Genomic DNA, 57,416 nt, shown 5'->3' with positions numbered 1-57,416 from the left:
TCATCGCCGGCCAGACCATGCTCTCCAGCGGTTTCGGCGCCTCTGTCGGGCTGGAGGCCGGCTACACGCAGGTCGGTTCCGGCCTGGCTTCGCGGCTGGCGCGGCTGTTCAAGCTACGCCGCAACGATGTCCGCATCCTGGTCGGCTGCGGCGCCGCCGGCGCCATCGCGGCGGCTTTCGATGCGCCGCTGACCGGCGCTTTCTATGGTTTCGAACTGGTCATCGGCATCTATTCGGTCGCCAATGTGGTGCCTGTCATGACGGCGGCGATCTCCGCCTCGCTCACCGCCGAGATGTTCGGCGGCGTGCCGTTCCCGCTGGAGCTTGCGGGCCTGCCGGCACTCACGGCCAGCCAGTACGTGCCCTTCCTGCTGCTTGGGCTTCTTGGCGGGGCCGCCTCGATCGCCATCATGCATCTGGTGACGCTGGTCGAGCGCGCCTTTGCCAAACTGTCGGTCGACGCCTCGCTGCGTCCCGTCATCGGCGGCGTCATCGTCGGCCTGCTTGGGCTGGTCACGCCACAGGTGCTGTCGAGCGGCCACGGCGCGCTGCATCGCGAATTCGCCATGAACTATGGGCTGAGCGTGGTGGCCAGCGTCTTCGTGCTGAAGCTGGCGGCTTCCGCGATCTCGCTGGGTTCGGGGTTTCGCGGCGGACTGTTCTTCGCTTCTCTGTTTCTTGGCGCCCTGCTCGGCAAGGCATTCGCCGATGTGATGGCTTTCATCTCGCCGTCGACCGGCATCGATCCCGCCGTCGCTGCCGTCGTCGGCATGACATCGCTGGCGGTCGGCGTCGTCGGCGGGCCGCTGACGATGACGTTCCTGGCGCTGGAATCGACCCGCGACCTGACGCTAACCGGCGTCGTCCTGGCGGCCTCGATCATGGCGGCGATCCTGGTGCGCGAGACCTTCGGCTACTCCTTCTCGACGTGGCGTTTTCATCTGCGCGGCGAGACGATCCGCAGCGCCCATGACGTCGGCTGGATGCGCAGCCTGACCGTCGGCTCGATGATGCGCAAGGACATCAAGACCATCAATGCCGACACGACGCTTGCGGCCTTCCGCAAGCAGGTGCCGCTGGGTTCGGCCCAGCGCGTCATTGCCGTCGACGCGGGTGACCAGTATGTCGGCGTGCTGATCGTTGCCGAACTGCACAGCGACCTGTCCGACGGCGAGACGGCGGTGCGCGATCTGGCGCAATACAAGGATGCCGTCCTGGTGCCGAGCATGAACGTGCAGTCGGCCGCCGAGACCTTCCAGCGGGCCGGCGCCGAGGAGCTGGCCGTGGTCGAGGATTTCACCGACCACATCGTGCTCGGACTGCTGACCGAGGGCCATCTGATGCGGCGCTATGCCGAGGAGCTGGAAAAAGCGCGCCGGGACTTGTCGGGCGAAGGGTAGGTCGGGCGAAGGTAGGCTGCCGAGCCGGCCTGGCTGAGCTCGTGCAAGGCGAAGCTGCCGTGGCCAAGCTTGTTCTCCACCCTACATCAGCAGACCATGGCCGACCGCGCACCATATCCGCCGCTCAACACGTTAAAGCTGGTTTCGAAGGACATCTGGATCGTGGATGGCCCGGTCATCCGCTTCGGCATGCCTTGGCCGAAAATGCGGTTTCCGACGCGGATGACCGTCATCCGCGTCAACGATGGCGATTTGTTCGTCCATTCACCCACCTTGCTGACAGAGAGCCTCGAGGCCGAGATCGCTGGATTGGGCAAGGTCCGCTACATCATCGGGCCGAACCGGATCCACTATTGGTGGATTCCGATGTGGCGCAGGGCCTTTGCGGATGCGGGCATCTGGCTGGCACCGCGGATTCGCGAGCAGGCGGGCGACAGGATCGATTTCGAGGCGAACGAGCTTGGTGCCGAGAGCGGCTACCCGTGGAACGATGACCTCAAGTCGCTGCCGGTGGAAGGCAGCTTCATGACAGAGATGGTTTTCTTCCATTCCGTCAGCCGAACATTGATCCTGACAGACCTGATCGAGAACTTCGAACCGCGGAAGCTTGGCTGGCCGTGGCGCTGGCTTGCCAGGGCGGCTGGTGTCGTTGATCCGGATGGCAAGACGCCGCGCGATTTGCGATTGACCTTCCCCAGGGGGCAACTCAAGGCGGCAGTCGAAAAGATGATAGAATGGAATCCGGAACGCGTGATCATGGCGCACGGCCGTTGGTACGAACACGATGGCGTCGCCGAACTGAAGCGCGCGTTCCGCTGGCTGGGTCCGCTCTAACGCTTTGTCTGATGCAAGCCCGGACGAAAACGTCTTCGCGCTTTCCTGCACTCCTAATGCTCGATCGGCCCCTTTGCCATGACCAGCGCCGTGCCCGCGGTTGTCGGGCGCTCGATCACGCGGCGCACCCGCGGCGGCTCGTCGCCGCTGTGCAGTGCCCGCAGGCGCTCGCCGACCATGGCGTCGGCTTGGGTGATGCGGCCGTTGTGCCTGACATATTCGAGCCAGGTCGGCGTGTGGTAGTGCTCGATCCAGATCGCCGGATTTTCGAGATCGCGCGCCAGCGTCCAGTTGCGGGCACCGTCGCGGCGGCGGATGCGGCCGCGCTCGGCCATGGTGGCCAGGAACTCCGGCACGTCCTCGTCGCGGATGATGTATTCGATCATGATGGCGATGGGGCCGCTGCGTGGCTTCAGGTCGAGCGCGAGATGCGGCTCCTTGAAGCGGTTGAGCGGATCGAGGTTCAGCACCTGCTGCTGCGGCAGCGGCAGCACGAGGCCGATGGCGCCGCCAGCCAGCATGGCGATGGCCGCCGCGATCAGCGCTGTCCCGGCGCCATGCGCGTCGGCGACGATGCCCCAGATCCAGCTGCCGAGCGCGATGCCGCCGAAGGTCGCGGTCTGATAGACCGACAGCACCCGGCCGACGACCCAGCGCGGCGTCGCCATCTGCACGGTGACGTTGAAATGCGAAAGCGCGATCACCCAGCACGCGCCGCCGACCAGCAGGCCGAGCGATGTCTGCCAGGCGTTGTGGCTGACGGCGGCATTGAAGGCGCAGACGGCGAAGCCGGCGAAGGCCGAGCGCACCATGGTCTCGCTGGACAAAAGCTGGCGCAGCCGCACGCTGATCAGCGCGCCGCCGACCGCGCCGATGCCGAAGGCGCCCAGCATGATGCCATAGGTCAAGGCATCGCCCTTGACGACGTCGCGCGCCACCAGCGGCAGGAGCGCCAGCACCGCGCCGGCGCTGAAGCCGAAGGCGGAGCCCCTGACCAGCACCTTGCCGATGTTGGGCGACATGGCGACATAGCGCAGGCCTGCGCCCATGGCCGCGCCAAGCGATTCGCGCGGCAGCGTCGATGGCTGAACCTGCGGCTTCCAGCGCGCCAGCACGACGATGAGACCGATATAGCTCACCGCGTTGGCCGCGAAGGCGGCCGCCGCCCCGGCTGCGGCGACGATGATGCCGCCGATCGCCGGACCGACGCTGCGGGTCAGGTTGAAGCCCATCGAGTTCAACGCGACGGCGGCCGGCACCTTGTTGCGGGGCACGATGTCGCCGACGGAGGCTTGCCAGGACGGGCTGTTCAGGGCCGTGCCGCTGTCGATCAGGAAGGTGAAGGCAAGCAGCGTCCACGGCGTCATCAAGCCGGAATAGGTGAACAGGGTCAGAAGCACCGAGACGACCAGCATGAAGGTCTGGGCGACCAGCATAACCTTGCGCCGGTCGAAGCTGTCGGCGATGGCGCCGGCGACGAGCGCGAACAGCATGATCGGCAAGGTGGTCGAGGCCTGCACCAGCGCGACCTGATAGGGCGAGGTGGCGATCGTGGTCATCATCCAGGCGGCGCCGACGCCCTGGATGAGGCCGCCGAAATTCGACACGAGGCTGGCCGACCACACGGCGCGGAAGATGCCGTGCCGGAACGGCGCCAGCGCCGAAACGCTCTCGCTCTCCGGCTTTTCGTCAATCATAGGAAAGGCCCTGTCATGGCTTGCCGATCGTTGCGGTGATCCGTTTCCCCGGATGGTTTGCCGAAACTATGGCATCGTGCCGCAAAGAGCGAACGTCCTGAAAAAAAGATCATGGTCCAACAAGAGGATAGAGGAGGACCACGCAGCCGTGCGGCGTTGCTTCGACGCCGCGCCGCGGATGCAGCCCTATGCCGTACACGGTCCGCATCGGCGACAGCAGGCTGCTGCCGGTAAGTCGTCGGGACAGAACGGGCCGGCTCGCCGCAAGCAGCTAGAACCCGTTTTCAATGCGCTCGAAGACGACGTTGGTGAAGGCCGATATCTGGCTGCCGATGAAGGGACCGGTCAGCGCCGCCACGAGCATGATGGCGACGATCTTCGGCACGAAGGTCAAGGTGATCTCCTGGACCTGCGTCAGGGCCTGGATCAAGGCGATGCCGATACCCACCGCCATGGCGACCAGCACCACCGGGGCGGATGCGGTCAGCACCGTCCACACCGCGTACTGGACGATGTCGAGTGCGTCGGCCTCGTTCATGGGATCGGCCCGCCGGAGCCGTCAGCTTGCCGCCTTGACCGAGACGCCGGGGCCGACCGCGATCTCGGTGCCGTTGCCCAGCACGGCGATAAGGCCGCTGCTGGCAAGGCGCACGGACGCGACGGTGCCCGTCGTGTTGCCGTCGGCGGACGTTATCGAGCGCCCGATCAGCGCATCGGCCTGCGACAGCGCCGAGGACTGCATGATCTGGTCCAGCTTGGTATTGGTCTGCACAGACTGCTCGACCTGCGAGAAGGTGGCGAGCTGGGCGACGTACTGTGTCGAATCCATCGGCTTGGTCGGATCCTGGTTCTTCATCTCGGCGATCAGAAGCTTCAGGAAGGACTGGTAGTCGACAGCGGTCTTGGAGGTCTGCTGGCTGGCCTGATTGGTGCCAACCGGTATCGTCGTCGTCATGTCCACGGTCATCAGCGTGCTCCCACAGCCAGCGGACGCGAGGCGCCCGGAACGTCGTCATTGCCGCCCAGCGCGCGGCGTTCGAGCGGATAGAGCGACCGGATCGCCTTTAGCGCCTCGTAGATGTGGTCCTCGCCGACCATGCGGTCGATCTGTTTCAGCGCACTGCCGATCTCGGCGTCCTCGAAACTTGCAAGCAGCAGCGGCAGGGAGCGGCGGAACATTTCGCGCGCCTCGCCGGCGCCGGCCGGATTCATGAGCATCACCTGGAGGATGAAATACAGCTGCTTGAGCGGCGTCGAGGCGTCATCGGCCTGGATCACATGGCTTTCGAGCAGGAACTGCACGTCGTTCATCAGTTCGACGGTGACCTTGCGGTCGACGCGGATGACGGCACCGTTGATGTAGATCTTCTCGTTCGGCTTCAGCGATATCTTCAGCGTGTTGGTCATTGAATGCCGTCGCGGATGATCTGGGATACCTCGATCAGTCCCTCGAAATTCTGGGTGCGGCCCTGGCGGATGTCTTCCGCCTCGCGCAGCAGCCAAAGGCCGATCGAAATCAGGTTGGCGCGCAGTTCCTTGGGAAGCGCGTTGTCGTTGGAGCCGAGATCCTCGACAAAGGCGGTCCAGACGCGGTTGGTGAAATGCAGCGCCTCCACTGCCTCCATCGAAGCGGGGCCAAGGGCGGCGGCCGCCGCCAGCATGTCGATCGAGCGGGTCAACAGCTCCCGTTCACGGTCCTTCGCATCGGCGACAGAGGTGCTCTGGATGTCGGCGTAGGAGAATTGGTACATCGTTGGCTCTACCGTTCCGGTTCAGAGTTGTCAGGTCAGGTAATTCAACAGGCTGAGCTGCTGGAGCCGCGCCGTCAATGCGAAGGAGGTCTCGATGTGCTGCGTCAGGTCGGCGACGCGGGTCGCGGCTTCGGCCGGGTCGACCGCTTCAAGATCGAGAATGTGGCGCTCGAACAGGTCGACCTGCGTCTTCATGCGGTCGACAGCGTCGGACACGCGCTTCTGGACGATGCCGGTTTCGGACTGAACCTGGCCGATGCCGCTCAGCGCTTCGCCGACCAGCGACTGCGAGCGGCCGACGATGGTGTCCTTCGCCGCCTGGCTGATGTTGGTCGACATCAGGCTGGAGACCATGGCCGCCGCCATGGCGAGCTTCTTGATGCCGTCGCTGTTGGCGCTGGTCGAGGTCGCGGTGGTTTCGTTGAGCGCGATGCGGCTGACGATCTGCTGGTCGGTGGCGTTCGACCAGTTGGCCTGCCAGCCCGAACCGAAGAACTGCGGCTCGACGTCGTTGGTGATGAAATCGTCCATCTGGGCCGCGGTGATGTTTGCCGCGGCGGGGTCATCCGGCGTGAAACCGAAATTGGCGACAAAGGAGGCGTCGAAGGCAGCCTTGGCGGGTGATCCGGCCGCTGTGAAATCGTTGATCGGCTTGACGTCGGTGTTGGTGCCGGCAAACAGATACTCGCCGTTGACGCTGGTGTTGAGGATCGAGGCGAGCTGCTGGACGGCCGTCTTGCCGGCCGACTGGGTGAGGTTGGCGGAAGAATCGCCCGACGTTGAGGTGGTCAGGCTCGACAGCAAGGTCTGCGCGACGCTGGAGAGCTGGCCGAGCGAGGTCTGCGTCGAGGAGAGCCGGGCGGCCACCAGGCCGTTGGAATCGATAATGACATTGAGCCGGTCGAGATCGCGCGAGAAGGTGACGGACTGGGCGGTGCGTCCGCCCAGCGCCAGGCCGACATCGGCGACCCTGCCGGTCGAGGACTCCTTCGTGGCTTTGACGAGCTCGGCCTGCATGCGCATCTGCTGATAGCGCATGGCGTTCGAGAGAGCGGCCGAAGAGACTGAGGTCATGGATTATCCCACCGCGCTGAGCAGAGCCGCCAACATGTCGTCGACGGTTTTCATCATTCGGGCCGATGCCTGATAGGTATGTTCGAGATCGAGAAGCAGCGACATTTCCTGGTCGACATTGACGCCGGTGGCGTTGGACAGCGCCTCGGCGCTGCGCGATGCCAAAGCTTGCTTGGCGTCGGCTGCGGTCGACGCCTGCTGGCGCACGCCCTGGAGCCACCCGATCGAATTGGCGGCATAATCGGCAACGCTCGACGTCGCCGAAATCCCGGCGGCGGGGTCGAATGTCATCGGCTGATCGAGCCGGTCGCCATAGGCGACCAGAAGGCTGGAATAGGAGGCGCCGCCGGTGTTGACGACATAGGCCGCGCCGTTGGCGCCGCCGTCGCGCAGCAGTGCCGGATTGCCGCCGACACTTGGATCCATGGCGGCATTGACGCTGATCGTGCCGGCAAGGCCATTGACCAGCGTGCCAGCGGCCGGCACCGCCGGCGCGCCAGACCAGGTGAACAGCCCGGCGGCGTTGGGCATTGACGGCGCGGTCTCGGCGAAGGCCGTGATCAGGCCGCGCGCGGTCTCGTCGAGCTGGCTCTGCATGGTCGAGGCCACGCCATCGCGCAATTGCAGCAAACCGGCAAGCTTGCCGCTGGCGCTGGTGTTGCCGCCGGTTCCCGCCGAGATCGGCACGTTATCGATGTAGAGTGCGTTGCCGACGGTACCGGCGCTGTAGCCGGAGGATGGGGCGAAGCTGACCGTTCGCGGGATGGTTTCGAACAGCGTCGTGCCGTCACCCGTGGTGATGACCATGTCATTGTCGCCGCGCGTGAAGGTCGAGACCGGAACATAGTCCGAGATCTTCTTCAAAAGCGCGTCGCGCTGGTCCAGCGCATCGGACACGTCGGTGCCGGAGCGCGTGCCTGATATGACAGCCTGGTTGGCATCCTGGAACTGGCTGAGCAGCGAGTTAAGATCGTCTACCGCGGTGGCGATCTGGCCGTCGGTCTGGGTGCGAAAGTCCTGAATGGCCCTGGAGCCTTCGTTCAGGGAACGCACGACCTGCTTGGCTGCGTCGATGACGCTGGAGCCGAGATTCTGGTTCGAGGGCGAGGTGGCATAGAGCTGCAGCGCCTGCTGCAAATTGCCGATCGCGGTCGAGGGAGAGGACGCATTGTCAACGCCATTGACCGAAACATCCAGCTGATCCAGGCCGCTATAGAGCGCGTTTTGGCCGCTGTACGCCGACAGGGCGCTGAGATTCTGGCGGAAGAGCAGGTCGTTGGCTACGCGCTGGATATCAACCGAGCGCGCGCCCGGCGCCGTGCTGGTGACGACGGCGATGCGGCGCGTATAGTCCGGATTGGAAGCGTCGGCGACGTTGCGCGAGACAACGCTGGTCTGCCGAGCGGTGTTCATAAGCGCCGATTGGGCGATGCTCAATGCGGTGGAAAGCGACATGCGGGTCTTTCACGGGCGTTGCCCGGTTTTATCTCTTCAGGTTGACAAGGACGTCCATCAGGTCGGAACCGGTCTGGAAGACTTTCGAATTGGCGGTGTAGCTGCGTTGCGCCGCGATCATGTTGGTCAGTTCCTCGGCGATATCGACGTTCGAATTCTCGAGCGCGCCGGAGATGATGGAGCCGAGCTTGCCTTCATTGGCAAAGCCGACGCGGACCGCGCCGGATTCGGTGCCCTGCGAGTACACATTGCCGGGCAGCGCGGTGAGCTGGTCGGGACTCTGCACATCGGCCAGCGGGATCTTGTAGAGCGGCTTGGTGGAGCCGTCCTTGTACTGGGCGTAGATGGTGCCGTCCTTGCTGATCTGCACCTTGTCGATGGTGCTCGGCGCGTTGCCGTTGACCTGAGCGTCCGAAACCGTGAAGCCGGTGCCGAGCTGGGTCAATGCCGACAGATCCAGTGAAAAGGTGCTGCCGTTGGGCACGGTGAGCGAGACGCTGTCGACGGCGCCGGTGAGCTTGCCCGTGGTCGTGTCGAAGGTCAGGTTGGCCGAGCCAAGCGCGCCGCCGGTGTAGGGGAATGACGTTCCGGCGGTCGCCTTCGACTGGTCGAAGACCGACACCTGCCAGGTGCCGGCGCCGGTGTTGGTGAAATAGACGTCGAGCAGCTTCTTGTTGCCGAGATTGTCATAGGCGACCATCGAGGATTTCGAGGTGTACTGCGCGCCTGCGGCGTTGGTGGTGGGCAGGTTGCCGGCCGCGACCGGCGTCGCGCCTGCGGGCAAGTTGCCGCTGTAGAGACCCTCGGTGCTCGGGGTCGCGGTCATTCCCTGGTCGGAGATGACGACCGGGACCAGTCCTTCAAAACCGTTCACCGTCGCCGCCGGCACGCCATTTTCGTAGCTGTAGGCCATCAGCTGGAAGCCGGCCGAGTTGACCAGCCTGCCCTGTCCATCGGGAACGAAGGCACCGGCGCGGGTCAGGAAAGGCGTACCGCTCGGGTCCTGGACGACAAAGAAGCCGTCGCCGCTGACGGCAAGATCGGAGACAGAGGTGGTGTATTGGAGCACGCCGGGATCGCTGACCGCCTGCCGGATCGTGGTGGTGATGCCGCCGGAATTATAGGCGCCGCCCGTCGATGGCATGACCAGTGTTGAGAATTCGGCGGATGACCGCTTGTAGCCGGTGGTATCGGAATTGGCGATGTTGTCGGCTGTCGTCGACAGACGGTTGGCCTGCGCGTTCATGCCGGAAACGCCGGTCCGCATCATCCCGTAGAGGCTCATCGAAATGTCTCCGCAATGTCCATGCCATTGGCAGCGAGGCTACGCGTCCTGTCTTGCGCGAGGCTGGCGCGGCGGTGCATCAGAACACCAGCCGGTAACCGAGGAAGCGCTTGGAATCGATCGGATCGGTGCCCAGCTTCTCGCGCAGCTTCTTGCGCAGCTTGCTGATGTGGCTTTCCACCACGTTCTCCTCGACCTCTTCGTCGAAGATGCCGTAGATGGCGTTGAATACTTGCGTCTTGGTGACGCGGCGGCCGCGATTGCTTGCCAAATATTCGAGAATGCGGCGCTCACGGCGCGGCAAGGGAAGCGGCTGGCCATTGATTTCAGGGTCGCGGCCATCCATGAAGATGCGCATGGCGCCGATCTCGGTAAAGGCGGCATCCTCGTTGGCGCGGCGGCGGATGGCTGTTATGCGGGCCAGGATCTCGCGGATATGGACCGGCTTGCGGATGACGTCATCGACACCGCTCTCGAACAGCCGCAACGTGTTCTCCAGCGAATGCTGCTCGCTGAGAGCAATCACCGGGGCTCCGGTGCGGTCGCGGATCTGGCGCGGAGAGATCGCGCCTTCGCGGCAGTCGCCGATGAGGAAGGCCCGGACCGAGCGCAGATCGGCATCGGCGGCCGAGTTCACCCACTCGCCGAATTCGCCGGAAGCGAAGCCCGCGCAGGCGATGCCCTCGCGGTCAAAAAGTGAATTGTATCCGTCTGTCACGAGCTCTCGCTCGTCAACGATAACGATCATCGGCCCCGCCTCCGAATCAGCTCATCTGCCCCGTGGGGAAAGCCGTATCCGCTGGCAGGAATCCTGAACAACCGTCATTTCTTGTAACTAGTTTCTTGGGAGTCCGGAATCGCATCGGTTGCATTAGCGTGGGGTGAGATATGCTTCGTGCTCCAAGTCCCGGCCAAGTCGAAGCGCAACGCCGAGACTTTGCGACCGATTGCATGAGATGCAACAATACACTCATGGATTGCAGAACGTGCGAGCGTTGCCGGTCCATTTGCCGAAGCCGGTGGCCACCATATTTGATATCACGCGGCAGACATAGACCTTCTGCGCCGGGTCGTTGTCGGGCCCCGCGTGATAGCGGGCGACAGCCATCGACCAGGTCACGTGACGGGCATGAAGGCTGGCCAGGAAACGCGCCGCATAGTCGACATTCTGACGCGGATCTAGCATGTCCTCGACGCTGCGAAAATGCGCGCCGTGGTAGTGGTGATTGATTTGCATGCAGCCGAGATCAATCAGCGTCTTGCCTTCGCGTCGGGCATTGGCGAAGGTGGCAAGAGCTTCGGCGCGGCTTGTCGGGAAGACCGCTTTTCCTTCTATATTCAATGCGTTGGGCTGCAAGCTGCCCTTCTTGCCGGTCTCGGTCAAGCCGACGGCATAGAGGATGCCAGCCGGCACGCCGTAGCGGTCGGCGGCGCGCAGGATCTCCGGTTCGCAAGCATTGGCGGCGGCAGCGGCGGCGCTCGCAAGACTAGATAAAGATATCGCCGCCAGCGCGCTCGCGAGAAGGCGAAGCGGGGCGGCCGTGTGCTTGCGCGTCATCATTGTGTCTTCCGGCGGATTGCTGGCCCGGTTGCTGGCCGCCGGCGCCGCTGTTGCCGCCGCCGGAATTCCCGGGTTGAAAGGACGACTGGTCGCGGCCCGCCGCCGTCTGCAAGGATGCGGTCGCATCAGTGCGGGTCGTTGCGGGGACCGCTACCGAAGGTTGTAGTATCGTGACCTTGTCAACCTCGAAGCCGAGTCCGCGCAGGGACTTGACGATGGCATCGCTATCAGAGGACAGCCGGTGGTAGGCGTCATGTGTTTGAGGCTTTAACTCAATCGAAAGTTGTTCTCCGGAGAGGCGAAGATTGGCGGTGACCATGCCAAGCTCGGCCGGATGAAGTTCGATCTTCAACACATGTGTCGCGGCGGCAACAGGGCCTGTCAGTTGCGCAGTTGCGGAGTGTGTCGAAAGCGTCGTTTTCGGGCCGCCATCGGCTGTTATGGCGCCGATCACGTTGAGGGCGGCCTGGCTCATCGGCGCCTGCGGCGGGGCAGGGAAGCTGCGCTCGGAAACCACGTCGATGCGCCCTGCCGCCGACAGTTGTTTTCCGGGCTCGTGCCGCAACGAGGACTGAACATCGGCCATGGATTTCAGCTGCGGTGCCGCCTGCTTCGGATCCAGGTCCGGCACTTCGGCCGGCGCTGTCTGGGGCAGCGGCCCGGCCGCGATCGCATTGTCGCGTTTTGGCCTGCCGGCGGCGTCGTGGACGGTCTGGCCATCGAGCTTGGTCAGCGACCCATCCACGAGCGATGTCCGCTCGGGCTTCGAGATCGGTTCGAGATCGTCATGCCCGGCGGCGGATTTCGGCCGGTAGGCCTTCGGCAGGAGCTGCCCGTCGAGCGCCGGTTCCTGTCCGGTTTCGCTCGTATCGGCCGGTCTGGCCGATGTCGAGAAATGGCGCAGGTCATGGAACGCGATCAGCAACGGCAGATGGTCCTCGAGCGGCGTCGTACCTGTCTCGGCCGCTGCGCCATCGGCGTCCTTGTCCGGCTCGGCGGTCTTGTCGTCCCTGGCTGTTTTCGCGGCCGGCATTCCGCTGGATGGGATCCTTGCCTTGCCAGCCGGCAGTGGCTCGTCCTTCTGCCCGGCAGGACCGGCGGCAAGCCTGCTCCAGCGCTCATCGCGCGATTCGGCCCCGGCTGCCGGATGCTTGTCCGGGTGGGCCGGGCCGGCCTTGTCGTCCAGCATCTTGCCGAAACCCGTGTCGTCATTCTTTCCGGTCGCCGCCGGCTGTTCCGCCGTCGTGCGCGCGGTGGTGATTCCCGGCAGCGCCGGACCGAGGCTGGGGGTCATTTCGGAGCGGCTCCAAGCATCTGGTCGATCAGGTCGAGCTGTCGACGGGTTTTGACCATCGCGGCATCGGTCGGGTCTGACGTGTCGGTGCTGGCCGCGGCCGCCGGCGCCGATGCCGGCAGGACAGTTGCCGCATCGCCCGGAGCCGGCGGGTTCGGCGCAGCTGCCACTGTGTCGCCGGATGGCGCGACGGCCGGCTGTTCGGAGACAGCACCCTCGACGGGCGGCAATCCGGCGGCGTCGGTGGACTGCGCGGCGGCAGGCTCGGGCTCGTGCGATGGTATGACCTCTGCAGGTGCCGGGCTGGCGGTCGGGAGGGAAGCGGGCGGCGCCACCACTTCGCCGGCGATGGCCTCGGCGGCGTCGAGCAGCGCGCGGTCGCCGTCCGATAACCGGCTGCGGTCGATCTTGCTCAGCTTGGCGCGCACCTCCTCGATGGTACCCGATGTCACGGTGGACAGGCTTGAGTAGAGCAGGGCGCGCGGATCGCCCTGATTGGTGTTGCCGTCGCGGCCTTGCTCGGCCCGCGCCGAGGCGAAGGCGGACAGTTCGTTCAGGCCGTCGATCGCGGCGCGGCGGGCGATGCGCAGATAAATGACCTTCTCGCGCTCGGGATCCATCATTGAGGTGATATCGGCCAATTTGTCCTGGCTGATCGACATGTGCAGCTCAATCACGCCCGAGACGAAGGAGTCGGCGAACTGGCTGGCATAGGGCGAATAGAGATAGCGCTCGACATATTGTGTGGAGGCAAGCGCAAAGCGCGCCGCGTCGCGCTGCGCGACCGCAATGCCGACCGAGCGGCGCAATGCCGCCTCCTCGACCAGTGTCCCGGGGCCGAGCAATTTCGCCTCGTCGAGCAGCACCAGCGCCGCGGCCGGCTGGTCGCTGGCGAGCAGCGAACCCTTGACCAGGGCAAGGAAGGCGCCGAGGTCGCTGGGCTGCGCCATCGGATCGACCGGCTTCAAGGCTTCGATGGCCTCGCCGGGGCGGCCGTTCAGGTAATCGATGACGCCCCTGGCAAGGGCTAGATCCCGCGCATCGGCGGTGGCGCGCGACACGGCCGCCTCGACGGTCACCGGGTTGCCGCCGCTCATGCCGTAGACCAGCAGCGCGCGAAAATTCTTCGGATCCCTGAAATCGTTCTTGTCCGCCTCGCGAAGGCGCGTATCGATCATCTCCAGCAGCTTGGACTGCATCGGCAGCGCGGCGTGGTCGCCGACGGCGATACGGTCTTGAATAAGCTGTAACGAGCGCACCAGCTGATAGGGCTGCAACGAATCCTGGGCGAGGGCGGCCGTAGGCTGGCCGGCCAACAGCAAAAGGCCCATCAAGCGGCTGGTGAAGACCGCCCGCTTCATCCGCCGGTCGCCATCAGTATCTCGATGCGGCGGTTCACCGCCGACAGCGGATCGGCGGGGTCCTTCGGCTGGCGGTCGGCGAAGCCGGCGACTTCGGTAATGCGGCGCTCGTCGACGCCGCCGCGCACCAGCATGTAGTACGCCGAATGCGCGCGCGCGGTCGACAGCCGCCAATTGTCGTAGCCGGCGCTGCGGAACGGCCGCGCGTCGGTGTGGCCGTTGATGCTGATCGTGCCCTTCTGGCTGTTGACGATGCGGCCGATCTTTTCCATCGCGAGCACCAGCTCACGGCGCGGCATCGCGGAGCCGACCTCGAACATGCCGAAGTCAAGCTGGTCGGTGATCGAGATGAGGACGCCCTTGTCGGTGGCTTCGACCGAGACGCCGTCGTGCAACTTGTCGCCAGGTTTGAAAGCCTCGGCCAGCTGCTGCCTGACGGCGGCCGCAGCTTTGAGCGCGGCCGCGCCCGGCTTCTTTTCGCCGGCATCGGGCTTGGCCGCCTCGGCGACGGCGGCAACCTTGGCGTCCGCGAGCCCGGCAGCGCCGGCTTTCGCATCACCCGCCTCGGCGATTGCCGTTGTGGCCTTGCCCTCCTTTGCCAGAGGTTCAAGCGGCGCCGCGATGACCGGCGGCGCAGGCGGCACGGCCTTGACCTTGGCGACCTGCGCCTCGGCGGCCTTCTCGCCGGGCTTCACCGGATCACCTTCGATCCTGGCGCGCTGCGCGCTGGCCTCGGCGCCCGGCGAGGCCACCTGCTGAGACCAGAAATCAGGCTCGAACGGATCGCGATAGGAGGCGCCGCCGGAAGCGCCCGTTGCCGGGCCGGCACTCTGCGCGCCGCCATCGCCCTTCTGGCTGACGTTCTGCATGATGCCGGTGTTGGTGGCGATTTCCGAAAGCACCGCGTAGGGATCGGCGAACAGGTGTTCGTCGGACTGCTCGGACTGCTGCGGCTCCTGCTTTTCCTTTTTCGGATCGGATGAACCCGCGCCGCCGGCTCCATCCTGTCCGGCCTTGGTGGCCGCCTCTTCCGGATTGTCGGCGGTCAGCCCGATGGCGCGCGGACCGTCGCCGAGATCCTCCAGGCCCTTGCGGCTCGAGGTGCGGTCGACCAGCTTGACCGGATTGAAATAGCTGGCGACCGCCGCCTTGGTCTGTTCGTTGGCGGCGTTGATCAGCCACATGACCAGGAAGAAGCACATCATGGCCGTCATGAAGTCGGCGAAGGCGATCTTCCAGACGCCACCGTGATGGCCCTCCTCGTGGTCGTCATGGCCGCGACGCACGATAATGATCTCGTGCCTGGCCTGATCGGCATCGGCGACGCTCATGCCAACACCTGAGAGAGCGTTGCCGACCATTCGGCCATGCGCGTCTCGAACACCGCTTCGTCGATGGAGACCGTGAGATCGAAGCCGGGAGCTTCGAGGAAGTCGAGATTGGCGGCGCGCGCTCCGAGCGACGCCTTCAGCGCTTCGAAAAGGGAAAGCGGGCCGCGAACGACTATGCGCACCGCTTCGCCATCGCCGACCGCTTCGCGGACCGCACCGGCAAGCGCTTCAAGCGAGCGCTTTTGCAGGTCGTCACTGACGATGCCGCCGATGATGCGGGCGACCGTGGCGGCGACGAGGTCCGTCACGCGCGCCTCCATGGCATCAATGCGCAGCGAGACCGCCTCGCCGACATCGCCGCCGAAGCTCTCGAGAAAGGCCTTCGCTTCCTCGGCATTCGCCCGGCGTTCAGCGTCCATCGCTGCTTCGTGGGCAGCCGCAAGCCGCTCGCCAAGCGCTGCCTCCGCCTGGGCGACCGCTTCGGCGATCAGCGTGCCGATATCGGCTTGAGGCACGGCTGCTTCCGGCTCGTGCTCGGCGGCGGCCCTCGGCTGGCTGACACGTTGCGGGCGCGGGCCGAAATCCGGCAGGAGATCGAAAAGGGCTAGGGAAGGCATGGACTACACCGCGACTTCCTGGGCCGCCCATTTGCGCAGGATCTGCGCTGTGCGCTCCTCGTTGAGGTCGACCATGCGGGCAAGCCGCTCCTGCGGCGCGGGCCTGATCTTCTGGCGCAGGTCGTCGAGCGGCGTGGAGCCGGCCCGCACGCCCGGCAAGGCGCCGACGGCCGAGCCGGCTTCGGCGGAAGCCGTGCCCTCTGGCGTCGGCAGCGAGCGCTGGACCTCGTCGAAATTGGGACCGGCTATGGACGGCGTCGCCTTTGCTGTCAGGGCCGCCGCCATCGGGCGCAGGCCGAAGAAGGCCACCAGGAACACCACGACGATGAAGGCGCCGGCATTGATCAGCGTGCCGGCGTGCTGGCCGACGGAATCGAGCATTCCGGCCTGCGGGACCGCCTCGCCGTCGAGCCCGTCGATGAACTCGACCGCCGAGACGTCGATGACATCGCCGCGCTTGTCGTCGAAGCCGGTGGCAGAGGTCACCATCTTCTGGATGTCGGCGACGCGCTTGGCGATCTGTTCGGGCGTGGCGTCCTTGCCCAGGATCGCCTTCAGCCGATCCTGGTTGACGACCACGGCGATAGACATCTTGGTGACGCTGTAGCCGTTGGAGACGGTGGCGATCTTCTTGGAGTTGATCTCGTAGTTGGTGATCTCTTCCCTGCGGTCGTTCTGCGAGGAGGATTGCGGACCCTCGGTGGCGGTCGTCTGCGTCTCGGGCAGGTTCTGCTCGACGCTGGCCGGCGTTGAGGCCTGCTTCTGGTTGTTGTTCTCGTTGGCACGCACCGACTGCACCGAACGCTCGACGCGCGACTCCGGATCGAAGATCGTCTCCTCCGTCTGGCGGGTATCGGTGTTGACGTCGGCCTTGACGCTGGCGCGGAAATTGTCCGGGCCGAGATACGGGGTGAGGGCGCGCCGGATGTTGTCGCCGATCTGCGCCTCGACGGTTTGTTCGACGCCAAGCGTGCGGGCGGCACTTGTGTTGGAGGGATCATCTCCCGCCGCCAGCAGATTGCCGTTGGAATCGAGCACCGTCACCTTGTCGGCCGACAGGCCGGGAACGGCGGCGGCGACGAGATGGCGGATCGACATGGCGCTTTTCTCGGCGTCGATGCCGGCGTAGCGGATGACGACCGACGCGGAGGGCTGCTGCTCGTCGCGGCGGAAATTGGCACGCTCGGACATGACGATATGGACGCGCGCAGCCTTGACGCCCGCGATCGACTGGATGGTGCGCGATATCTCGCCCTCCAGCGCACGCACACGCGTGATCTGCTGCATGAAGGAGGTCAGGCCGAGCGAGCCGACATTGTCGAACAGTTCATAGCCGGCATTGGCGCTGGTCGGCAGGCCCTTTTCGGCCAAGAGCATGCGCGCCTGCGCGGTGGTGCCGGCCGGGACCAGGACCGAGGTCCCGTCGGAGCCGACGTCGAAGCCGATGCCGGCCTCGCCCAGCACGAGGCCGATCTGGTTCACGTCGGCGCGGTCGAGCCCGACATAGAGCGTGTCGTAGGCCGGACGGTTGAGATAGACGGAAGCGACACCGATGACGCTCATCACCAATGCGGCGATGCCCGCCAGCATGGCCAGGCGCTTCACGCCAAACCCGCGGAGATTCGCGATGATGCTCTGGATCTGTTCCGGCACGGTCGACTACTCCCAGCATGACTGTCCGCTGGAACACTAGCCCTCGAAGCTTGTGCGAAAATGAAATCGGGCCGCGCTCGGCGCGCGGCCCGTCAACCTTGAGGTGAAGACGTCGAGTGGGCGGTCAGCTCTTGAACAGCGACAGGATCGACTGCGAGGAACTGTTGGCGATCGACAGCGACTGGATGCCAAGCTGCTGCTGCACCTGGAGCGCCTGAAGGCGGGTCGATTCCTTGTTCATGTCGGCGTCGACGAGCTGGCCGACACCGCGGTCGATGGAGTCCATCAGGCTCTGCGTGAAGGTCTTCTGCAGGTCGATGCTGCTCTTGGCCGAACCGAGGATGGTGGCGGAATCGGTCAGCTGGCTCATGACGTTGTCGATCTTGGTGATCATCTGGGTGATGATGTCGTCGGTCACGCCTGCCGCAGTGATGTCGAGATTGTAGGCGGAAATATTGTCGACCTTGGTAACCGCCCCCGCCGCTGTCTGGCCGGCGGTGTTGGCTGCGATATCCGTTGATCCACCCGCGATCGATGCCGCATAGGCGGTGTCATACAGGGTCTGCGCGGCCGCGGTCGAATAGACCGATGTCTTGCGGTCGAGAATGCCCTGGTTCTTGACCTCGCCGGCAAGACCGGAATCGAAAAGCTTGGTGCTCTCGACATCGATGTCAATCGTCCCGAGCTGGACGGCGCCGGACGAGGTGCGGTTGAACGAGGACACGATCTTGGAGTCGGGCTGGACGCCGTCATTGGCGGCCGACACCTGCTTGGAGATCACCGACAGGAAATTCGAACCGGAGAAGGTGGCGGCGTCGGCAAAGGATTTCATCTGCGCCTGAAGCGCCGTGATTTCGGTCTGCGTCTTTGCCTTGGCGGCATCCGTCTGGCCGACGGTCGAAAGCAGCTTGGTTTTGATCTTGCCGATCGTGTCCAGCACATTGTTCATGCCGGTATAGGCGGTGTCGACCTTCGAGGCGCCGAGGCCGAGCGCATCCTGCACGGTCGAGAGCGCCTGGTTGTCGGAGCGCATGGTGGTGGCGATCGACCAGTAGGCGGCGTTGTCGGAGGCCTCGGAGACGCGATAGCCCGTCGAGACGCGGGCCTGTGTCTGCTCGAGCGACTTGTTGGTGGCGTTGAGGCTTTGAAGTGCAGTCAACGCCGCAGCGTTCGTCATGATGCTCGCCAAGAAACTCGCTCCTTCTCTAAGCCGGCATGCCCACAGGCCTGGTCGGCCTGCCCATCGGCTGCGATCGTGCCGGTCGGGCCGATTCGACAACCTGTCGTAAGCTATTGGTTAACCATAGCTAGCGCGATATGGTTAACGCCCTGTTAAAAGTCAGCTTTCGACAGTTAAGGAACGAGGATTGCGCGGGGCTGGAGCAAACGCAATCGGGCCGCGCTTTTGGCGCGGCCCGATATCTTGGTGCTGTTCGTGGATGGTGAAGGCGATCAGCCGCGGAAGAGCGACAGGATCGACTGCGACGAACCGTTGGCGATCGACAGCGCCTGGATGCCGAGCTGCTGCTGAACCTGCAGGGCCTGGAGGCGGGTCGATTCCTTGTTCATGTCGGCATCGACGAGCTGACCGACGCCGCGGTCGATGGAGTCCATCAGGCTCTGCGTGAACGTCTTCTGCAGGTCGATACTGCTCTTGGCGGCGCCGAGCGTGGTGGCGGCGTTCGTCATGTCCTTGAGCGCGGCGTCGACGACGTTCATCATCCCCGAGATCTGGTCGTCGCTGAAGCCTTTGCCCGTTGCGGAGTCGAAGATCTTCAGGCTGGCGACCGAATAGGTGTCGCCGGCCGCAACGGTAGCACCAGCAGCCGGAGTAGCCGCCGTGGCGGTGACGCTGCCGTCGGTGCCCAGACGCGCGGCGTCGAGGATGCCCTTCGCGGTGCCGGCCGTGGTACCCGCCTCGTACAGCTTGGTGCTTTCCACGTTGACGTCGATCGTCGAGATCGATACCGCGCCGGAAGCGTCACGGTTGAAGGCCGAAACGATCTTGATGTCCGCCACGGACGTGCCCGTGCCGCTGTCCACGGACAGCATGTTGGTGCCGGAGAAGCTGGCGCCGTCGGCATAGGCCTTCAGCTGCTTCTGAAGGGCGGCGATTTCGGTCTGGGTCTTTTCCTTGTCGGCATCCGTCTGGCCGTAAGAGGCGGTCAGCTTGGTCTTGATCTGGTTGATGGTGTCGATCGCGCTGTTCATGCCGGTGTAAGCGGTATCGACCTTCGAGGCGCCGAGGCCGAGCGCGTCCGAAACGGTCGACATCTGCTGGTTGTCGGAACGCATCGTGGTGGCGATCGACCAGTAAGCAGCGTTGTCCGAAGCCTGGGAAACGCGATAGCCCGTCGAAATGCGGGCCTGGGTGGTTTCGAGGTTCTTATTGGTGGCGTTCAAGCTCTGCAACGCGGTCAGCGCCGAGGCATTGGTCATGATACTGGCCATGTCTACTCGTACCTTACTTTTTACAGGTGTTTTTTGACATACCGGATTGGCCGGTATGACGGAGCGGCATCATGCCAATGATCTGTCTGAGACCCGATCACCCGCCATCTGCGGGGAATATGGCGACAAGTCCCTACCAAAGGACTAAACCGGACGGTTAATCGAAAAATATTGTCGAAAAAAACGGGAGGGCGCGGCCGGCGCCCGGCGCGATCAGTTGAAGGAGCGCACCAGGCTGCCGACAAGCAGGTTCCAGCCGTCGATCAGCACGAAGAACAGGATCTTGAACGGCAGCGACACCACCGTCGGCGGCAGCATCATCATGCCCATCGCCATGGTGATGGTGGCGACGATCAGGTCGATGACCAGGAACGGCAGCACGATCAGGAAGCCGATCTCGAAACCGCGCCTGATCTCGGAGATCATGAAGGCGGGCACCAGGATGCGCAGGTCGACGGTTTCCTTCGCAACGGTCTGGCCGCGTTCGCGCGCGAGGTCGGCGAACAGGTCGAAGTCCTTGTCGCGCACATTGTGCAGCATGAAGGTGCGGAAGGGATCGGAAATCTTCTCGAAAGCCTCGGTTTGGCTGATCTGGTTGTCCATCAGCGGCTTGACGCCGGTATTCCAGGCCTGGTCGAAGGTCGGCGCCATGACATAGAAGGTCATGAACAGCGACAGCGAAATGAGGATAAGGTTCGCCGGCGTCGACTGCAGGCCGATGCCGGCGCGCAGGATCGAGAAGGCGATGACGAAACGGGTGAAGCTTGTCACCATGATCAGCAGGCCCGGCGCCACCGAAAGCACGGTGAGCAGGCCGAACATCTGGATGATGTAGCCAACGGTGGTGCCGTCGGCCTTGCCGATGCCGCCGAGGTCCAGTTGCTGGGCCGTCGCGATCGATGTGGCGGCGCCGAGCAGCGCCGCGGCAAGAAGAAATTTCTTCATTCGAGCAGCAACGTCCTGATGAGTACCTGCTTGGCATGCCCCTGGCTGCGGATCGAGGCGCGCTCCTCGATATCGGCCTTCAGGTGCTGATAGCCGCTGGCTCCTTCTATCTGGTGCATCTTCAGGGTGCGCACGAAGGCCAGAAGATCCTGATGGATCTCATCCGACATTGCCGGCGGCTGCGGCGCGTCGTAGACCACCGACACTTCCATCCTGATCCAGGTCTCGGCGGGCGAGGCGATGTTGGTGGTGATCGGCGCCAGCGCGACGAGTGACGGTCCCGTGCCGGGCTCTTGCGCGTCGGCGGGCTTGGGTACCTTGCCCTCGTTTTCCGGCGCGACGGGTACCGATGCCGGTGGCCCCACACCCTTGAGATAGCCGCCGGACAGCCAGCCCATGCCGATGGCGGCAGCCGTCACCAGGAGCAGCATGGCGCCCTGGACGGCAAGGGAAGGACCCTTGCGAGACGGAACCTGTTCGACGCTGGCCACGGTGCTGCGGTCTCCAATGCCCTAGAACGGAAGAACCTGGTCGAGGATCTGCTGGCCGTAGGCCGGCTGCTGGACCTCGCTGACGCGGCCGCGGCCGCCATAGGAGATGCGCGCCTCGGCGATGCGTTCGTAGGAGATGGTGTTCTCCGCGCCGATATCCGACGGGCGCACCATGCCGGCGATGGTGAGCACCCTGAGCTCATAATTGACACGCACTTCCTGCGAGCCCCTGATCATCAAATTGCCATTGGGCAGGACTTCGGTGACGACGGCAGCAACGTTGAGCTCCAGGTTCTCCGAGCGCTTGATCTCGCCGTCCGCATTGGTTTCGGTGCTGGAGCTCAGGCCGGCGTCGCCCTTGCCGCTCGTGCTCTTGTCTTCCCATCCGAGCGTGACGTCGTAACCCAGCTTGCGCGAGGCGGTGCGGCTCCTGTCGTTCTGGTTCTTGAAGTTGGCCTTGTCGTTGAGCTTGATCCTGACGGTGAGAATGTCGCCTTCGCGCAACGCCCTGGGATCGGTGAACAGCCGGCTCTGGCGATCGTCCCACAGCGAGAATTTCTTGACCGGCGCCGCAGGCGGCTCGGGATAGCTGTAGGGCGAAGCTCCTTCATTGCCGATGCCGGAACCGACCGGCGACAGTGAAGGCTCCCTGCCGATCTCCTTGAGATTGGTGCCGCAGCCGGACAAAGCTGCGACCGCGCACAGGATGAGCGTTCTGCGGATCATGACGGATCTACCCTTCGGGCTGCGCTGGCCATGATGCCGGTGAGCGTCGCCGCCGCCTTCTGGTCCATTTCGTTGAGGATGACGCCGGCCTTGCGCGAATCGAGCTTCATCAGGATGGCCGCGGCGAGATCGGCATTGACGATGGCCAGGCGCTCGGCCGCCGCGTCGGGCTTCATGCCGGCATAGATCTTGACGACGCCGTCCTCGGCCCGGGCCAGGAACACCTCGCGCCGCTTCAGCCAGGTCTCGTATTCGGCCCGCTTTTCGTCCAGTGCCTTCATGCGTTGGTCGATGCCGGCCTGGAGCTGTTTCAACTCCTCCGCCTGCAACACGTAGCGGCGGTCGCGGGCGGCGTCGGCTATGTTGGAGCAGAAGCGCTCGATCTCGCTTTGGTCGGGAGCCTTCTCCCGGGCCAACAGCTGCGGCGCGGGTGCGGGCGGCGCCCCCGGCAGGACCTGGCGGACGGCTTCCTCGGCATGCACGCCGCTGGAAAAGGCCGTCAGAGCGCAGGCCGCGAACAGGATCGCGGCGGGGCGGCGTCCTTGATGGAATGAGAGGGAGGAGATCATCGGCATCGCCTATTGGAGAACCAGATCGGCTTGCAGAGCGCCGGCCGACTTGATGCCTTGCAGGATGGCAATGATGCCGTCGGGCTTCACGCCGAGGCGGTTGAGGCCGGAAACAAGGGTTTGCAGGTCGGGGCCGTCGAGCACGGCGACGCGTGCGTCGGGCCGGCTGGCGTCGATGGCGGTAAACGGCTCGACGGCGGTTTCGCCCTTGGAGAAGGGTTCGGGCTGCACGACGCGCGGCGCTTCGGTGATGCGCACCGTCAGCGTGCCGTGGCTGATGGCCACGCGCGAGATCTTGACGTCGTTGCCGATGACTATGGTGCCGGTGCGCTCATCGATGACGACGCGGGCCGGCGTATCGGATTCGACCACCAGGTTCTCGATCTCGGCGTAGAAGCGGGCCGCCGAGACGCTTTTCGGCCGTCTGATCTGCACGGTGCGGGAATCGCGCTCGGCCGCCACGCGCATGCCGAAGCGCTGGCTGGTGTAGTCATTGATCGCGTCGGCGATGCGAATGGCGGTCGAGAAATCGGGATTGCGCAGCTGCAGCGTCAGTATCGGCTGGTCATCGAACTCGGCCTTCACGGCACGCTCGATGATGGCGCCGTTCGGCACGCGGCCCGCGGTCGGGACGCCTTGCGTCAACTGCTCGGCCTGGCCCTGGGCGGTGAAGCCCGAAACGATGACCGCGCCCTGGCCGACGGCATAGATCTCACCGTCCGCCGCCTTCAGCGGCGTCATGATCAGCGTGCCGCCTGCGAGCGAGGTGGCGTCGCCCATCGAAGAAACGTCGATGTCGATGCGCGCGCCCGACTGCACGTAGGGCGGCATGTTGGCGGTGACGATGACGGCGGCGACGTTCTTGGCGCGCGCTCTGCCGCCTTCGGTGGCGATGCCGAGATTCTCCAGCATGGCGCGGATCGACTGTTCGGTGAACGGCGAGTTGCGCAAGCTGTCGCCTGATCCGGCGAGGCCGATGACCAAGCCGTAGCCGACGAGCTGGTTGTCGCGCGAACTCTGCAGCTGCGCGACGTCCTTGATGCGCGAGGCGACCTGGCCTGGCGGCAGCGAGCTTGGCCCGGGCGAGACGCGGAACATGCGCGTGGTGGTGGCCGGATCATATTCAGGATCGTCATAGACGCCGCCATTCCTGGCGGCGAGTTCGCGCTTGGCCTTGGGCGTGAGGCCGTCGGCCAAGGCAGGCTGCAGGCCGAGCGTGGCCGCAAGCAGAAGAGCAAGCGGACGCATCATGAAGCGCTGACCTGGATGGTTCCGTCAGCCATCACCGTGCCGGAGAGAATTTTCCCGCTGTCGCTGTTGCGAACCTTGATGAGATCGCCGGCCGAGCCTGGCTGCAAGGTCACGGCGGTGGCCGATATCGTCAGTCCGCCGGCGATGAAGAAGACCTGCACGGCTGCGCCCTGCTCGACCAGCCAGGCGTCGCGAATGGCGGCGGCGGGGATGTAGCGGCCGGGCAGCAGCGTGCGCTTGGCGATCTTGCCCTGGAGTTCCTCGGCAAGGGTCGCCACCGCGTCGGGCTTGTGCTTGCCGGGGATGAGAGTCACCTGCTTGAGGGCCGCGAGCTCGATGGTCTCGCCGGGATAAATGACCCGGTTTGGGATCAGCACGACCTCGCCGGCAGGCTGGCTGCTGGCGATCTGCGTTGCCGACCGGTTGGCCGCATCCTGCGCGAAAGCCGGCATGCCGCCGGTCACCAGCGCAAGGACGAGCGCCGTGCGGCGGAACGCGGAGCAGGAGACCGGACCGGCCATTGTCGTTACCTGATGTTCTTGGAGACGACCGAGGCCATGTCGTCGGCGGCCTGGATGACCTTGGAATTCATCTCATAAGCGCGCTGCGCCGAGATCAGTTCGGTGATTTCCTTGACCGGGTCGACGTTGGAGGCCTCGAGATAGCCTTGCTGGATGGTGGCGAAGCCTGGATCGCCGGGCACGCCGGCATTGGCCGGGCCGGAAGCGGTCGTTTCCTGGAACAGATTGTCGCCGAGCGGCGCCAGTCCGGCTTCGTTGGCGAAGTTGACGATCTGGAGCTGGCCGAGATTCTGCAGGTCGGTCTGGCCGTCGATGCGGGCGAAGACCTGGCCCGTCTTGTTGACGATGACCTCGACGGCGTCGACCGGGACGTTGATCGCTGGAATGATGCTGGCGCCGTCCACCGTCACCAACTGGCCTGTGGCGTTGGTGTTGAAGGCGCCGGCGCGGGTGTAGAGCGTGCCGCCATCGGCGCCTTCGATCTGGAACCAGCCCCTGCCGGTGAGCGCCATGTCGAAACTGTTGCCGGTGCTGGTCAGTTCGCCCTGGGTGTGGACGTTGCGCACGGCGGTGGTCTTGACGCCGAGGCCGATCGAGACGCCCTCCGGCACCAGCGAAGCGTTGGAGCGGTTGGGCACGCCTTGCGTGCGGTCGACCTGGTAGAGCAGGTCGGAGAATTCGGCCCGCGCCCGCTTGTAGCCGGTGGTGTTGATGTTGGCGATATTGTTGGCGATGACTTCCAGATTGGTCTGCTGGGCGTTCATGCCGGTGGCGGCGATGGCGAGTGCTTTCATGGCCGAACTCCTCAGATGCCCATGCGGCTGACTTCGAGATAGGCCGAGACCACCTTGTCGCGGATGGCGACGGCGGTCTGCAGCGCCTGCTGGGCGCTCATCACGGCATCGACGACCTGACGGGTGTCGGCGTCGCCCTTAAGCGCCTGGACCGAGACCTGCTCGGCGTTCTGCAACGTGTTGACGGTCTTTGTGGCCGCCTGGCTCAGCGCCTCGGCGAAGGAGGTGCCGAGGTTGCCTGCGCTCGCGGGCGCAACGCCGCCCTGAAGCAGCTCAGTCGCCGTGTCGCCAAGTCCAGGCTTCAAGTTGAGCGCGCCGATGCCGTTCACGATCATTGGTTCCTCATCAGGTCGATGGTCATTGAAATGAGATCGCGCGCCTGCTTCACGACTTGCAGGTTAGCCTCGTAGGAGCGGTTGGCCTCGGTCATGTCAGCCATTTCGATCAGCACGTTGACGTTGGGCATCTTGACGTAGCCCTTGTCGTCGGCGGCCTCGTTGCCGGGTTGGAATTCCACGGGAAAATCGCTGGGATCGCGGTCGATCGAGTTCACTTCGACCGTTGAGCTGCCAGTGGTCCGGTCGAGCTCCGAGACGAAGCTGATGGTCTTGCGGCGATAGGGGTCGGAGCCGGGGGTGGTGCCGGTCGACTGGGCATTGGCGAGGTTTTCGGAAACCACGCGCAGCCGCTCCGACTGGGCGCCGAGGCCGGAGGCTGCTACTTTGAGGGCTGCTGTGAGCGCGTCCATGGTCAGCTCTTCACCGCCATCATCATCATCGAATGGAATGCCTTGACGATTGCCGTGTTGAGCTCGAAGGAGCGGCGCACCTCACCGGCCTTGAGAAGCTGGTCCTCGAGCACGACGGTGTTTTTTGACGGCATGACGACGCCGTCGTCTTCCTGTGGCTTGATCGCGAAACCGGCATTGGTCGCGGCGCTGCCGAGGTGTCCGGCCTGTGTCGTCTGCAACGACACCGCCGCGCGGTCGAGCACCTTTTCGAACGGCTCGACATCGTTTGCCGTATAGCCCGGCGTGTTGGCGTTGGCGATGTTGCCGGCGACCGCCGACTGACGCACGGCCAGCCATTGCGCCTGCTTGGCGGCGAGATCGAAAAGAGAAACGGGCTCCATGGGAATCTCCGGGCGTGTGCCCAAAGACTAGGCCGCCAGTCTTGCGCGGACCTTGCGGGCGGACGCAACCGGCAAGCGCGGCGAACTTATCTGGAAAGCTCGATCACCTGGTTGGCGCTGGTGACCATCACCCATTTGCCGTTGCGTTGCTCGATCGACGACACCTTGTTGGAATCCGGCAGTATCGAGCCGCGCTGGACCATCCACAGCCCGGTGTCGTCCTCGATCATGGCGCGGCCATTGGCGACGTGGACCATGCGGAATTTGGTGACGTCGGCTGGAAAGGGCTGGTCATCTGGTGCCGGGGCGGCGCTGGGATCGCCCTGCACGGTTCCGGTGGCAAGCAGGTCGATATTGGCATTCGGAACGTCCTTGGCCGTCAGCGGCGCGCTGCGCTCGGCAACCACGCCGCCGCCCTCGCGTCCAGAATTGGTGCCGGTGCCGCCGAACTTGATTGCCTGGACGCCGAACTGTTCCTGATTGAAGAAGATATACCAGGGAAACAGCGCGCAGATCAGGCCGAGCGTGATGCCGAGCGCGGCGATGACGAAGTCGCTGCGCCGCCCGGCCTTCTTGCCCAGCCTGGGAAACGCGGTCTTGGGCGGCTGCGGCCATTGCGGCGCCGCGAAGAGCCCGTCGATGGCCGAGTTGCGGCTGGCTTCTATCTCTTCTTCGGCTTTCGCCTCAGCGATCATTTCGCGCAGGATGCGCTCGGTATGCTGGAGCTCAGTCCCCTGGTTCGGCATTCTGCTTTCCCTTGAGATGGCGGGCGAGATCGGAGAACGGATCAGCGGACGGGCGGTCCTTGGGCGATTGCATCAGCGCCTCGTAGATCAGGGGTACCTGGCGCACCGCCATGTCGAGTTCCACGTCGGCGCCGCCCTGGTAGGCGCCAAGCAGGCGGATGTCGCGCGTGTCCTCGAAGCGGGAGATCATCGACTTCAGCCGCGTCACCAGCGCGCGCTGCTCGACGCTCCAAGCCTTGCCGGCCAGGCGTGATATGGACGACAGCGGATTGACCGGCGGATAGCGGCCCTGTTCGGCGATCGCGCGGTCGAGCACGACATGGCCGTCAAGGATGCCGCGCACGGAATCGGCCACCGGATCGTTGTGGTCGTCGCCGTCGACCAGCACGGAAATGATCGCGGTGATCGATCCTTTCCCTTCCACTCCCGGCCCGGCGCGTTCGAGCAGCTTCGGCAGCTCGGTGAAAACCGAAGCGGGATAGCCGCGCGCGACCGGCGGCTCACCCGTTCCCGTCGCCACTTCGCGCAGGGCGTGGGCAAAGCGGGTGATCGAATCCAGCACCAGAAGCACGCGGTGGCCCTGGTCGCGAAAATGTTCGGCGACGCGCATCGCGGTGTCCGGCGCGCGCCGGCGCATCATGGCGCTTTCGTCGCTCGTGGCGACGACGGCTACGGTCTTGGCCAGGCTGTCGCCGATCGTGTCCTCGAGGAATTCGCGGACCTCGCGGCCGCGTTCGCCGATCAGCGCCACGACCACGGTGTCGAAGGCGTCTGCGCCGGCGAGCATGGCCAGCAGCGTCGACTTGCCGACACCGGAACCGGCAAAGACGCCCATGCGCTGGCCGAAACAGAGCGGCGTGAAAATGTCGATGATCTTGACCCCGGTCATGAAGGCGGTGCCGACGCGCTGGCGCGCCATGGCGCCGGGCGTGGCGGCCCCGGACATGCCGTCGCCCCTGATCAATGGCGGGCCACCGTCGATCGCCCGGGTGAGCGCGTCGATCGTGCGGCCGCGCCACGAGGCATGCGGCGCCACGGCGAGCGGACCGCGACGGAAAACGGCGTCGCCTATGCCGGCATCGGCACTGCGTTCGAAGGGGGCCACGACAATCTCGTCGCGGCTGATCTTGACGATCTCGCCGCGGCGCGTGCCGGCATGGCCGCGCTGTTCGACAAGATCGCCCAGCCTGGCGAAATCCGAAAGGCCGCGCACCTTGTAATGCGTCGATGTGACTTCGGTGACGAGGCCGCCGCGTTTGAGCAGTCCCTCGGCATCGCTGAAGCGCCGCCATATCCGCTCCAGCGCGGCAAGCCGGTCTTCCGGCGTTGGCTGGGGCAGTCTTTCGGGTGCGCGCAGGGTTGGCTGGTCGAGCGACATGTTACTTCGAGCCGAGCGTCTTGATCGCCTCGTCGGTGGAGGAATCAGTCTGCCGCATCAGGGCGGCGGTGTTCTCGAAAGCGCGCTGGACCATGATCAGCCGCGTCATCTCCAGCACCGGATTGACGTTGGATTCCTCGACGAAGCCCTGGGCGACGCCGATATCGGCGCGATCGGTCACCGGCTCGGGCGTGCGCGCCGGCACGATGCCGGAATTGCCGTAGCGCACGAAATTCTCACCCGGATCGAAATTGTACAGGCCGATGGAGCCTACCAGCTGATCGTTCTGGCGCAACGATCCGTCGGCTCCGGCCTTGGGCGGGCCGTTGCGGGGGTCGAGCTGGATCGGTGCGCCGCCGGCGTCGAGCACGGGATGGCCCTCGACCGACATCAGCTCGCCATTCTCGTTCATCGAGAAGCGGCCATCGCGGGTCATGACGGTGCCGACCGGCGTCTCGATGGCGAACCAGGCGTCGCCCTGTATTGCGAAATCGAACGGATTGCCGGTCTCGGTCAGGGAGCCATGGGCGCCGGAAAGGTAGGTCTTGCCCGAGGAGGCGAAGGACACGGATTTCGGCCCGGTGCCGGACACCACGTCCTCGAACTTCACGCCGGTGGCGCGAAAGCCGACGGTCGAGGCGTTGGCGACATTGTCGGCGATCGTGTCGAGCCGACGCTCGAGCGCGATCTGCGAGGAAAGGGCGACGTAGAGACTGTCCCGCATGGTCAGAACTTCAACTTCTGCATGGCCATCATCAGGTCGGTGGAGATCCCCGCCGTGACCGGCTTGGCGAAGAGCACGCTGATCGACGACACGGCTGACGAGGTCGGGTGGTTGATCTCGTACATGGAGGTGAAGCGGGTCAGGAACTTGCCGAGCTTTTCGGGGTCGGAGAAATCGGAAATGTCGAGCTTCTGCTCGAACAGCTGCGCCTGCTTGTCGACATCGGCGGTGGCGAAGGAATCGGGCAGGCCGAGCACGGTGCGCACCACACTGGCAAGAGCGGTGTCGGCGAGCACATTATACCAGCTGGTGATATCAGGCGCCTTGCGCTGGAAATAGAGCGCCAGCCGTACGCCCTCGTTGGTTTGGCCGGCATCCTCCTCCAACGTCTGGCGCATGTATTTGTCGACGGTCGGCTGCTGTGCCGGATTGGTCGTGGTGGCCGCTTCGCCGTATTGTTCGAAGTTGAAGGCGGAGGCGAGCCCGGCATAGGCTTTGTTGGTCATCTTGTTGGCGACGCTGTCGGGGTCGCGGACGCCACCGGCCAGAACGCTGCGGATGAGATCCTTCCTCTCTGTCGCCGGATCGAGCGCGTAGGCCGAGAGGGCATAATTGTACAAGCGGCTGTTGGCCATCAGATCGTCGATGGATTTCACGTTCGTGATGTTGGCCAGATAATATGCGGTCTCCGACTTGATGTAGTCCGCATTTGGCTTGATCAGGCCAAGCGCCGACCCTGTCGTGTAGATTTTCGGCGTATCGTTCAGCACTGCGTCGCGCGTGGTCGTCTGATCGCCATATTGGGCAAAATCGAAGGCCGTGACAAAGTTGGCGTATCGTTTATCGGTCAGCTTGTTTGCAGGGCTGTTGGGATCGCTCACGCCGCCCTCGAGCATGGCGCGGATCTGCCGCGGGGTTTCGGTTGACGCATCCAGTCCATAGGACGCCATGGCGAATGTAAGCAGGCGCTTGTCCGCCATGAGGTCGTCAATCGACTTCACCTTGGAAACGTTTGCCGCGTAGTAGTCGGCCTCGCCCTTGACGTACTGCGCGCTCGGCTTGACCAACGTCAGCCCGGCTCCGGCCATGTAGCCCTTAGGCACCGCCTGCTGGACGTTGTCGCGCGTGGTCGTCTGGTCGCCATACTTGGGGAAGTCGAACGCAGAGACGAAGTTGGCGTAACTCTTGTCGGTCAGCTTGTTGGCGGGACTGTTGGGATCGCTGACGCCACCTTCGAGCATCGCCCTGACCGTTGCGGCCGGTTCGGTTTCGGCGTCGAGCCCGAATGCGGCCATCGCGTATGTCAGCAGGCGGCTGTCGCCCATCAGGTCGTCGATCGACTTAACCTTGGAGATGTTGGTGACATAATAGGCGGTTTCGCTCTGATAGTAAGAGAAGCCCGCCTGCGAGGCGCCGATCTGGACTTGCAGCGCATAGTTGCCGGTCACCAGCTGCTGCGACTTGTTGTAAACGGTGGTATTGGCGCCGTTGGCTGCGAAGTTGAAGGCGCTGACAAATTCGGCGTAGCGCTTGTCGGTCAGCTTGTTGGCGAAACTGTCGGGGTCGGAAACGCCTTCCTTGAGCGCCTTGACCATGAACGCCTTGGCGTAAGCCATGTCCTCCAGGCCGTAGGCCTTCATGGCATATTTGAACAAACGGTCATTGTTGACGAAATCGTCGATCGATTTCACCTTGGTGATGTTGTCCAGATAATATTTGGTGTCGCGATCGACCGTCGGCTGCTTTTCGATGCGGTCGATCGACTTGTCGATGTCCCTGGTGATCAACTGGTAGCTGGTATAGGTACTGAGCAAGGACGCGCCTCCGGCCGAAGCTATGCCAGCACAATAGACTCACTTCCTTGCGCGAAACTGAATCGCGCCAATCGGCTCGATGCCGCTCCGATTCAAGCCTCACACAAGGCACGGGGACTATCCCTTGCAGCTGACTTGAAATGCGGAAGGACCTCTCGTGGGCATTCTGATTGGACTGGTGGTGACGCTCGGCTGCGTCCTTGGCGGCTTCATGGCCATGGGCGGGCATCTGCATGTGCTGATGCAGCCTTGGGAAGCGGTGGTCATCTGCGGCGCCGCACTCGGCACCTTCCTCGTCGCCAATCCGATGAAAACGGTCAAGGACACCGGCAGGGGCATCCTCGAAGCCTTCAAGCAGGCCGTGCCGAAGGAGCAGGATTATCTGGAAACGCTCGGCGTGCTGCACAGCCTGATGCGTGAACTGCGTTCGAAGTCGCGCAGCGAGGTCGAGGCGCATATCGACAATCCCGAGGAATCGGCGATCTTCCAGGCATTCCCTACCGTGCTGAAGAACCACGACCTGACGCATTTCATCTGCGACTATTGCCGGATCATCATCATCGGCAACGCCCGTTCGCACGAGATCGAGGCGCTGATGGATGAGGAAATCCAGACCATCAAGTCCGACAAGATGAAAGCCTACCACGCGCTGGTGGCGGTCGGCGACGGCCTGCCGGCGCTCGGGATCGTCGCCGCCGTGCTCGGCGTGGTCAAGGCGATGGGCGCGCTCGACCAGTCGCCGGAAATCCTTGGCGGCCTGATCGGCGCCGCCCTCGTCGGTACCTTCCTCGGCATCTTCCTGTCTTACGCGGTGGTCGGGCCCGTCGCCACCAAGATCAAGACGGTGCGCGAGAAGAAGAATCGCCTCTACATCATCGTCAAGCAGACGTTGCTCGCCTACATGAACGGCGCCCTGCCGCAGGTGGCGATCGAGTTCGGCCGCAAGACCATATCGTCCTATGAGCGGCCGACCATCGACGCCGTCGAGCAGAGCACGATGAACACCGGCTCCGCCGAGAAAAGGGCCGCCTGAGCGATGCGCGACAGATCGGTGCCGACATTGTCATGACCAGTCCCGGCAGTCCCTCACAAGCGCGCTCGCTGATCATCGAGCGCCTGGTCGGCGACAGCGGCGAGGCCGCCCAGGTCATCGGCACCGGCCGGGGCATCGCAGAGCGCGCTGCGCCGCTGCTGCAGAAGAGCCTGACCAGTGAGCTTGGAGTTCCGGTCACCGTCGATCTCAGGGGCGTCGAGGTCAGCCGCGTCGCGGAGGCCCGCTCCCGTGCCGGCGATACGTTTGCCATGACCATCGTTGCGTCAGCCACGTCCTCCGATGCCATGACCCTGGTGATCGATGCGCCGGCGATCGCGGTCACGCTTTGCACGCTGTTCGGCGGCGACCCGGAGATGCCGGCATCGCCGATAGAGCGTGATCTGTCGCAGATCGAGGTCGATGTTTCGACCATGATGTTCCAGCAGGTCGCGCAGGCACTGAACGGATCGGGACGACGGTCGCTCGACCTGCGCCTGCCAGTGCCGCGGGCGATGTCGGGCACCGAAGCCAAACGACACGTGTTGCGCGATGGCGCTGCAATCCGCATCGTCTTTGGCATCTCGACGCCGGCCGACAGCGGCACCGTCACGGTTACGATGCCGCAGCGCGTCGTGCTGGCCAGCCGGGACAGCGCTGCCGCCGGCGGCGAGAACGATCAGGGCGCCAGCTGGCGCGCGCGCTTTTCGGAAGAAGTGATGCGCTCCACGGTGGCGCTCGAGGCGACCATGCCGCTGGCCCGACTGACGCTCGGCGATCTTGCCGATTTCGAAATTGGCCAGATCATCGAATTCGAGGAAACGGCGCAATCGCAAGCGCGTCTCGGCGCGCGCGGCAAGACGCTGTTCGTATGCGAGTTCGGCAAGCTGGGACAGAATTACACCGTCCGGATAAAGCATCCCTATGATGCCGGACAGGATTTTATCGACGGGCTCATGCCGGCTGGTGCCGGGCACGCCTGAGCTTTTGGAGACGATGCATGGCCAAGACCAAGGCAGAAGCCGAAATCGACCAGCCGGACGAGCAGCTCGACCGCGCCATCGAGGAATTGCGCGGGGTTCTGCATGAAGAGGAACAGCGCCCCGATATTGCGTTCAAGGCCGCGTCCGCTGCCAATTCGAGCGTCATCATGAACATCCCGGTCGACGTCCAGATCATCCTCGGTAGCACCGAGATGCCGGTGTCCGACCTGATGGCGCTGCAGAAGGGCTCCACGGTGGCGCTCAACCGCCGCATCGGCGAACCGGTCGACGTGGTGGTCAACGGTCGCAGAATAGCGCGCGGCGAGATTACCGTGCTCGAAAGCGACCCGTCGCGCTTCGGCATCAGGCTGACCGAAATCATCGCCGGCACGAAGGGCGCCTGAAGATGCGTCGCGGGTCTTGCCGGCGACAGCGGGAGCGAAAGGCATGACGACGTCCCTTTCCCTGACGCGTCCGCAGAAGGCGGCCGCCATACTGGTGGCGATGGGCAAGCCGTCGGCCAGCCGCCTCTTGAAATTCTTCAAGCAGGAGGAATTGAAGGCGCTCATCGAGGGCGCCCGGCTGCTCAGGACCATTCCGCAAGGCGATCTCGAGCGCATCGTCGCCGAGTTCGAGGCGGAGTTCACGGAGGGGGCGGGACTGCTCGATTCCGCCGACAGGATGGACACCATCCTCAATGAATCGCTGTCACCGGAAGAGATGAGCGCGATCATGGGCGACAAGAAATTCGAGGTTGCGCCGGAAGGTCCGCCGCCGATCTGGCCCGAGCTCGAGAAGCTCGAGCCGGTGCGGCTTGGTGCTTTCCTGGCCGGTGAACATCCGCAGACTGCGGCCATGGTGCTGTCGAAGCTGGCGCCGCAGGCGGCGGCGAGCGTGCTGTTGACGTTGAGCAAGCCGACGCGCGGCGAGATCATCAAGCGCATGGTGACGATGGCCAATGTTCCCGATGCCGCCAGCAGGATCGTCGAAAACCGGCTGCGCACCAGCGTGCTGGCGGAAACCGCGACCAAGGATACATCGGCCGGACAGGCGCGCGTCGCCAGCGTTCTCAACGAATTGGACAAGCCGCTGCTCGAGGAGGTCATGCAGGACCTGGAGGCCGCCGGCACGCCCGATCTCGACGGCGTCCGGGCTCGGCTGTTCGCCTTTGACGATTTGCCGCTGCTTACCCAGAAAGCGCGCGTGCTTCTATTCGACGGGCTGTCGACCGAACTGGTCACGCTGGCGCTGCGCGGCACTTCGGCGATTCTTGCCGAAGCGGCGCTGTCGGCGATCGGCGCGCGCTCGCGGCGCATGATCGAAGCCGAACTCGGACAAGGATCCGAAGGGGTTCCCCTCGCCGACATCATGGCGGCGCGCAAGACGATCGTGACGACGACAATCCGGCTGGCGCGCGAAGGCGCGTTCGAGCTTCCCGCGACCCAGAACGCCGCCGCCTAAGGCCGGATCATGGCAGAGGCGGTCGACAAGGATTCCAAAACCGAAGAAGCGACGGAAAAGAAGATCCGCGACACCATCGAACAGGGCAAGCTGCCCCATTCGAGGGAGACCGCGCTCCTGGCCTCCTTCGTCGCCATACTGGTGTTCACCGTCTTCTACGCCAAGGATGCCATTGTCGATCTCGGCATGTTCCTGTCGATGTTCCTGGAGAAGCCGGAAGCCTGGCCGATGGACACCGAGACCGACGTCATCGCGCTCTACAAGATCGTCATGCTGGAGGTGGGCCGTGCCATCCTCAGCCTGCTGGTGCTCCTGACCATCGCCGGCATCGGCGCCTCGGTGTTCCAGAACATGCCGCAGTTCGTCGGCGAACGCATCAGGCCGCAGCTGTCGCGCATCTCGATCGTCAAGGGCTGGAACAGGCTGTTCGGGGTGCAGGGCTGGGTCGAGTTCCTGAAGGCGCTGGGCAAGGTGGGCTTCGCCATCGTCGTGCTCGCCTTCACGCTGTCCGAGGATCACCGCAAGCTGCTCGCCGGCATGATCACCAATCCCGTCGCCTTCGGCCTCGTCATCCGCGGCATCGCGGTCGACATACTGGTGGCGATCGTCTTCGTCATGGGCCTGATCGCGGCGATCGACATCGTCTGGTCGCGCTTCCACTGGAAGCAGGACCTGCGCATGAGCAAGCAGGAGGTCAAGGACGAGTTCAAGCAGTCCGAGGGTGACCCGATCGTTAAGTCGCGGCTGCGCTCGCTGGCGCGCGACCGCGCTCGCAAGCGGATGATGACGGCGGTGCCGCGCGCGACGTTGATCATCGCCAACCCGACGCACTTCTCGATCGCGCTTAAATATGTGCGCGACGAGGATTCGGCACCGCTGGTGCTGGCCAAGGGGCAGGATCTGGTGGCGCTCAAGATCCGCGAAATCGCGCGCGAGCACAACATCCCGATCTTCGAGGACGTGGCGCTCGCCCGCTCCATGTACAAGCAAGTTTCGGTCGATAGTGTGATCCCGTCGCAATTCTACCAGGCCGTCGCCGAACTGGTGCGGATCGTCTACTCGAAAAAGGCTGAGCGCAGACAGATTTCATGAACCGCCAACCGCACGCCAACTCCCGCGAGATCATCGTCGCCAGCGCCATCGAGCAAGTCGTGGCGGAGCTCAGGCTGATCGATGTCGCCGATTATATCGCCTTCATCCGGCTGGAGCATTTCGCCTGCCTGTCGGACCTGGTCGATTCCGCGGCGGAACTGTTCTTCAAGCCGGGCACGCTGAGGCTCGGCCATGGCGGCGAGGCGCATGTCGACTGGAGCGGTAGCCCGCGCATCGTGCTCGATCTCGAGCTTCGGCCGCCCGGCGTCGCCGTCTATTTCCAGCTGACGCTGAGCGAAAAAGGCGCCTCGGTCGCGGTCAACTACGTGTCGTTCGAAAAGCCCGGCGAGGACCCCGAGCACAACACCGCCCTGCTCGAGGCGGTGGTCGAACAGGCGCGTATCCGCAAGGTCGAGCCGCTGGCGTTCTAACTATTCGATCAGGCCGAGCCGCAGCGCCTTGGCGACCGCTTGGTTGCGGTTGACGGCGTTGAGCTTCTGGGTCGACTGGGTGAGATACTGGTTGGCAGTATGCACCGACAGTTTCAGCAGCCGCGCTATCTCCTCGCTGGTATTGCCGTTGGCGGTCAGCTTCAGGCATTCGAGCTCGCGTTTGGAGATCGCGCGCGTCTTGCCGACATCGCCCGGCCGCATGCGGGCGACAGCGGCGAACAGCGAAAAGCAACGGGCGTGGATTTCATAGAGCGCGTCCTGCGGCAGGGCGATCTCCGAGCCGAGGAAGACGACGAGGCCGCACTGGCCGCGATCGGCGTGGACGGGAAAGGCGATGCCGCTGCTGCCGGGCGCCAGCGGCGCCATCTGCTCGGTCCAAGCAAGGCCGCCGAACATCTCGCTCATGGCCGCCACACCGTCATCCGTCCACCAGCGCGGTTCGGTCGAGATCCTGCTATGGCGCACGATCTCCTCGCCATTGGCGCCCGAGATGAACTTGGTCGCCACCGATATGCCGGGATAGTCGGAATCGAAGCACGGCACCAGCCGCGCCCGCTCGAGCGACGGGCTGACGAAGAACAGGCCGAAGGCCGAGGCATTGATGTCGACGGCGATCCAACGGCAGCGCCGCACAGCATCGGGAATGGTCACGGCGTGATGCGTTTCGGAGCCGAGCGAGAAGGCACCGAACGGATTGCGCTGGTCGTTGAAAAGGGCCTCGGCGGCCTGCTTGACGTCGGCCTGTTTCAAATGATGCCGCTCCTGATCGCCGTGGCGATGGCCATCGCGCGGTTGCTGGCCGCGAATTTCTGGATGGCGTGGGTGATGTAGCTGTTGACGGTGTTGGAGGACACGCCAAGGATGACGGCAACCTCGTCCGTGGTCTTGCCTTCCGAGACCCAGAACAGGCATTCGCGCTCGCGGTCCGACAGCGGATCCTGCATGGCGGCGGCGGCGATCAGTTGCGGAATATGCGAGAGCGCATAGCAGCACTTCAGCTGCGCCTTCATCAGCGCTGGCTGGTCGATCCGGCCGGCGGCTGCCGCCGAGAACAGCGCGAACAGGCGTTGGCGGCCGACATTCAGCCTGAGCGAATAGATCTCGGCATGGCCGAGCACGTCGAGCAGACGTGCCTCTTCGCCGGAGACCAGCCCCTCGGCTTGTGGTGCCTGCGCCGACACCAGCGGCCTTGGACGCATGCCCGGCGCAACGGTGAGCGCGCCCTGGGCAAGGCCAGCGATCAGCCGCTTGCCGATCAGTTCGATGGCGTCGAAAATCCAGTTGGACGAGACGATGCGCGCGTCGTTGCGGTCCTGATCGTGGACGATGGCGACCAGCATATAGCTGTCGGCACCGATCTCGGCGGTCAACTCCATGAAAAAGCTGGTGAGATCGCCGCGCGACGTCAGGCGCGAGCCCAATGTGTCGGATTGAAGAAGCGCGGCGGGACTGCTCATTTGCTGTTTTTGGCCGGAATCGATGCTGACGTCCGGATGCTGGAGAGCCAGCCGCCGAACCTGAAAACGCGTTACATTTACGAGACACACACAAGCGCGGGGTCGCGCCCGATCAGACGGAATCCATTCAGGGAACGCGAAGCCGTCCGCGTCTGGCGCCGGAATATTCCGGCACGTGAGACTTTGGGTGGTCGCCGCGCCCCCCGAGGACCGGCTGATTCGGGTCTAATCTACCCGTAGATGAATCTGACATCAAACGCGATTTGACAAAATCGAATCGAGTGCACTCAAGCCGCGACTCAGGCGCCGATTTTCGCGCGTTTCGGTGCGTGAAAATGTTCGAGCCGTGCAAGCCAGTCTTCTCGGCCGGGGCTGTTTCAGTCGCGCCCACCAAGGGGCTAGAGGATGTCAAAGAGCGGCTGACGCCGCCCTTTTTCGTGTTTCCCTGAAAGCTGCCGCGCTGTGGGCAGCCGGTTTCACCGGTCCTCGAAGCCGGTCAGGACGCCGACGGCATTGATGCCGATTTCCTCGACGGCGTAGCCGCCTTCCATGACGAACAGCGTCGGCAGGCCGAGCCTGGCGATGCGGCGGCCGATCATGGGATAGTCCGACGACTTGAGCTTGAACTGGCTGATCGGATCCTTCTCGAACGTGTCGACGCCGAGCGAGACGATGACGACGTCTGGCGCGTAGGCGGCGAGCCTGGCGCAGGCGTCTTCCAGCGAGGCGCTCCAGGCGTCCCAGCCGGTGCCGAACGGCATGGGATAGTTGATGTTGAAACCTTCGCCCGCGCCGGCGCCACGCTCGTCGGCATGGCCGAGGAAGAACGGATATTCGACCATCGGGTCGCCGTGCAAATTGAGGACCTGCACGTCGGCGCGGTCGTAGAAGATCTCCTGTGTGCCGTTGCCGTGATGATAGTCGACATCGAGGATCGAGATGCGGCTGGCCCCCTGGTCGCGGAACCACTGCGCGGCAACGGCCGCGTTGTTGATGTAGCAATAGCCGCCCATGAAGCCGGCTCCGGCATGGTGGCCGGGCGGACGGCAGAGCGCGAAGGCGGAGGCTTCGCCGGCCTTGACCAGGCCCGCGGCGGTCAGCGCGACGTCGTAGGAGGACTTGATCGCATCCCATGTTCCTTCGACGAAGGTGGCGCCGCCGTCGAAGGAATAATAGCCGAGCAGGGCGTCGACGCGCTTGGGCGGCACGTCGCCGCGCAGGCCGCGTGTCGGCCAGGTGAAGGGCATGGCTGTGCCTGTGTGGCCCTCGGCGATCCATTGCGGCCAGACCGTCGGCAGGAAATCGACGTAGTCGGCCCTGTGGATGCGCTTGGCGGCGGCAAGATCATGCTCGGCCGGCGCGATGATCGGCCCGAGTTTCTCGCTGTCGACCCGCGCCTTGATGAACTCGGCGCGCGAGGGTTTTTCGAAACCCGGCACGATCGCCGATGTGACCAGTTCCATCTGGCCGGCGTGGCCGGCGTGAAGCGGCGAATAGACAGTCTTCATGAAATTCCTCTCGAATGCGAAATCAGTCAAGGTTGAGATAGGGGGTCACCAGAGCGAGCCACATGGTTTCGACATCGTCCTCGATGAGGTCGTATGTCCGGCGATCCCTTTTCAGGCCGACAAGACGGCAGGCGTGCCCGACCTCCATCATCAGCAGGCCGAGCCGGCTGGCGACCTTGTCTTCGAGAGCCGGGTTCACGTGCCGCAGCCATGCCGCATAGAGGGCGATGATCTGGTCGTCATATTCGTTCTGGATCGGCCTCAGGTCGGCGTTGCCTGAAATCGCCTCGATCACCGGCATCAGGCTGGCATTGTCGAGATAAAGCCTGGAGGTGTCCGTGAAAAGCCTGCGTACCTCCCGCCGAAACTCCTCCCGGTTGGTGGGCGGGTCGACCCTGATGCGCCTCGCGATCACTTCGGGAAAGGATGACAGCCAGCGCCGGGCGAGGTCCAGGAGAATGGCTTCCTTGTTGGGGAAGTACTGGTAGACCGAACCAACCGACAGGCCCGCGCGCTGCGCTATGGCGAGCGTCGTCGGCGTCCTTGTGCCTTGCTCGCGGGTCAGGATCAGCGCCGCGTCGAGGATCCGGTCCACCACCTTGCTCGACCGTTGTTGGCGCGGCTGCTTGCGCGGTTCGAGCGCTATCCTGGTTTTGCGATCGAGACTGCGCTTCACGGCTTGACGTCCTCGTTCCCCGCCCAGTCCCAACATCGGCGCAGAGTGTTGTCCACAATACATTGCAAATTCCGCATGTTGACAAACGCGAATGATTAGTCGCATTCTTTTATCCACGCTGACTTGGGGATAACAAGGGGAATTTCGAAGACAGCGCGCCGGCATCATCTTTCCCCATCGCCCCTCCCGCGGAGCGGCAGCTCGTGGGCAGTGGTTGTCGGTCTCAGTCAAAAGCGCGGAGTCGCGATGTCTGTCACGGGTGCGGGTCACAAGGCGGATCTGATCGTCATCAATGGTCGTGTGTTGACCATGGACGATGACAATCCGACCGCCGAAGCCGTTGCCGTCAAGGATGGCGCCATCGTCGCTCTCGGCAGCCACGCCTCCATCGAAGAGTTCAAGGGACCGGCCACCAGGGTCATCGACGCCAGGGGCGGTTCGGTGATCCCGGGTTTCATCGAAGCCCACATGCATCTGTTTTCAGGCGCGGCCGAGCTTGCCCATCTCCAGTTGTCGGGCGTCCACGGTTTCGAGGCGCTGCAAAAGGCGATCCGCGACTACGCGTCGACGCACCCCGATGCCAAGATGCTGGTCGGACAGGGCGTCGACTACACCGTGCTCGACGACGAGCGAGTGACGCGCCATCATCTCGATGCGATCCTGCCGGACCGGCCCTTCGTCATGGCCGCGCCCGATCACCATACGATGTGGGCCAACAGCAGGGCGCTGGACATGGCCGGCATCCTGAATGGGCGCGCGCTTAGCCCCGGCAACGAGATCGTCATGGGCGACGATGGCCTGGCCAATGGCGAATTGCGCGAGGGCGAGGCTTTCGGCCCGGTGCTCGATCTTGCCGGCGAGGGCCGGGTGCGGCTCGGGCTGGCGACGGGCGGCGAGCCAAACCCGATGCCATCGGCGGAAGAACGCGCCGCCGACCGCGACATCATGCGGCGCGGGCTCGCCTGGTGCGCGCGCCACGGCATCACCTCGATCCAGAACATGGACGGCAATCTCTACCAGCTCGAATTGCTGGCCGAGATCGAGGCCGAGGAGGGTCTGCCCTGCCGGGTACAGATACCCTTCCACTACAAGAATTTCATGACGCTCGACATGCTCGACAAGGCCTCGGCGATGGCCGAGCGCTACAATGGCGAGTGGCTGTCGTCAGGCATGGTCAAGGTGTTCTACGACGGCGTGCTCGATTCCTGGACGGCCGTCATGATCGAGCCCTATGCCGACCGTCCCGACTGGGTGGGTGAACCACTGTTCACGCCCCAGCAATTCATCGATCTCGCCGTCGCCGTCGACAGGCGCGGCCTGCAGATCGCCGTGCATTCGATCGGCGACGGCGCCGTGCGCGCCGTGCTCGACGGCTACGAGGCGGCGCAAAAGGCCAATGGCAAGCGCGACAGCCGGCATCGTGTCGAACATATAGAGGTTATCGCCGCATCTGATGTGCCGCGTTTCGCGGAACTCGGCGTCATCGCCTCGATGCAGCCGCCGCATCCGCCCGGCGCCATGGATTTTCCGCTGGAGCCGACTGTGTCGCGCATCGGACCGGCGCGCTGGCCGCTGAGCTATGCCTGGCGCACCCTGAAGAATGCCGGCGCGCATGTCGTGTTCGCGTCGGACTGGCCGGTGTCGCCGATCGATCCGATCCTGGGCATCCAGGCGGCAGTAATGCGCAAACCCTGGGCATCAAGCGATCCGGACCAGAGCTTCTCGCTGCGTGAATCGCTTGCCGCCTACACGGTCGAGGGCGCCTATGCCGAATTCGCCGAGCACCGCAAGGGCACGCTGAAGCCAGGCTATATGGCCGATCTGGTGGTTTTGTCGGCTGACATCGAAAATACTATGCCGGCCGACCTGCACAAGGTGCGCCCGGTAACAACGATCTGCGGCGGCAAAGTCACCTACCAGGCCTGACATGGCATGCGGCTTGCCTGCTGAAATGGCGGACTGAAATGACCGACTGAACTGTGATTCAATGCCGGACTTGCCAACCCACCGGCCATGTGGTCACATCCAATAGGGGAAAAGCTCCGCCAGCAAGAGCGGGGTCAACAGTGAGGCGTAATCGTGCCGGACAAACCGGATCGGAATGCGATTGAAGTAGTAAACGTCAGCAAAATTTTCGGATCGGGTGAGGGGCAGGTCGCTGCCCTCGACACAGTCTCGGTATCCATCCGCGAAAACGAATTCTTCACACTGCTGGGACCATCCGGCTGCGGCAAGACCACCTTGCTGCGGCTGATCGCCGGCTTCGACTTTCCAACCGCCGGCGAAATCCTGCTTTACGGCCAGGACATCGCGCCATTGCCGCCCTTCAAGCGGCCGGTCAACACCGTCTTCCAGTCCTATGCGCTGTTCCCTCACATGACGGTGGCAGACAATATCGGCTTCGGCCTGGAGATGCTGGGCAAGCCCAAGGCGCAGATCAAGGCGCGCGTTGCCGAGATGCTGAAGCTGGTCAAGATGGAGGCGCTGGCGGGCCGGCGCACCGGCCAGATTTCCGGCGGCCAGCAGCAGCGCGTGGCGCTGGCCCGGGCGCTCGCGCCGCAACCGAAGGTGCTGCTGCTCGACGAACCGCTCTCCGCCCTCGACTACAAGCTCCGCAAGGAGATGCAAATCGAGTTGAAGCGGCTGCAGCACGAGACCGGCATAACCTTCATCTTCGTCACCCATGACCAGGAAGAAGCGCTGACGATGTCGGACCGCATCGCGGTGATGTCGTCGGGCAAGATCCTGCAAGTCGGCTCGCCGTGGGATATCTACGACAAGCCTGCCGAACGCTTCGTCGCCGACTTCATCGGCGAGACCAATTTTCTCACCGCGGGCATATCAGGCACCGGCAACGGCAAGGCGCGCGCGACGCTCAAATCCGGCACAACCATCGAGGCGACCGTCGCCGAAGGCTTCCAGCCGAAGGACAACGCCACCGTGGTGGTGAGGCCGGAGCATGCCAAGCTGACCAAGAGCAAGGGCGATCTGGCGGGCACGGTCGACAACATCGTCTATTTCGGCACCGACACGCATATCCATGTCCAGCTCGACAGCGGCGAAGCCTTCACCGTGCGCCAGCAGAACACGCGCAGCGCCGGCTGCGGTTTCGAGCGCGGCGACAAGGTCGGCATCCTGATCGGCAACGACGCCGCGCAAGTGCTGAGGGACTGATGGCCACCGCCGAAGAAGTCGCCAAGGCAGCGGAGCGGCGCGACGTCCGCGCCCGCTGGTTGCTGTCAGCGCCGGCGCTGCTGGTCATTCTGCTCGCCGCGACCGGCCCGTTGCTAATCGTGCTCGTCTATTCGTTCCTGACGCCCGGCGCCTATGGCGACGTGAAGTGGCAATTTTCGCCGGAAGCCTGGGTGTCGGTGTTCATGGAACGCGACATTTTCGACGACACGCTGTCGCTGGCGGCCGCCCACGTCACCATCTTCCTGCGCTCGATCAAGCTCGCGGTGGTGACGACGCTGGCGACTTTGGCGCTCGGCTTCCCGACCGCCTATTTCATGGCGACGCGCAGTGAAAAGACCAGAGATCTCTGGCTGTTCCTGATCACCATCCCGTTCTGGACTAACCTTCTGATCCGCACTTTCGCTGTTCTGCAGATCATCCGCAACGAAGGCATCGTCAATACCATCCTTCTGAAGCTCGGCATCGTCTCGGCGCCGGTGCAGATCCTCTACACCGACACGGCGATCCTGATCGGCATGGCCTATGTCTACCTGCCGCTGATGGTGCTGCCGATCTATGCCAGCATGGAAAAACTCGATTTCCGGCTGGTCGAGGCCGGCTACGATCTCTACGCGACACGCTTCAAGGTGCTGCGCAAGATCATTTTCCCGCTGGTCAAACCCGGCGTCATCGCCGGCTCCATCCTGGTCTTCATTCCGGCCCTCGGCGCCTATGTGACGCCGAGCGTGCTTGGCGGCGGCAAGAACATGATGCTGTCCAACCTGATCGAATTGCAGTTCGGACAGGGCCGCAACTGGCCGCTTGGCTCGGCGCTGTCGATCACGGTCATGATCATCGTCATGGTGGCGCTGCTGGCCTATGTGCGCAACGCCGGCAAGTCAGGGGTGCGTCATGGCTAGCAACTTCTCCATCAAGCACCAGCCGGGCTTCACCGCGATCGCGGCGACCTGTTTCGTGGTGCTCTATCTGCCGATCATCGTGCTGGTCATCTACGCCTTCAACGCGGCGAGCTCGACCTCGGAATGGGGCGGGTTTTCGCTCAAATGGTTCCAGTCGGCCTGGCAGAACACGCAGGTCATCGATGCGACGATGCGTTCCTTCCAGATCGGCGCCATAGCGGCGGCCCTTGCCACCATCTTCGCCACAATGGCCGCGCTCGCCACCACGCGCACACCGCCCTATCCCGGGCTGACCTTCAAATACGCGGCCATCAACCAGCCGCTGATGGTGCCCGAAATCGTCACCGGCGTGGCGCTGCTGATCTTCTTCTCGCGCATCAAGATCTTCACCGGCTATTCCGGCCTTGGCTACCTGATCGCCGCGCATACGGCGTTCTGCATCCCGTTTGCCTACCTGCCGATCCGGGCGCGGCTGGAGAATATGGACCTGACGCTGGAACGCGCCGCTGCCGACCTCTATGCGACGCCGTGGAAGACCTTCCGCCGCATCACGCTGCCGCTTTTGTGGCCCGGCATCCTCGCCGGCCTGATGCTGGCTTTCGTCATCTCGCTCGATGACGTCGTCATCACCGAATTCGTCAAGTCGGGCGGCCAGGACACGCTGCCCACCTACATGCTCGGCCAGATCCGCCGCGGCATCACACCCGAGATCAACGCGATATCGACCGCCTTCCTGCTGCTTTCGGTCGCGATCGTCACGTTGTTTTTCTTTGTCAGCAGGAAACGAGACTGAAACCGATAATGGGAGTTAAAACGATGAACTGGAAGACAACGGCGTCCGCCATGGGGTTGGCGTTGCTCGCTTCGACGGGCCTTGCCCGCGCCGACGGCGTGCTCAACATCTACAATTGGGGCAATTACACCAGCCCCGACGTGATCAAGAAGTTCGAAGCCAAATACAACGTCAAGGTGACCATCACCGACTACGATTCCAACGATACCGCGCTTGCCAAGGTGCGCCAGGGCGGCACCGGTTTCGACATTGCCGTGCCTTCGCAGACCTATGTACCGATCTGGATCAAGGAAGGCCTCGTTCAGGAAACCGATCCGGGCAAGATGGAGAACTTCAAAAACGTGGCGCCGGAATGGGCCAATCCTGAGTTCGATCCGGGCCGCAAATACACGGTTCCGTGGGCCTGGGGCACGATCGGCGTCGTCGTCAACACCGACGCCTACAAGGGCCCGGCCAACACGTGGGGCATCATCTTCAACACGCCCGACGAGTTGAAGGGTAAGGTCAACGTCGTACCGGAGATGGGCGACGTGATGTTCGCCGCGATCAAATATGTCGGCGGCCAGCAATGCACCAACGACAAGACGGTGCTGAAGAAAGTACGTGACCTGCTGGTGGCGGCGAAGCCGAACTGGATCGCCATGGAATACAACACCATAGAGAAGATGGGCGCCGGCGACTTCAAGGCAACCAGCGACTGGAATGGCTCGGCTTTGCGTCAGCGCCTCGCCAACCCGGCCATCCACTTCAATTATCCGAAGGAAGGCTATGGCCTGTGGAGCGACAACGTCGTCGTCCTGAAAGAGGCCAAGAATGTCGAGAACGCCAAGCTGTTCCAGAACTTCATCATGGATCCGGAAAACGCGGCCGGCCTCTCGGCCTTCCATCGTTACGCCAATGCCATCGCCGGTTCGGACAAATACATGCCGGCCGACATGAAGGACGCGCCGGAAGTCGTCATTCCGGCCGACGCCAAGCCGCTTGGCGAACTGCAGCAGATGTGCGCACCAGAGACGCAGGAACTCTACACCAAGATCTGGACCGAACTGCAGAAGTAATCGCCGCATGACGGACCCGGCGGCACATGCCGCCGGGTCTTTTCCGTTTCCGGGAATGGCTTTCATGGACTCCTATCGCAACAGCGATCCGCGGCCGCCGATCATGCAGGGCTCGCCGCCCGCCATGGTGTCACCAAGGCTCGACTGGGACAGGCCGCCCTGGAACCGCTGGGCTTTCCAGCACATCAGGGAAATTCTGCCGACCGTCGAAGTCTGGCGCGGCAATGGCCACCGTCACCGCCTCGAACGCGCCGAGGTCGATCTCGACGGGCTGCCGGTCGAGGACAGCGATGGCAAGGCCTCGACGCTCGCGGGCCTGCTCGACGAGACCTACACGGATGGTTTCCTGGTGCTCAAGGACGGTAACATAGCCTATGAACGCTACTTCAACGGCATGGACGAGCGCACGCTGCATCTGTCGCAGTCCATGGCCAAATCGGTCACCGGCTCGGTGTTCGGCATACTGGCCGGGCGCGGGCTGGTCGATCCGACAAAACCGCTTGCCGACTACCTGCCGGAGCTGAAGGCAACCGGGTGGGCCGGCGCCAGCGTCCAGCACGTGCTCGACATGACGAGCGGAGTGCGCTTTTCCGAGGAATATACCGATCGCTATTCCGATATCGGCCAGGTCGATGTCGCCACCGGCTGGAAGCCGGTGCCGCCGGGCAGCGACCCGGACTTTCGCTGGCCCGCGCACATGTTCGAGCTGATCCTAGGCTTGAAGGACATTGTTCGGCCACATGGGGCGGCATTCGAGTACCGCTCGGTCGAAACCGATGTGCTCGCGTTCATCCTGGAGCGGGTGACCGGCAAGCGGCTGGCGCAACTGGTCTCGGAAGAACTCTGGCAAAAGCTCGGCGCCGATGAAAGCGCCTGCTTCACCGTCGACAGCGCCGGCTACGCGCTGGCCGATGGCGGCTTCAACGTGACGCTGCGCGATTATGCCCGCTTCGGCCAGCTGATCCTCGACAATGGCGGTGGCATCGTGCCTGCCGATTGGATCGAGGCGACGCGCAGCGGCAGCCACGGGCCGGGCTTCAGTCCGAGCCTGCCAGAGGGCAGCTATCGCAACCAGTTCTGGATCGAGGATCCGCATTCGCGGGCGCTGATGTGCCGGGGCGTGTTCGGGCAGATGATCCACATCGACTGGAATACGCGGATGGTCGTGGTCAAGCTTTCGAGCTGGCCGGATTTCAGCAATGTCGCCTATTCCATGGCGACGCTGAAGGCCGTGCATGCCATCGCCGCCGCGCTGAGCTGAACCCCCCACAAGAAATGACCTGGAAGGAAATGCTATGACCGGCAAGACCGCGTTCGAGAGCAAATACGGCTTCCGCCGCAACCAGGTGCTGCTCGGCAATTGGCGCGAAAACCCGTTCAACCGATGGTCGTTCCAGAACGTCGGCGAGCTGGTGCCGAGCGCGCGTGTCGCCGCCCTGCCGGTCAACGAGGCGCCGGCCGAGGATTTCGGCGGATTGCTTGACGAAAAGGTCGCGCTGGCAAGCACGCCGGAAACCGTCGCCGCTTTTCTCACCCGCTCGCACACGGACGCGCTGACCGTCATGAAAGGCGGCAGGATCGTCGGCGACTGGTTTGCGCCGCATATGGATTTCGGCGCCCGCCACATCATCTTTTCGATCAGCAAGTCGGTGACCGCGATCATGGCCGGCATATTGGAAGGCGAGGGCGTGTTCGATCCGGAAGCGCCGGTGACGGCCTACATGCCGGAAGCCGGCGGTTCGGCCTATGGCGAGGCTACCGTGCGGCATGTGCTCGATATGAGTGTCAGCCTCGATTTCGAAGAAGCCTATCTCGATCCCGAAAGCGCCTTTGCCCGCTACCGGCGCGCCACCTTGTGGAACCCCGGCGGCGGCACGGAAAGCCTGCGTGAATTCCTCCTGACGCTGCAGCGTCTCGCCGAGCCGTATGGCCAGACCTTCCGTTACCGGTCGCCCAATTCCGACCTGCTTGGCCTGCTGCTCGAACGGGCGTCCGGCCAGCGCTTCGCCGACCTGATGCACGAGAAACTGTGGCTGCCGCTGGGCGCCGCCAGCGAAGCTTCGGTGGCGGTCGACATGGAGGGCACGGCGCGCACTGCCGGCGGCATCTCGGTGACGCCGCGCGATCTGGCGCGCGTCGGCGATATGATGCGGCAAGGAGGCACTGCGAATGGCCGCCGCATCGTGCCCGAGGCCTGGGTGCGCGACACCACGGTAACCGGCGGCAGTTCTGAAGCCTGGCAGCGTGGCGCCATGCTGCCGCTGTTTCCCAAGGGCCGCTACCGCAACAAATGGTACCAGACAGGACATGAGAACGGGGCCTATTGCGGCATCGGGATCCATGGCCAGTGGCTCTATGTCGACCCCCGGACGGAAGTGGTGATCGCCAAGATGTCGTCGCAGCCCGAGCCGGTCGACGATCCGCTCGATCTCGAGATCGTCGCATTCTTCGAAGCGCTGAGCCGGATGGTCTGAGCGGCCGCAACATTAGGGCGCGCTTTCCTGTGGACCTCTGTCGCCGGCGAAACCGCGAAGGTTGGCGGGCAGGATATCTGCGCCTATGGTCGCCGCTCTTTTCGAGAAGAGCAGGAACGGCATGGCATCCGACATCAAGCGCATCGCAGCCATTATCGCGACCGAGATTACAGCGCGGCCCGAACAGGCTGCCGCTGCCATCGGGCTGCTCGACGAAGGCGCGACCGTGCCGTTCGTGGCGCGCTACCGCAAAGAGGTGACGGGCGGGCTCGACGACACGCAACTGCGCCTGCTGTCGGAGCGTCTTGCCTATCTGCGCGAGCTCGACGCGCGGCGTGACACCATCCTTGGCTCGATCCGGGAGCAGGGCAAGCTGACCGACGAGCTTGAAACCAAGCTCGCCGCCGCCGTCACCAAGGCCGAGCTGGAGGACATCTACCTGCCCTACAAGCCCAAGCGCCGCACCAGGGCGGAGATCGCCCGGGAGCGTGGGCTGGGACCGCTGGCGGAAGCCATCCTGGCCGACCGTTCGCTGGTGCCGGCGGAACTCGCACTGGCCTATCTGACCGAGGACGTGGCCGACGCCAAGGCGGCACTTGAGGGCGCGCGCGACATAGTGTCGGAGCAGTTCGCCGAGAATGCCGACCTGGTCGGCAAGCTGCGAAGCTACATGAAGGAACGCGCCTTCATGCGCGCCAGGGTGGTCGACGGCAAGCAGGAGGCGGGTGCGAAATTCTCCGATTATTTCGACCATGTCGAGCGCTGGGCCACCGTGCCGAGTCACCGCGCGCTGGCGATGCTGCGCGGCCGCAACGAGGAGGTGCTGTCGCTCGACATCGAGGTCGATGCCGACGACTCTTCACCGGTGAAGCCGGTAGAGCGGATGATCGCCAATGCCTACGCCATCGGCGGCAGCCTGCCGGGCGATCGCTGGCTGATGGAGGTCGCAGGCTGGACCTGGCGCATAAAACTATCCCTGCACCTGACGCTCGATCTGATGCGCGACCTGCGCGAACGGGCCGAGGAAGAGGCGATCCACGTCTTCGCCCGCAATTTGAAGGATCTGCTGCTCGCCGCCCCCGCCGGATCGCGGCCGACGATGGGGCTCGACCCTGGCATCCGCACCGGCGTCAAGGTCGCGGTGGTCGACGGCACCGGCAAGCTGGTGGCGACGACAACGGTCTATCCGTTCCCGCCCAGGAACGATGTGCGTGGCACGCAGGCGGAGCTCGCCAAGCTCGTTCGCCTGCACAAGGTCGAGCTGATCTCGATCGGCAATGGCACCGGCAGCCGCGAAACCGAGAAGCTGGTGGCCGACATGCTGTCCGACATGCCTTCCGACGGCGGGCCGAAGCCGCTCAAGGTGATCGTCAGCGAGGCCGGCGCTTCGGTCTATTCGGCTTCGGCGACGGCGGCGGCGGAATTCCCCGGTCTCGACGTATCATTGCGCGGTGCGGTGTCGATCGCGCGCCGCTTGCAGGATCCGCTGGCCGAACTGGTCAAGATCGAGCCGAAATCGATCGGCGTCGGCCAGTATCAGCACGATGTCGACCAGTACCGGCTTGGCCGCTCGCTGGAGGCGGTGGTCGAGGACGCCGTCAACGCGGTTGGCGTCGATCTCAACACGGCTTCGGCGCCGCTTCTGGCGCGGGTTTCAGGGCTCGGGGCGTCGCTCGCAGACGCCATCGTCGCGCATCGCGATGCCACCGGCCCGTTCGCCAGCCGCAAGGATTTGCTCAAGGTCTCCCGCCTCGGGCCGCGTGCGTTCGAGCAATGCGCCGGCTTCCTGCGCATCCCGAACGGCTTCGAGCCGCTCGACGCCTCGGCCGTGCATCCGGAAGCCTACGGCGTGGCCAAAAAGATCGTCGCCGCCTGCGGGCGCGATGTGCGTTCGCTGATGGGCGACAGTGCGGCGCTGAAGGCGCTCGATCCGCGCGTTTTCGTCGACGAGCGGTTCGGCCTGCCGACGGTGCGCGACATTTTGACCGAACTGGAAAAGCCCGGCCGCGATCCGCGCCCCGGCTTCAAGACGGCAACCTTCGCCGATGGCATCGATGACATCAAGGATCTGAAGCCCGGCATGCTGCTGGAAGGCACCGTCACCAATGTCGCCGCCTTCGGCGCCTTCGTCGACATCGGCGTCCACCAGGACGGGCTGGTGCACGTTTCGCAACTGGCCGACCGTTTCATCAAGGACGCGCATGAGGTGGTCAAGGCCGGCGACGTGGTCAAGGTGCGGGTCGTCGACGTCGACATCAAGCGCAAGCGGATCGCGCTTTCCATGCGCAGGGATGGTGGCGAGGGCGGCGCATCGCGCGGCCCGCGCGACAATGGCGGCGGCAGGCCGGCGCCACGCTCGCCAGCGCCGCAGCGCCAGCCGGAGCGACCGGCGCAGCAAGGTGCGTTCGGCGCGGCGTTGGCGGATGCGCTGAAACGGAAATAGCTACCACGCCAGAACAGCCGGGTCCTTTTCAACCTGGCTCGTCAGCCAATCTCGAAAACTCGCGACCGGCGGATGGCCGCGCTTGTCGTGCGGGACGACTAGATAATAGGCGCTGCGGCTGTGCATAGGCTGGCCGGGCGCGGGCACCAGCTGGCCGCGCTGCAACTCGCCTGAGATGAGGATTTGCGGCAGCAGAGCCACGCCCAGACCCGCCATGCAGGCCTGGGCGGCGGTGCCGAACTGTTCGAACTGCATACCCGGTCCGGTCGGCGCGCTCAGGCCCTGATGCTCAAACCATTCTGTCCAGGCGCCAGGCCGCGTCGCCATGTGCAGCAGCGGCAGACGGCCGATGTCGGCCGGCGTGGCGATGGAGCGCTCGGCGAGAAATTCGGGCGACACCACCGGGGCCACCACCTCCCGCACCAGCAGCGTCGAGTCTGCCTCGGGCCAGTCCGGCAGGCCATAATGGATGGCGGCGTCCAGCCGCTCTCTGGCGAAGTCGAAGCGGCCGACGCGGGTGACGAAGTTGATGGTGATGTCGGGATTGTTGTCGACGAAGTCTGGGATCATCGGCATCAGCCAGCGCGTGCCGAAGGTCGGCAGGATTGCGAGGTTCAGGATGCCGCTATGCCGATTACTCATCAATCCAAGCGCTGCGTCGCGCAATTGGCCAAGTGCCGAACGGACCACTTCGGCGTAGGTTTCGCCCGCCGCCGACAGCCGGACATTGCGGCTGTCGCGCTCGAACAGCCGGCGGCCAAACTGATCCTCGATCAGCCTGATCTGCCGACTGACGGCGCCCTGGGTTAAATCCAGCTCCTGGGCTGCAGCGGTGAAACTGCCAAGCCGGGCCACCGCTTCGAAGGCGGCAAGCGCGTTGATGTTAGGCAAAAGACGACGTTGGACGCTCATGATCTATTCCTAACGCTCATTGATCGGGGAAGCAATTTCGTTTGATTTTTTCAGGCCGTGGGCCGATAAGCCGGGCTTCACCCGTTTTTAAGGATCGAGACGCCATGGCTGCCGACAAGAATGCATTCGTCTGGGAAGACCCGTTCCTGATCGAGGACCAGCTTTCGGAAGACGAGCGCATGGTGCGGGACGGGGCGGCGGCCTTCGCCGCCGACAAGCTCGCGCCGCGCATCGAGGAGGCCTATCTCAACGAAACCTTCGACACGGCGATTTTTCGCGAGATGGGCGAGGCCGGCCTGCTCGGCATCAACATTCCGGAAGAATTCGGCGGCCTCGGCGCCAACTATGTCACCTACGGCCTGGTCGCCCGCGAAGTGGAGCGCGTCGATTCCGGCTATCGTTCGATGATGTCGGTGCAGTCGTCGCTGGTGATGTATCCCATTTATGCCTATGGCTCGGACGAACAGCGCAGGAAGTATCTACCCAAGCTCGCCAGCGGCGAGTGGATAGGCTGTTTCGGCCTGACCGAACCGGATGCCGGCTCCGACCCCGGCGGCATGAAGACGCGCGCCGAGAAGACCGCCAATGGTTACAAGCTTACCGGCTCCAAGATGTGGATCTCCAATGCGCCCGTCGCCGACGTGTTCGTCGTCTGGGCGAAGCTGAAGGGCGAGAACGGCAAGGATGAGATCCGTGGCTTCGTCCTGGAAAAGGGCATGAAGGGGCTTTCGGCGCCGAAGATCGGCGGCAAGCTGTCGCTGCGGGCGTCGATCACCGGCGAGGTGGTTATGGAAGGCGTCGAGGTCGGCGAGGATGCTCTGCTGCCCAACGTGTCGGGGCTGAAGGGGCCGTTCGGCTGCCTCAACCGGGCTCGCTACGGCATTTCCTGGGGCTCGATGGGCGCGGCCGAAGATTGCTGGCATCGCGCGCGCCAGTATGGCCTCGACCGCAAGCAGTTCGGCAAGCCGCTGGCCAGCACGCAGCTCTACCAGAAGAAGCTCGCCGACATGCAGACCGAGATCGCGCTCGGGCTGCAGGCCTCGTTGCGCGTCGGGCGGCTGCTCGACGAAGGCAAGATGGCGCCGGAGATGATCTCGATCGTCAAGCGCAACAATTGCGGCAAGGCGCTCGACATCGCCCGCCAGGCGCGCGACATGCATGGCGGCAACGGCATCCAGATCGGCTATCACGTGATGCGCCATGCGCAGAATCTGGAGACGGTCAACACCTATGAGGGCACGCATGACGTGCACGCGCTGATCCTGGGACGGGCGCAGACGGGGATCCAAGCGTTTTTCTGAGGTTCGGTAGCCGTTTAAGTTAGGTGCAGCGCAACATCCGCTTGGAGAATGACGGCCAGATGTGTCAGGGTTCGGCCAGCTAAACGCCGATCTTCCGGGGCTCCATGGCAATTCTGGCCGCCGTCTATCACCTGACCCATTACAAATACGACCGGCCGGTGGTTCTTGGTCCCCAGGTGATCAGGCTCCAGCCGGCGCCACATTCGCGCACCAAAGTGCTCAGCCATTCGTTGAAGGTCGAGCCGGCGAACCACTTCGTCAATCTCCAGCAGGACCCCTACGGCAATTTCCTCGCCCGTTTCGTCTTTCCCGACCCGGTGAGCGAACTCAAGATCGAGGTCGACCTCGTCGCCGACATGACGGTCTACAACCCGTTCGATTTCTTCGTCGAGGAGACGGCGGAAAATTTCCCGTTCGAGTATCCGGAAGAGACACGCAACGACCTCGCCATCTATCGCACACCGGAACCGGCAGGCCCGCTGCTGTCGGCGTTCCTGAAAACCATCGATACCAGCCCGAAAAACACGGTCAATTTTCTCGTCGACCTCAATGCCCGGCTGCAGCGCGAAATCGCCTATATCGTGCGCATGGAGACCGGCGTGTTCTCGCCGGAGGAAACGCTGGCGGCCGCCAAAGGGTCGTGCCGCGATTCGAGCTGGCTGCTGGTGCAGATCCTGCGCAATCTAGGCATCGCCGCGCGCTTTGTCTCGGGCTATCTGATCCAGCTCAAGCCCGACCTCGTCGCGCTCGATGGGCCGGCCGGTACATCAGTGGATTTCACTGACCTGCACGCCTGGTGCGAGGTCTATCTTCACGGCGCTGGCTGGATCGGTTTCGACCCGACTTCGGGCCTGCTTACCGGCGAGAGCCATGTACCGCTTGCCGCCACCCCGCATTTTCGCAATGCAGCGCCCATTTCCGGCATGGCGAGCTTTGCCAATGTCGAGTTCGGCTTCGACATGCGGGTCGACCGCATCGCGGAGCATCCGCGCATCACCAAGCCGTTCTCGGATGAAAGCTGGCATGCGCTTGATGCGCTCGGCAACAAGGTCGATGCGGCGCTGGCGGACGGGGATGTACGGCTGACCATGGGCGGCGAGCCGACCTTCGTGTCGATCGACGATTTCGAGTCCGCCGAGTGGAACACCGCCGCCGTCGGCCCGACAAAACGCGAAAAGGCCGATGCGCTGATCCGGGGGCTGCGCGAGCGCTTCGCGCCTGGCGGCTTCCTCCATTATGGCCAAGGCAAATGGTACCCCGGCGAAAGCTTACCGCGCTGGACCTTTTCGCTCTACTGGCGCACCGACGGCCAGCCGGTGTGGAGCGACCCGTCGCTGATCGCGCGGGAGAAAAGCGAAGCCGATATCGGTCCGAAGCAGGCCGAGAGCCTGCTGACCGCGATCGCCGGCGAGCTCGGCATCGAAACGTCCATGGTCAGCGAAGCCTATGAGGATCCGGCCGAGTGGCTGCTCAAGGAAGGCAAGCTGCCGGAGAATGTCGATCCGTCCAATTCGAAGCTGGAGGATCCCGAAGAGCGCAGCCGCATGGCGACGGTGTTCGAACGCGGGCTGACCAAGCCGTCGGGCTATGTGCTGCCGGTGCAGCGCTGGAACAGCCAGGCGTCGGGCCAGCGCTGGCGCTCGGAAAAATGGACGACGCGGCGCGGGCGGCTGTTCCTGGTGCCGGGCGATTCACCGGTCGGCTACCGCCTGCCGCTCGGCACGCTGCCTCACGTGCCGCCGGAGCAGTTTCCCTATATCGTTCCGGTCGATCCGTCGCAGCCGCGCGGTGCGCTGCCCGTGCGGGAGGCGATCTTGCCCATGGCGGCTCCGGCCGATCCTCAGGGCGCCGATGAAATGGCACGCCGCCAGCAGGCGGCATCGTTCACGGCCGCGACCGCCCAGCAGGACCGGGTCGAGCAGGAGATCACCGAGATCGGCGGCGCGGTGCGTACCGCGCTTTCGGTCGAGCCGCGCGAGGGACGGCTCTGCGTGTTCATGCCGCCGGTCGAGGCGCTGGAGGATTATCTTGAGCTGGTGGCAGCAGCCGAGAACGCGGCCAAGGCGATCAGGTTGCCAGTGCATATCGAGGGCTACGGCCCGCCGCATGATCCGCGCCTCAACGTCATCCGCGTCGCGCCGGACCCTGGCGTCATCGAGGTCAACATCCACCCGGCTGCCAACTGGCAGGACTGCGTGGCGACGACCACGGCGATCTACGAGGAGGCGCGGCAAACGCGGCTTGGCGCGGATAAATTCATGATCGACGGCCGCCACACCGGCACCGGCGGCGGCAACCATGTTGTGGTCGGCGGCGCGACCCCCAATGACAGCCCGTTTCTGCGCCGCCCCGATCTTTTGAAGAGCCTAGTGCTGCAATGGCAGCGGCATCCCTCGCTGTCTTATCTCTTCTCCGGCCTGTTCATCGGCCCGACCAGCCAGGCGCCGCGCTTCGACGAGGCGCGCCACGATTCGCTCTACGAGCTTGAAATCGCCATGGCGCAGGTGCCGCGTCCGGACCAGGGCAGCCTGCCTTTGCCATGGCTGGTCGACCGGCTGTTCCGCAACCTTTTGACCGACGTCACAGGGAACACGCATCGCTCGGAAATCTGCATCGACAAGCTGTTTTCGCCTGATGGACCGACCGGACGGCTGGGCCTGGTGGAATTCCGCGGCTTCGAGATGCCGCCCAATGCGCGCATGAGCCTGGCGCAGCAACTGCTGGTCAGGGCGATCATCGCCCGTGCCTGGAAGAACCCGCTCGACGGCCGTTTCGTGCGCTGGGGCACGTCGCTGCACGACCGCTTCATGCTGCCGCATCATGTCTGGGCGGATTTTCTCGACGTTCTCGACGACCTCAAGCTCAACGGTTTCACGTTCCGCCCCGAATGGTTCGACGCGCAGCTCGAGTTCCGCTTTCCCTTCTGCGGCGAGGTCCAATATGCGGGCGTCAAGCTGGAACTGCGGCAGGCCCTGGAGCCGTGGCATGTCATGGGCGAGCAGGGGGCCATCGGCGGCACCGTGCGCTTCGTCGATTCCTCGGTCGAAAGGTTGCAGGTCAAGACCGAAGGGCTCAATCCGGAGCGCCATGCCGTCGTCTGCAACGGCCGCATCGTGCCGATGAAGGTTACCGACAACAGGGAAGTCGCGGTGGCGGGCGTGCGCTTCAAGGCGTGGCAGCCCGCTTCGGGCCTGCATCCGGCACTGCCGGTCAATACGCCGCTGGTGTTCGATATCTACGACCGTTGGTCGGGTCGGGCGATTGGCGGCTGCGTCTATCATGTCGCGCATCCGGGCGGGCGCAGCTACGACACTTTTCCGGTCAACGGCAATGAGGCGGAAGCGCGCCGGCTCGCCCGCTTCGAGGCGCGCGGCCACACGCCGTCGACCTATGTGCTGCGCGAAGAACAACCCACGGAAGATTTCCCGGTGACGCTTGACCTTCGGCGTCCGCCAAGACTCTGATCTGACATGGCAAAGGGGAATCACAAGCGGGTACGAGGCAAGGCGCAGATCCATCGCCTGCTGGAGCACTACCAGCCGATCGACGGCGTCGTCGACGAGATGGTCGACGCGTCGGGCAATCCCCGTCCGGCCTGGAAGCATTTCATCGAGGCGCTCGATGATCTCGGCGCCGAAGAACTCGCCCAGCGTTTTGCGCGTGCCGACCAGTATCTGCGCGACGCCGGCGTCTATTACCGCGTCTATGACAAGGCCGGCGCCAACGAGCGCGAATGGCCGCTGGCGCATGTTCCGGTGCTCATCGAGGACGCCGAGTGGGCAGCGATCAGCGCCGGCCTGGTGCAGCGCGCCGAGCTGTTCGAGGAGATCATCGCCGATATATACGGGCCGAACCGGCTGGTCGAGAAGGGCATCCTGCCGGCCGGACTGATCGCGGCGAGCCCCGAATATTTGCGGCCCGTGGTTGGCACTCGTCCGGCCGACGGCCATTTCCTGCATTTCTGCGCCTTCGAACTCGGCCGCGGGCCGGACGGCCGCTGGTGGGTGTTGGGCGACCGTACTCAGGCACCATCCGGCGCCGGTTTCGCTCTGGAGAACCGCGTCGCCACGACCCGCGCGCTGTCGGACATCTATGGCGAGATGCATGTGCATCGCCTCGCCGGCTTCTTCCGGCGCTTTCGCGATGCGCTGATCGGCATGGCCAGGGAAGCTGACGGCCGCGTCGCCATATTGACGCCTGGGCCGCTCAACGAAACCTATTACGAACACGCCTATATCGCCCGCTATCTCGGCATCATGCTGCTCGAAGGCGAGGACCTGACCGTTTCCGGGGGCAGGCTGATGGTGCGCACCGTTTCCGGGCTGATGCCGATCAGCGTGCTGTGGCGACGGCTGGACGCGGCGTTCGCCGATCCGTTGGAACTGCGCTCGGAGTCGCAAATCGGTACGCCGGGCCTGGTCGAGGCGATCCGGCAAGGCAGCGTCTCCACCGTCAATGCGCTCGGCTCGGGCCTGATGGAAACGCGCGCGCTGCTTGCCTTCCTGCCCAAGATCGCGCGCGAATTGCGGGGCGAGGAACTCAAGCTGCCCACCGTCGCGACATGGTGGTGCGGTCAGGCATCCGACCGAGCGCATGTGCTCGCCAATATCGACCGCATGGTGATCGGGCCGGCGCTGTCGACGAGGCTGGCCTTCGAGGACGACGACCAGACTAGGCTTGGCTCCGCGCTGTCGGCCGGGGAGCGGGCGGACCTGGTGGCGCGCATCGAACGCGACGGCGACGCTTTCGTCGGCCAGGAAGCGGTGACGCTTTCGACGACGCCCGTCTATGTCGGCGGCTGGCTGGAGCCGCGGCCGGCAAGCCTGCG

Annotated in this window: 55 protein-coding genes (2 of these 55 only partly in view); 19 read left to right on the top strand and 36 right to left on the bottom strand. The window is 64.2% G+C overall.

The window, feature by feature from the left end:
- Both FJ426_RS13030 and FJ426_RS13025 read left to right on the top strand, forming a co-directional pair.
- On the top strand, positions 1-1,400 hold the 3' portion of the coding sequence (locus FJ426_RS13030; protein WP_140522344.1) for a chloride channel protein. The gene continues 397 nt to the left of window position 1, outside the view; the window shows 1,400 of its 1,797 coding nt (coding positions 398-1,797); its start codon lies beyond the left edge, outside the window; its stop codon occupies positions 1,398-1,400.
- A 96-nt stretch (positions 1,401-1,496) separates the two neighbouring features.
- Complete coding sequence (locus FJ426_RS13025) at positions 1,497-2,234, top strand: DUF4336 domain-containing protein (protein WP_140560322.1); 738 nt, start codon at positions 1,497-1,499, stop codon at positions 2,232-2,234.
- A gap of 53 nt (positions 2,235-2,287) precedes the next feature.
- On the opposite strand, the gene FJ426_RS13020 is transcribed toward FJ426_RS13025, so the two are convergent.
- The 31 genes from FJ426_RS13020 to FJ426_RS12870 form a co-directional block, all read right to left on the bottom strand.
- The gene (locus FJ426_RS13020; RefSeq protein ID WP_140522340.1) at positions 2,288-3,931 is read right to left on the bottom strand and encodes an MFS transporter; all 1,644 of its coding nucleotides are present in this window, start codon (positions 3,929-3,931) and stop codon (positions 2,288-2,290) included.
- Positions 3,932-4,202: 271 nt separating this feature from the next.
- Positions 4,203-4,469, bottom strand: a complete 267-nt coding sequence (gene fliQ, locus FJ426_RS13015; RefSeq protein WP_140496235.1) for a flagellar biosynthesis protein FliQ — start codon at positions 4,467-4,469, stop codon at positions 4,203-4,205.
- A gap of 21 nt (positions 4,470-4,490) precedes the next feature.
- Entirely contained in the window at positions 4,491-4,898 is a 408-nt protein-coding gene (gene flgD / locus FJ426_RS13010) for a flagellar hook assembly protein FlgD (RefSeq protein WP_140560323.1), read from the bottom strand.
- Entirely contained in the window at positions 4,898-5,338 is a 441-nt protein-coding gene (gene flbT / locus FJ426_RS13005) for a flagellar biosynthesis repressor FlbT (protein WP_140496233.1), read from the bottom strand. The genes flgD and flbT overlap by 1 nt, the downstream gene beginning before the upstream one ends.
- Positions 5,335-5,682: a flagellar biosynthesis regulator FlaF gene (gene flaF / locus FJ426_RS13000; RefSeq protein ID WP_140496232.1), complete on the bottom strand. Its 348-nt coding sequence runs from the start codon at positions 5,680-5,682 to the stop codon at positions 5,335-5,337. The genes flbT and flaF overlap by 4 nt, the downstream gene beginning before the upstream one ends.
- A gap of 30 nt (positions 5,683-5,712) precedes the next feature.
- Positions 5,713-6,756, bottom strand: a complete 1,044-nt coding sequence (locus FJ426_RS12995) for a flagellar hook-associated family protein (protein WP_140496231.1) — start codon at positions 6,754-6,756, stop codon at positions 5,713-5,715.
- A gap of 3 nt (positions 6,757-6,759) precedes the next feature.
- On the bottom strand, positions 6,760-8,211 hold the full coding sequence (gene flgK / locus FJ426_RS12990) for a flagellar hook-associated protein FlgK (RefSeq protein WP_140560324.1): 1,452 nt from the start codon (positions 8,209-8,211) through the stop codon (positions 6,760-6,762).
- A gap of 28 nt (positions 8,212-8,239) precedes the next feature.
- Complete coding sequence (locus FJ426_RS12985; protein ID WP_140522332.1) at positions 8,240-9,496, bottom strand: flagellar hook protein FlgE; 1,257 nt, start codon at positions 9,494-9,496, stop codon at positions 8,240-8,242.
- A 79-nt stretch (positions 9,497-9,575) separates the two neighbouring features.
- A complete protein-coding gene (locus FJ426_RS12980) occupies positions 9,576-10,244 on the bottom strand; it encodes a response regulator transcription factor (protein ID WP_140496228.1) in 669 nt (222 codons plus the stop codon).
- Between the two features lie 222 nt (positions 10,245-10,466).
- Positions 10,467-11,054 (bottom strand): transglycosylase SLT domain-containing protein, encoded by a 588-nt coding sequence (locus FJ426_RS12975; protein ID WP_181167718.1) that lies wholly within the window; start codon positions 11,052-11,054, stop codon positions 10,467-10,469.
- Complete coding sequence (locus tag FJ426_RS12970; protein ID WP_140560325.1) at positions 10,984-12,351, bottom strand: flagellar hook-length control protein FliK; 1,368 nt, start codon at positions 12,349-12,351, stop codon at positions 10,984-10,986. The genes FJ426_RS12975 and FJ426_RS12970 overlap by 71 nt, the downstream gene beginning before the upstream one ends.
- Complete coding sequence (locus FJ426_RS12965) at positions 12,348-13,712, bottom strand: chemotaxis protein MotC (protein ID WP_140560326.1); 1,365 nt, start codon at positions 13,710-13,712, stop codon at positions 12,348-12,350. Before FJ426_RS12965 ends, FJ426_RS12970 begins: the two co-directional genes overlap by 4 nt.
- Positions 13,709-15,043, bottom strand: a complete 1,335-nt coding sequence (locus FJ426_RS12960; protein WP_140560327.1) for a MotB family protein — start codon at positions 15,041-15,043, stop codon at positions 13,709-13,711. The genes FJ426_RS12965 and FJ426_RS12960 overlap by 4 nt, the downstream gene beginning before the upstream one ends.
- Entirely contained in the window at positions 15,040-15,660 is a 621-nt protein-coding gene (locus FJ426_RS12955; protein ID WP_140560328.1) for a hypothetical protein, read from the bottom strand. The genes FJ426_RS12960 and FJ426_RS12955 overlap by 4 nt, the downstream gene beginning before the upstream one ends.
- A 3-nt stretch (positions 15,661-15,663) precedes the next feature.
- Positions 15,664-17,313, bottom strand: coding sequence for a flagellar basal-body MS-ring/collar protein FliF (gene fliF / locus FJ426_RS12950; protein WP_140560329.1), 1,650 nt, complete (start codon positions 17,311-17,313; stop codon positions 15,664-15,666).
- A gap of 124 nt (positions 17,314-17,437) precedes the next feature.
- A complete protein-coding gene (locus FJ426_RS12945; protein WP_140513641.1) occupies positions 17,438-18,502 on the bottom strand; it encodes a flagellin in 1,065 nt (354 codons plus the stop codon).
- 263 nt (positions 18,503-18,765) lie between these two features.
- Positions 18,766-19,764: a flagellin gene (locus FJ426_RS12940; RefSeq protein WP_140496221.1), complete on the bottom strand. Its 999-nt coding sequence runs from the start codon at positions 19,762-19,764 to the stop codon at positions 18,766-18,768.
- Positions 19,765-19,977: 213 nt separating this feature from the next.
- Positions 19,978-20,709 (bottom strand): flagellar type III secretion system pore protein FliP, encoded by a 732-nt coding sequence (gene fliP, locus FJ426_RS12935; RefSeq protein ID WP_140513640.1) that lies wholly within the window; start codon positions 20,707-20,709, stop codon positions 19,978-19,980.
- Positions 20,706-21,200 carry a flagellar basal body-associated FliL family protein gene (locus FJ426_RS12930; RefSeq protein ID WP_140560330.1) on the bottom strand — a complete coding sequence of 165 codons (495 nt, stop codon included), beginning with the start codon at positions 21,198-21,200 and terminating at the stop codon, positions 20,706-20,708. Before FJ426_RS12930 ends, fliP begins: the two co-directional genes overlap by 4 nt.
- Before the next feature lie 21 nt (positions 21,201-21,221).
- On the bottom strand, positions 21,222-21,926 hold the full coding sequence (gene flgH, locus FJ426_RS12925) for a flagellar basal body L-ring protein FlgH (RefSeq protein WP_140496218.1): 705 nt from the start codon (positions 21,924-21,926) through the stop codon (positions 21,222-21,224).
- Positions 21,923-22,501: a MotE family protein gene (locus tag FJ426_RS12920; protein WP_140560331.1), complete on the bottom strand. Its 579-nt coding sequence runs from the start codon at positions 22,499-22,501 to the stop codon at positions 21,923-21,925. The genes flgH and FJ426_RS12920 overlap by 4 nt, the downstream gene beginning before the upstream one ends.
- A 3-nt stretch (positions 22,502-22,504) precedes the next feature.
- Positions 22,505-23,746 carry a flagellar basal body P-ring protein FlgI gene (locus FJ426_RS12915; protein WP_140496216.1) on the bottom strand — a complete coding sequence of 414 codons (1,242 nt, stop codon included), beginning with the start codon at positions 23,744-23,746 and terminating at the stop codon, positions 22,505-22,507.
- Positions 23,743-24,267, bottom strand: coding sequence for a flagellar basal body P-ring formation chaperone FlgA (flgA, locus tag FJ426_RS12910; RefSeq protein ID WP_140496215.1), 525 nt, complete (start codon positions 24,265-24,267; stop codon positions 23,743-23,745). The genes FJ426_RS12915 and flgA overlap by 4 nt, the downstream gene beginning before the upstream one ends.
- Before the next feature lie 5 nt (positions 24,268-24,272).
- Positions 24,273-25,061, bottom strand: a complete 789-nt coding sequence (gene flgG, locus FJ426_RS12905; protein ID WP_140496214.1) for a flagellar basal-body rod protein FlgG — start codon at positions 25,059-25,061, stop codon at positions 24,273-24,275.
- Positions 25,062-25,072: 11 nt separating this feature from the next.
- Positions 25,073-25,396, bottom strand: a complete 324-nt coding sequence (locus FJ426_RS12900) for a flagellar hook-basal body complex protein FliE (protein WP_181165227.1) — start codon at positions 25,394-25,396, stop codon at positions 25,073-25,075.
- A complete protein-coding gene (gene flgC / locus FJ426_RS12895) occupies positions 25,393-25,809 on the bottom strand; it encodes a flagellar basal body rod protein FlgC (RefSeq protein WP_140496213.1) in 417 nt (138 codons plus the stop codon). Before flgC ends, FJ426_RS12900 begins: the two co-directional genes overlap by 4 nt.
- A gap of 2 nt (positions 25,810-25,811) precedes the next feature.
- Positions 25,812-26,192 carry a flagellar basal body rod protein FlgB gene (flgB, locus tag FJ426_RS12890; RefSeq protein WP_140496212.1) on the bottom strand — a complete coding sequence of 127 codons (381 nt, stop codon included), beginning with the start codon at positions 26,190-26,192 and terminating at the stop codon, positions 25,812-25,814.
- Between the two features lie 86 nt (positions 26,193-26,278).
- The gene (locus tag FJ426_RS12885; protein ID WP_140560332.1) at positions 26,279-26,938 is read right to left on the bottom strand and encodes a hypothetical protein; all 660 of its coding nucleotides are present in this window, start codon (positions 26,936-26,938) and stop codon (positions 26,279-26,281) included.
- Complete coding sequence (gene fliI / locus FJ426_RS12880) at positions 26,919-28,316, bottom strand: flagellar protein export ATPase FliI (protein WP_140560333.1); 1,398 nt, start codon at positions 28,314-28,316, stop codon at positions 26,919-26,921. Before fliI ends, FJ426_RS12885 begins: the two co-directional genes overlap by 20 nt.
- 1 nt (position 28,317) lies before the next feature.
- Positions 28,318-29,040 (bottom strand): flagellar basal-body rod protein FlgF, encoded by a 723-nt coding sequence (gene flgF / locus FJ426_RS12875; protein ID WP_140513633.1) that lies wholly within the window; start codon positions 29,038-29,040, stop codon positions 28,318-28,320.
- Between the two features lie 2 nt (positions 29,041-29,042).
- Positions 29,043-30,854, bottom strand: a complete 1,812-nt coding sequence (locus FJ426_RS12870; protein WP_140560334.1) for a DUF1217 domain-containing protein — start codon at positions 30,852-30,854, stop codon at positions 29,043-29,045.
- Between the two features lie 157 nt (positions 30,855-31,011).
- Here FJ426_RS12870 and motA point away from each other — a divergent pair, with 157 nt between their 5' ends.
- Genes motA through FJ426_RS12840 form a run of 6 tightly spaced genes read left to right on the top strand, consistent with a single transcriptional unit; the run spans position 31,012 to position 35,851 of the window.
- Entirely contained in the window at positions 31,012-31,887 is an 876-nt protein-coding gene (gene motA / locus FJ426_RS12865; protein WP_140496207.1) for a flagellar motor stator protein MotA, read from the top strand.
- Between the two features lie 32 nt (positions 31,888-31,919).
- Positions 31,920-32,867: a FliM/FliN family flagellar motor switch protein gene (locus tag FJ426_RS12860; protein WP_140825224.1), complete on the top strand. Its 948-nt coding sequence runs from the start codon at positions 31,920-31,922 to the stop codon at positions 32,865-32,867.
- Positions 32,868-32,884: 17 nt separating this feature from the next.
- A complete protein-coding gene (fliN, locus tag FJ426_RS12855; RefSeq protein ID WP_140496205.1) occupies positions 32,885-33,271 on the top strand; it encodes a flagellar motor switch protein FliN in 387 nt (128 codons plus the stop codon).
- Between the two features lie 43 nt (positions 33,272-33,314).
- On the top strand, positions 33,315-34,328 hold the full coding sequence (locus FJ426_RS12850) for a flagellar motor switch protein FliG (protein WP_140560336.1): 1,014 nt from the start codon (positions 33,315-33,317) through the stop codon (positions 34,326-34,328).
- Between the two features lie 9 nt (positions 34,329-34,337).
- Complete coding sequence (flhB, locus tag FJ426_RS12845) at positions 34,338-35,420, top strand: flagellar biosynthesis protein FlhB (RefSeq protein WP_140522313.1); 1,083 nt, start codon at positions 34,338-34,340, stop codon at positions 35,418-35,420.
- On the top strand, positions 35,417-35,851 hold the full coding sequence (locus FJ426_RS12840) for a hypothetical protein (RefSeq protein WP_140560337.1): 435 nt from the start codon (positions 35,417-35,419) through the stop codon (positions 35,849-35,851). Before flhB ends, FJ426_RS12840 begins: the two co-directional genes overlap by 4 nt.
- Here FJ426_RS12840 and FJ426_RS12835 read toward each other — a convergent pair whose 3' ends face one another.
- The 4 genes from FJ426_RS12835 to FJ426_RS12820 all read right to left on the bottom strand — a co-directional run bounded on the left by FJ426_RS12835 (position 35,852) and on the right by FJ426_RS12820 (position 39,513).
- A complete protein-coding gene (locus tag FJ426_RS12835; RefSeq protein WP_140513628.1) occupies positions 35,852-36,622 on the bottom strand; it encodes a helix-turn-helix transcriptional regulator in 771 nt (256 codons plus the stop codon). It abuts the gene before it with no gap.
- The gene (locus FJ426_RS12830) at positions 36,619-37,329 is read right to left on the bottom strand and encodes a helix-turn-helix transcriptional regulator (RefSeq protein ID WP_140496200.1); all 711 of its coding nucleotides are present in this window, start codon (positions 37,327-37,329) and stop codon (positions 36,619-36,621) included. The genes FJ426_RS12835 and FJ426_RS12830 overlap by 4 nt, the downstream gene beginning before the upstream one ends.
- 476 nt (positions 37,330-37,805) lie before the next feature.
- The gene (locus FJ426_RS12825) at positions 37,806-38,837 is read right to left on the bottom strand and encodes a histone deacetylase family protein (RefSeq protein WP_140560338.1); all 1,032 of its coding nucleotides are present in this window, start codon (positions 38,835-38,837) and stop codon (positions 37,806-37,808) included.
- A gap of 22 nt (positions 38,838-38,859) precedes the next feature.
- Positions 38,860-39,513: a TetR/AcrR family transcriptional regulator gene (locus FJ426_RS12820; protein WP_140560339.1), complete on the bottom strand. Its 654-nt coding sequence runs from the start codon at positions 39,511-39,513 to the stop codon at positions 38,860-38,862.
- A 246-nt stretch (positions 39,514-39,759) separates the two neighbouring features.
- Between FJ426_RS12820 and FJ426_RS12815 the strand changes: the two genes are divergently transcribed.
- The 8 genes from FJ426_RS12815 (at position 39,760) to FJ426_RS12780 (ending at position 50,375) form a co-directional block, all read left to right on the top strand.
- Entirely contained in the window at positions 39,760-41,439 is a 1,680-nt protein-coding gene (locus FJ426_RS12815; RefSeq protein ID WP_140825223.1) for an amidohydrolase, read from the top strand.
- A gap of 153 nt (positions 41,440-41,592) precedes the next feature.
- Positions 41,593-42,687, top strand: coding sequence for an ABC transporter ATP-binding protein (locus FJ426_RS12810; RefSeq protein WP_140560341.1), 1,095 nt, complete (start codon positions 41,593-41,595; stop codon positions 42,685-42,687).
- The gene (locus tag FJ426_RS12805; RefSeq protein WP_140522306.1) at positions 42,687-43,607 is read left to right on the top strand and encodes an ABC transporter permease; all 921 of its coding nucleotides are present in this window, start codon (positions 42,687-42,689) and stop codon (positions 43,605-43,607) included. Before FJ426_RS12810 ends, FJ426_RS12805 begins: the two co-directional genes overlap by 1 nt.
- Entirely contained in the window at positions 43,600-44,400 is an 801-nt protein-coding gene (locus FJ426_RS12800) for an ABC transporter permease (RefSeq protein WP_140496194.1), read from the top strand. Before FJ426_RS12805 ends, FJ426_RS12800 begins: the two co-directional genes overlap by 8 nt.
- A 23-nt stretch (positions 44,401-44,423) precedes the next feature.
- Positions 44,424-45,458 (top strand): extracellular solute-binding protein, encoded by a 1,035-nt coding sequence (locus FJ426_RS12795; RefSeq protein WP_140496193.1) that lies wholly within the window; start codon positions 44,424-44,426, stop codon positions 45,456-45,458.
- A 64-nt stretch (positions 45,459-45,522) separates the two neighbouring features.
- Positions 45,523-46,719 carry a serine hydrolase gene (locus FJ426_RS12790; protein WP_140560343.1) on the top strand — a complete coding sequence of 399 codons (1,197 nt, stop codon included), beginning with the start codon at positions 45,523-45,525 and terminating at the stop codon, positions 46,717-46,719.
- A gap of 34 nt (positions 46,720-46,753) precedes the next feature.
- Positions 46,754-47,932, top strand: a complete 1,179-nt coding sequence (locus FJ426_RS12785; protein ID WP_140560344.1) for a serine hydrolase — start codon at positions 46,754-46,756, stop codon at positions 47,930-47,932.
- Positions 47,933-48,053: 121 nt separating this feature from the next.
- On the top strand, positions 48,054-50,375 hold the full coding sequence (locus FJ426_RS12780; protein ID WP_140560373.1) for a Tex family protein: 2,322 nt from the start codon (positions 48,054-48,056) through the stop codon (positions 50,373-50,375).
- Here the strand turns inward: FJ426_RS12780 and FJ426_RS12775 are convergent, their stop codons facing one another.
- A complete protein-coding gene (locus FJ426_RS12775) occupies positions 50,376-51,287 on the bottom strand; it encodes a LysR family transcriptional regulator (protein ID WP_140496190.1) in 912 nt (303 codons plus the stop codon). It abuts the gene before it with no gap.
- Between the two features lie 104 nt (positions 51,288-51,391).
- Here FJ426_RS12775 and FJ426_RS12770 point away from each other — a divergent pair, with 104 nt between their 5' ends.
- From FJ426_RS12770 to FJ426_RS12760, 3 genes are all read left to right on the top strand, one after another.
- Complete coding sequence (locus FJ426_RS12770) at positions 51,392-52,588, top strand: acyl-CoA dehydrogenase (RefSeq protein WP_140496189.1); 1,197 nt, start codon at positions 51,392-51,394, stop codon at positions 52,586-52,588.
- 104 nt (positions 52,589-52,692) lie between these two features.
- Complete coding sequence (locus FJ426_RS12765) at positions 52,693-56,052, top strand: transglutaminase family protein (protein WP_140825222.1); 3,360 nt, start codon at positions 52,693-52,695, stop codon at positions 56,050-56,052.
- 6 nt (positions 56,053-56,058) lie between these two features.
- On the top strand, positions 56,059-57,416 hold the 5' portion of the coding sequence (locus FJ426_RS12760) for a circularly permuted type 2 ATP-grasp protein (RefSeq protein ID WP_140560347.1). It continues 1,054 nt past the right edge of the window; the window shows 1,358 of its 2,412 coding nt (coding positions 1-1,358); its start codon is at positions 56,059-56,061; its stop codon lies beyond the right edge, outside the window.

The organism is Mesorhizobium sp. B2-6-4 (assembly GCF_006441495.1).
Lineage (GTDB): Bacteria > Pseudomonadota > Alphaproteobacteria > Rhizobiales > Rhizobiaceae > Mesorhizobium.
This window is presented reverse-complemented; position numbering and strand designations above follow the sequence as displayed.

Coding starts and splice junctions, on each gene's coding strand:
- FJ426_RS13025 (WP_140560322.1), top strand. CDS start 1,497: ATGGCCGACCGCGCACCATATCCGCCGCTCAACACGTTAAAGCTGGTT.
- FJ426_RS13020 (WP_140522340.1), bottom strand. CDS start 3,931: ATGATTGACGAAAAGCCGGAGAGCGAGAGCGTTTCGGCGCTGGCGCCG.
- fliQ (WP_140496235.1), bottom strand. CDS start 4,469: ATGAACGAGGCCGACGCACTCGACATCGTCCAGTACGCGGTGTGGACG.
- flgD (WP_140560323.1), bottom strand. CDS start 4,898: ATGACCGTGGACATGACGACGACGATACCGGTTGGCACCAATCAGGCC.
- flbT (WP_140496233.1), bottom strand. CDS start 5,338: ATGACCAACACGCTGAAGATATCGCTGAAGCCGAACGAGAAGATCTAC.
- flaF (WP_140496232.1), bottom strand. CDS start 5,682: ATGTACCAATTCTCCTACGCCGACATCCAGAGCACCTCTGTCGCCGAT.
- FJ426_RS12995 (WP_140496231.1), bottom strand. CDS start 6,756: ATGACCTCAGTCTCTTCGGCCGCTCTCTCGAACGCCATGCGCTATCAG.
- flgK (WP_140560324.1), bottom strand. CDS start 8,211: ATGTCGCTTTCCACCGCATTGAGCATCGCCCAATCGGCGCTTATGAAC.
- FJ426_RS12985 (WP_140522332.1), bottom strand. CDS start 9,496: ATGAGCCTCTACGGGATGATGCGGACCGGCGTTTCCGGCATGAACGCG.
- FJ426_RS12980 (WP_140496228.1), bottom strand. CDS start 10,244: ATGATCGTTATCGTTGACGAGCGAGAGCTCGTGACAGACGGATACAAT.
- FJ426_RS12975 (WP_181167718.1), bottom strand. CDS start 11,054: ATGACGCGCAAGCACACGGCCGCCCCGCTTCGCCTTCTCGCGAGCGCG.
- FJ426_RS12970 (WP_140560325.1), bottom strand. CDS start 12,351: ATGACCCCCAGCCTCGGTCCGGCGCTGCCGGGAATCACCACCGCGCGC.
- FJ426_RS12965 (WP_140560326.1), bottom strand. CDS start 13,712: ATGAAGCGGGCGGTCTTCACCAGCCGCTTGATGGGCCTTTTGCTGTTG.
- FJ426_RS12960 (WP_140560327.1), bottom strand. CDS start 15,043: ATGAGCGTCGCCGATGCCGATCAGGCCAGGCACGAGATCATTATCGTG.
- FJ426_RS12955 (WP_140560328.1), bottom strand. CDS start 15,660: ATGCCTTCCCTAGCCCTTTTCGATCTCCTGCCGGATTTCGGCCCGCGC.
- FJ426_RS12940 (WP_140496221.1), bottom strand. CDS start 19,764: ATGGCCAGTATCATGACCAATGCCTCGGCGCTGACCGCGTTGCAGAGC.
- fliP (WP_140513640.1), bottom strand. CDS start 20,709: ATGAAGAAATTTCTTCTTGCCGCGGCGCTGCTCGGCGCCGCCACATCG.
- flgH (WP_140496218.1), bottom strand. CDS start 21,926: ATGATCCGCAGAACGCTCATCCTGTGCGCGGTCGCAGCTTTGTCCGGC.
- FJ426_RS12920 (WP_140560331.1), bottom strand. CDS start 22,501: ATGCCGATGATCTCCTCCCTCTCATTCCATCAAGGACGCCGCCCCGCC.
- FJ426_RS12915 (WP_140496216.1), bottom strand. CDS start 23,746: ATGATGCGTCCGCTTGCTCTTCTGCTTGCGGCCACGCTCGGCCTGCAG.
- flgA (WP_140496215.1), bottom strand. CDS start 24,267: ATGGCCGGTCCGGTCTCCTGCTCCGCGTTCCGCCGCACGGCGCTCGTC.
- flgG (WP_140496214.1), bottom strand. CDS start 25,061: ATGAAAGCACTCGCCATCGCCGCCACCGGCATGAACGCCCAGCAGACC.
- FJ426_RS12900 (WP_181165227.1), bottom strand. CDS start 25,396: ATGATCGTGAACGGCATCGGCGCGCTCAACTTGAAGCCTGGACTTGGC.
- flgC (WP_140496213.1), bottom strand. CDS start 25,809: ATGGACGCGCTCACAGCAGCCCTCAAAGTAGCAGCCTCCGGCCTCGGC.
- flgB (WP_140496212.1), bottom strand. CDS start 26,192: ATGGAGCCCGTTTCTCTTTTCGATCTCGCCGCCAAGCAGGCGCAATGG.
- FJ426_RS12885 (WP_140560332.1), bottom strand. CDS start 26,938: ATGCCGAACCAGGGGACTGAGCTCCAGCATACCGAGCGCATCCTGCGC.
- fliI (WP_140560333.1), bottom strand. CDS start 28,316: ATGTCGCTCGACCAGCCAACCCTGCGCGCACCCGAAAGACTGCCCCAG.
- flgF (WP_140513633.1), bottom strand. CDS start 29,040: ATGCGGGACAGTCTCTACGTCGCCCTTTCCTCGCAGATCGCGCTCGAG.
- FJ426_RS12860 (WP_140825224.1), top strand. CDS start 31,920: ATGACCAGTCCCGGCAGTCCCTCACAAGCGCGCTCGCTGATCATCGAG.
- fliN (WP_140496205.1), top strand. CDS start 32,885: ATGGCCAAGACCAAGGCAGAAGCCGAAATCGACCAGCCGGACGAGCAG.
- FJ426_RS12850 (WP_140560336.1), top strand. CDS start 33,315: ATGACGACGTCCCTTTCCCTGACGCGTCCGCAGAAGGCGGCCGCCATA.
- flhB (WP_140522313.1), top strand. CDS start 34,338: ATGGCAGAGGCGGTCGACAAGGATTCCAAAACCGAAGAAGCGACGGAA.
- FJ426_RS12840 (WP_140560337.1), top strand. CDS start 35,417: ATGAACCGCCAACCGCACGCCAACTCCCGCGAGATCATCGTCGCCAGC.
- FJ426_RS12830 (WP_140496200.1), bottom strand. CDS start 37,329: ATGAGCAGTCCCGCCGCGCTTCTTCAATCCGACACATTGGGCTCGCGC.
- FJ426_RS12825 (WP_140560338.1), bottom strand. CDS start 38,837: ATGAAGACTGTCTATTCGCCGCTTCACGCCGGCCACGCCGGCCAGATG.
- FJ426_RS12815 (WP_140825223.1), top strand. CDS start 39,760: ATGTCTGTCACGGGTGCGGGTCACAAGGCGGATCTGATCGTCATCAAT.
- FJ426_RS12805 (WP_140522306.1), top strand. CDS start 42,687: ATGGCCACCGCCGAAGAAGTCGCCAAGGCAGCGGAGCGGCGCGACGTC.
- FJ426_RS12800 (WP_140496194.1), top strand. CDS start 43,600: ATGGCTAGCAACTTCTCCATCAAGCACCAGCCGGGCTTCACCGCGATC.
- FJ426_RS12795 (WP_140496193.1), top strand. CDS start 44,424: ATGAACTGGAAGACAACGGCGTCCGCCATGGGGTTGGCGTTGCTCGCT.
- FJ426_RS12790 (WP_140560343.1), top strand. CDS start 45,523: ATGGACTCCTATCGCAACAGCGATCCGCGGCCGCCGATCATGCAGGGC.
- FJ426_RS12785 (WP_140560344.1), top strand. CDS start 46,754: ATGACCGGCAAGACCGCGTTCGAGAGCAAATACGGCTTCCGCCGCAAC.
- FJ426_RS12780 (WP_140560373.1), top strand. CDS start 48,054: ATGGCATCCGACATCAAGCGCATCGCAGCCATTATCGCGACCGAGATT.
- FJ426_RS12775 (WP_140496190.1), bottom strand. CDS start 51,287: ATGAGCGTCCAACGTCGTCTTTTGCCTAACATCAACGCGCTTGCCGCC.
- FJ426_RS12770 (WP_140496189.1), top strand. CDS start 51,392: ATGGCTGCCGACAAGAATGCATTCGTCTGGGAAGACCCGTTCCTGATC.
- FJ426_RS12765 (WP_140825222.1), top strand. CDS start 52,693: ATGGCAATTCTGGCCGCCGTCTATCACCTGACCCATTACAAATACGAC.